Genomic DNA, 57,671 nt, shown 5'->3' with positions numbered 1-57,671 from the left:
TCCACCGAGCAGATAGACCGTGTTGTTATTTGGTCCAGGAAATTTCGCCATAAATCCATAATCGGTATGATAAGAATCAGGATTTCCTGAAGGTTTATAGCGTATTTTCTTTTTGTTGGTTGAATCGTTATAAATCAACTCATCTTCTTCTGGATTAAAATCAAAATCTGAATTCTTAAAGTAGGCTTTGAAAATTCCTAAAGTCTTTATCATGCCAACTACGATAAAATCGTGGTCTTGAAGTTCTTTAGGGTTAAACCTTGATATACTACGTATCGTATAATCCTTATCTTCGGAAAAAAAGATTTCGGTCAAATTCTTGATCCAGATACTGCTACTTTGAATAAGCAATGAATAGGTTGGTATGTTAATGTCTACACCAGGGCGCGCAAGGTTGGATTTAGATTTCTCAAAATCTGCTTTTGAGTTGATTTGGGGATCTCTGATATTCCGGTCTAAATTTATGGTTGAATCACGTTCCGTGTAAATAAAAAGGTCTCCCAGTACGACCATGGTGGTTTTTTTACTGTGTAAAAGGTCTTTCCACAGACCTTGTTCGCTGACCAAACCTATTTGCTTTTTTTGTCCGGTTAAATAGAAATTGGTCAAAACGGAAGCTAATAGTAAAATTAACATAGTTGCCAACCAAGGTTTGCTATATAGTTTTGTGAAAGGAGACGTTTTATTATTATGTTTTTTGCTAATTTCAATTCGATAGCTTCCCTTTGGAATGCGCAGAATGTATGCGTCGGTTCTGCCTTCATTTTGATAATACGCTTTTAGTTTTTTTCGTAGATTATAAACATAAACCCGTATCAAGGTACTCTGAGAAGGGTCGAAAGTCGTTTTGCCAAAAATATCCGCGGCAATTGTAGTCTCTTTAGGAACATCATTTTTAATAGAAGAGGCTACTAAATACCTTAAGAGGTTGGCATAGGTGTTTGACCTACCAAACGATTTGGTTTTAATAATTTTTTCGACAATAGCATCGTACTCTTTGTCTTTCATGGGAGTTTCGCTTCAATGATTTAAATATAACCATTAATCATTAACAGTTAACAAAACTGTTTTTCCCTCGATTTTGCCATTTATGAATTGTTTATATTTGATTGATTAAGAATTTCATATGGAGGGATTTAAGTTTTACGTGTGGCTGTATTCCAGTTGTTTTTTATTGGTTGGGTGTGGATGGAACGTACCTGCAGAAATCGAATTGGTTTATGAAGAGGTGCCTGAAAAAATTGATTTTAACTACCACGTTAAGCCCATACTTTCCGATAAATGTTTTGCTTGTCATGGGCCCGATGCCACAAACCAAAAAGCGGGACTGCGATTAGATATCCAAGAAAATGCCTTTGGTGCTCTCGAAAATAATGTCAACGCACATGCAATCGTACCCGGCAAACCGGGAAAAAGCGAAGTCATAGGTCGAATTCTTAGCAAAGATGAGAGTTTATTAATGCCCCCTCCAGAGTCAAATTTGGCTTTGAACGAAAGGGAGATGGCTATTTTAACAAAATGGGTTGAGCAAGGCGCTGAGTACAAACCACACTGGTCTTTTATAAAGCCCAAAAAAGAAACACTTCCTAAAATTAGGGAGACCGATTGGGCCGAAAATGAAATCGATTTTTTTATAGCGCATAAACTGGAACAACAAAATTTATCGCCTTCCGAAAAGGCTTCGAAAGAAACCCTTATTCGAAGGTTAAGTTTTGATCTTACCGGTTTGCCACCATCATTGGAACAAATTAAAGATTTCGTTCAAGATACCTCACTGAACGCTTATGAAAAGCTAGTTGATCGTCTATTGGCATCGCCGAGTTATGGTGAGCGTATGGCGGCCGAGTGGATGGATGTTGCAAGATATGCTGAGAGTGATGGTTATCTTGATGACAAACACCGTGATTTTAGTCCCTATCGTGATTGGGTGATCAAAGCATTTAATGAAAACATGAGTTATGAGAAATTCACGACCTGGCAATTGGCCGGCGATCTCATTAAAGAGCCATCACAAGAAAGTATTCTTGCAACAGCGTTTAACAGATTGCATAAAAAAAACTCGGAAGCAGGAATTGTTTTTGAAGAGTTCCGTCAAGAATATGTGGCCGATCGTACACTTACATTGGGTAAGGCATTTTTAGGACTAAGCGTGGAATGCGCCCGATGTCATGACCATAAGTACGACGCTATCAGTCAAAAAGAACATTATGAGATGGCGGCTTTTTTTAATAGTACCAACGAAATAGGAACGGCGGTGTATGGGCCAGGTCAGGTGCCCGGCCCATCATTACTTTTAACGAATGCCGAGCAAGATAAAATCTTGGAATATATTGATTCTAATATTGATAAAGTCGAAAAGCAGCTGGTCGAAATTCAAAAGTTACCTTCTGAAGAGGTGATAGCTGAAAACGATATGAAGGGGGTAATGCAATCTCTCCAAAAAAACTATAATGAAGGGTTGGTGGTAGATTATAGTTTTGATAAATTGATACGAGCGGACAAGAAACGGTTCAATTGTCAGAATGTCTTCGGTGACGGCAGACCCGCCGTAGTAAACGAGCCTGATATCAAAGGGGGAGCTAAGGGTAATGGTATTTTTATCAATGACTATACGACGATTCAATTGCCCGAAAAAGTTGGGTGGTATGATTTTGTAGACCCCTTTACGGTTTCATTGTCCTTGTTTCCGGATAAAGTCTATGAGGAGGCCGGAATATTTTACCATTGCGAAGACCTGAGATTGGGGTTGAATGGGTATTCGTTTTATTTAGAGGATAACAAGCCGAAATTTGTCATTGCCCAATCTTGGCCTACAAATGCTATTCAAATTATAGCAAAAGAGCCACTTCCTGAAAAAGAATGGTCCAATTTCGTTGTTTCGTACGATGGTCTCGGCAAGGGTGAAGGGGTACATTTCTATCTAAATGGAGAGGAAATGGAAGTAGCGGTCGAAATCGATAACCTTTACAAATCGATTACGTTCGAACCCAATATTCATACCTATGGTTTTAAAGGGTTTACATTGGGAGTAAGGGATAAAATAAAGACTTTTATCAATGGTGGACTCGATGAGCTTAAGATTTATAATCGAGAACTAACAGCTTTGGAAGTGCTTTACGCTGAAGATAGAAAAAAAGCTGTTTCATTATTTCAAAATGCTCAAGATACTAAGGGTATTGCTTTAGTTTCAGCACATCGATTAAAAAATGAGCCGAATTTTGTTGCGAAAAATGAACGACTTCGCAACCTTAAAAGGGAACGCTTAACTGTTGTTGATACAATTCCCGAGATTATGGTGTTGGGTGAAATGCCGCGACCAAGACCGACCTATATATTAGATAGAGGCATGTACGATTCACCGACCGAAGAAGTTTTTCCGAATATTATTACGGCGGTGCTTCCGTTTGATGAAGAGCTTCCGCGAAACCGTTTGGGCCTTACCAAATGGTTGTTCGAAGAAGATCATCCTTTGACGGCTAGAGTGTATGTAAATCGCTTGTGGCAAATGCACTTTGGAAAGGGGCTGGTAGTTTCTTCGGATGATTTTGGAAACCAAGGAGACTTGCCTTCGCATCCGGGTTTATTGGATTGGCTCGCGGTTAGTTTTCGTGAATCGGGTTGGAATATCAAAAAAATGCACAAGCTGATGGTAATGTCGGCGACCTATCAGCAAAGTTCAGAAATAAGAGAAGAACTACAGGAAATGGATGGTGATAATAAATTATTGGCCCGTGGTCCGAGTTTTCGAATGACCGCCGAAATGGTACGTGACAATGCCTTGGCCATAAGTGGTTTGTTATCCCATAAAATTGGAGGTCCTAGTGCTTACCCGTACCAACCTGAAGGGCTTTGGGATGAAATCACTAATAAATCTTGGCGCTACAGATACCTACAGAAACCTGGGGAAGGGCTCTACCGACGTAGCTTGTACACTATTTGGAAAAGAACATCGGCTCCTCCTTCTATGCTGATTTTCGATGTGGGAGAGAGAGGTGTCTGTACCGTAAAACGTAGGGAAACCAGTACACCGTTGCAGGCCTTGGTACTTTTAAATGACCCTCAGTTTATTGAAGCGTCTCGTGTATTGGCCGAAAATTTGATTCAAGATTATAGGAATGTCGACGAGCGGCTTAAAATAGGATATAAGTTAGCGACAGGGCGTAATCCTAATGCATCTGAAATGGCCACCGTGCAAAAATTTTATAATTCAGAGCGCAATCGGTTTCAAAAAGAGCAAGAAGATGCGGTGGCCTATGTTTCCACAGGAAGCTCAAAACCACAAAATAATCTGAATGTCATCGAAGTTGCGGCGTTGTCAACAGTTTTGAACGGAGTGATGAATACGGCAGACGGTTATACAATACGATAATCAATTATGGACGATTTAACAAGGGAATTGAAATTTACAGATACGCGACGAGGGTTTTTAAAGAAAGCCTCATTGGGCTTTGGGTCTATTGCACTCTCAAGTATGTTGGCGCCGACCACAGGTTACGCCAAAGATCTGTTATTGGGAAATTCTGGTGATGGTATGGGAGGCGTTTTAAATGGCACACATTTTCCGGCCAAGGCCAAAAGGGTCATTTATCTTTTTCAGAGCGGTGGTCCTTCACAACTGGAAACCTTTGATTACAAACCACAACTTGCAAAATGGCATGGAAAAGAGATCCCTCCCTCGGTACAGGGTACCCAACGAAATTCGGGTATGGTGGCCGATCAATCTACTTTTCCTTTGGTGAAATCAATTTATGATTTTAAGCAATACGGACAATCAGGGGCATGGGTCAGTGAAATTTTTCCGCACACGGCCAAAGTTGTCGATGACCTTTGTATCATTAAATCAATGCGTACAGAGGCCATAAACCATGAGCCCGCCGTGATGTTCGTACAAACAGGGTCTCAGCAAAGCGGAAGACCGTCGATTGGTTCGTGGCTGAGTTATGGGCTGGGTAGCGATAATAAAGATTTACCCAATTTTGTGGTGATGTTGTCGATGGGAGGAGGAGCACAGCCTTTAAGTTCTTCGGCCTGGGCCAACGGATTTCTTCCATCGCACCATCAAGGTGTACAGTTTCGTTCGGGTAAAGACCCCGTGTTATACTTGAACAATCCGCATGGGGTTCATGACCATGACCGAAGAAGAGCTTTAGATTATATAGCTGAACTAAACAATCACCAATATGATATTTGGAAGGATCCAGAAATACAGTCCAAAATAAATCAGTACGAAATGGCCTATAAGATGCAGAGCTCCGTACCTGATGCCGTGGATGTCTCAAACGAGCCCGACCATATTTATGAGTTGTATGGGGAAGATGCGAGAACGCTAGGTACGTATGCCTATAATTGTTTGCAGGCACGGCGTTTGGCCGAGAAGGATGTCAAATTTATTCAGCTATATCATATGGGGTGGGACCAACATGGAGGGCTGCCCGGTGGAATTAAACGGCAGGCCCTAGGTACGGATCAGGCTACGGCAGGCCTTATTCAAGATTTAAAGCAAAGAGGACTTCTAGAAGATACTTTAGTGGTTTGGGGAGGAGAGTTCGGACGCACGAGTTTTTCTCAAGGACGGTTGACGGCTACCAACTACGGTAGAGACCATCACCCAGGTTGTTTTACGATGTGGATGGCGGGTGCTGGCGTAAAGCCGGGTATGGTCTACGGCGAAACCGATGAGTTTAGTTATAATGTAATTCAGAACGAAGTTCACGTTCATGATTTTCAAGCGACCCTACTTCATTTATTGGGTATCGACCACGAAAGGCTTACTTTTAAACACCAAGGTAGAAGGTATAGGTTGACCGATGTACACGGTCATGTTGTAAAGGATATTCTAGCATAGATAAATGATAACAAGAAGAAAGTTTGTTGAAAGAACGGTGCAATCCGGTAGTGCTATACTGGCATCTTCCATCTTGCCATTTCAGATTATGCCCTCGCGAGCGAAGCTGGAAGAGACTATTTTGGGGCACGGCGATTTTCGTTATCGGCTGGAAAAGGAATGGGGCAATTTAGACCCCAAAAATACCCCGGTAAACAACTGTCATGAGATGGTTATGGATAAAAAAGGAAGGCTATTACTTCTGACCGACCATCCGAAGAACAATATCCTTATGTATAGCACCGCGGGCAAACTGCTGAATTCTTGGACATTAAATTTGCCCGGTGCTCATGGGCTGACCTTGCATGATGAAGGAGGTTCTGAATATTTATACATTACCGATCCCGGTTTGGGGAGGGTGATTAAAAGTTCGTTGGATGGACGCATAATCATGGAACTTAGTTCCCCTTCAAAACTGGGTGCCTATGACGAGAATATGGCTTATAAGCCCACAGAAACGACCATAGGCCCAAATGGAGATATTTACGTGGCCGATGGTTACGGTTCCCAGTTTATTTTACAATATGATGCTAACGGAACATTTATACGAAAGTTTGGGGGCGATAGCTTTTTGTCTCCGGAAAAATTCAAACAGGCACACGGGGTAACTTTAGATACAAGGGATGCGAACAATCCCACCTTATTATGTTCGGCGCGAATTAAAAATTCATTCAAACGTTTTTCTTTGGATGGGGAATATCTGGAAAATATCTATATGCCAGGTCTGTTCGTCAGTCGGCCTGTAATCGATGGGGAGAATATTTATTCCGGAGTATGTTTTGGTATGGAGGAGGGCAATTACAATATGCAATTGAATAAAGGTTTTGTGACTATTCTCAATAGGGAAAATAAGGTGGTATCCAATCCCGGGGGTACAGCGCCGGTTTACAAAGAGGGAAAGTTGCAGTTAATGCTTCAAGACCGTCCGGTGTTTAAACACTGCCATGATGTTTGTGTTGATGGTGATAAGAACTTATATGTCTGTCAATGGAATGCGGGCGGGGTTTATCCTTATAAACTACATAGAGTATAAATTAAGGGCTTACCACGGGGTTTGTTGCTATAAAATAAAAATGAGCGGTAAATCCGCTCATTTTTTATTCTGATTTATCGGCGTTTTATCGAGTTCCGCCTTTTTGTTTTTCTATGGGGCTATCATCGCATTTTAAATCACCTACGACATATTGCATTCCGTCTAACAAGAACTGTAGCAGTTCAGGGTTGTCTAAACTTTGGGCATTGTGGGAAGGGGAGGTATAGAAAACCCTTCCTTGACCGTGTCTTTTGATCCAGGCGACATAGTTGACCTTTTGGTCAACTTCCTTTTTCATACCTTTTAATTTATCTATTTCGATATAAAGTAAGGGTCTAAAGTTATAATCGAAATACGCATTTTTGAAAAAATAGGGTTCATCAACATGTGTTAGACCTTTACCTTTAAAGGCTTTTACCAAAGGATGTTTTTTATCATATTCCTTTAGGTGCATTTCTTGTTGTTTGGGATGGTAGTCGAAACTACCACCAGTCATTTTGCTGAATTCCATGGAGTTATTTTGAACGGTAATGGCCCCGTGCAGTATCAATAATCCGCCTCCTTTTGCTACATAATCCAAAAGGTTGTTTTCGTATTTTTTCGAAAGTGCTGCTATCTTTTCATCGGAAAGGTTTGAATTCTTCTGTAACAAATCCCAAAATAAATCCCTTTTCGGTCCTGCAGGGTTGCAGTTATTGAGTACCACTGCATCATATGCTTTTAGATTATCGGTATCAAAACTATCAATGTCATAAGAATTGGTGATTTCAAAAGCACCGGACTTTGTTCCCAAAACTTTTAGCATTTCAACATTCAACGGGGCGGTCCAATGATAAAATCCTGTATGCTGGGAAAAGACCAAGACTTTTTTTACATCAGCTTTGACCGTAGCCTTTGAAGGGGCTAATTTTTCAATTTTTGAAATCCACTCATCGGAAACTTCAAACGATTCGAGACTTTGGGCAATAGTGGCGTTCAAGAAAAAAAAGGTAAAGGCGGTGAAAATTAGTTTTTTCATAGTGTTTAGTTTTATTTATTTTCTGTGGATTCTCTTGTAATCAATCTATGCTTTAGGATAATAGACCCTGCAGATTGTAAATTTATGGTGCCATTCAAATGGCTTATAATGCTCTGGCCGGCCAAAACACCCAATTTATAACCGGGATAGTCGATAGTCGTCAAAGCTGGACTTATTATTTCTGATATGGGGTCGTTATTAAAACCGACGATTTTAATTTCTTCGGGAATTTTATATCCAATCTTTTTAAGCTCCTTAATACATTCGACCGCCATGGTGTCATTCGCAATAAATAGGCCATCGATTTGGTTTTTTGCTTTTTTAATTCGTTTCAGGACAACATCTATTTTTTGGGGGTCCAAGTCGGTTTCTAAAAGGTTGTAAGACCTGAACGAAAGTCCGTTTTTAACCATGGCATCTTTGAATCCCTGCAGGCGTTCTGCATACACATTACGCTTTAAATTGCCACTGATGTGCAACAGATTTTTGCAACCTTGTGAAATAAGGTGTTCGGTGGCTTCAAACCCTGCCGCTTTATTGTCGATTAGTATGGTCGGGCAATTTGGTAAGGTAAAGACCCTGTCAAAGAACAAAAGTGGAATCTCCCTTTGGGTAAAGATATTAAAATGTTCGTAATCGGTCGTTTCATAGGCTAAAGAGACCATTAAGGCATCAACTCCGCTATCATATAACGTTTTTGTGTTCAGTTTTTCTTTCTTTTCAGATTCCAAAGATTGACTGATAATTAAATTGTATCCTTCATCATTCGCCGCTTTTTCTATTCCGGAGAGCACGGTAGACATAAAATAGGAATTCAATTTGGGTACGACCACACCTATGGTGTTCGATTTTTGCTTGCTCAGGTTCGCAGCAAATTTATTCGTACGATATCCAGATTCTTTGGCGGCCAACAAAATCCTTTCCTTTGTTTTTTTACTGATGGAGTGATGGTCGTTTAAGCTACGACTCACCGTTGCGGGAGAAACATTTAGCAGCTTGGCCAAATCATATATGGTAACCTTTTTTTGCATGAACTCAGTGAAATATAATGCAACAATATTACGCAACTAATTGTTAGTAAAAAATATAAAATTTAAAAAAATCGATATTTAAGGCTTTATATGGCTATTTATAATGTGATAGTATCTGCAAAATGGGTACTTTGATAAATTTTTAGTAAATATTTAACGTAATCGGTTGCATAAAATGTAATTTTTTTTAGCTTTGTCGGGATCCATTTCTGAAATGTTGCTTTCAAGACTTGGTTCAAACTAGAATAACTCACTTTTAACAACTGATTTATGAAATACCCAACACCACCACTCAAGTTAGGCAAACCTGTCCTTGCGGCTTTGTTATGTATGTTCGCCTTTTCATCCTTAACCTATGGGCAGAACGGTTTTACGGTTACTGGAACTGTTTTTGATGAATTGGAAACACCACTGCCAGGTGCTTCCATTGTAGAAAAGGGCACGACTAATGGAGTGTCTACGGACTTTGATGGCAATTACTCAATTGAGGTCTCTAATCAAAACGCCGTACTTGTCATTAGTTATATAGGTTATGGAGAACAAGAAATTCCTGTCAATGCTAACTCGCAAATTAACACCACCATGGAGCCAAGTGCCTCTACTTTAGATGAGGTAGTATTGGTGGGGTATGGGGCGGTAAAGAAAAAAGATTTGACCGGTGCTATTTCCCAAATTGATGCCGACGGCCTTTCCGATCAATCTACGAACTCGGTAACCGACGTTTTGCGGGGCAATGTTGCGGGTTTGAGTATCGGCCTTTCAGCTTCACCAAAAGGAACCAGCCAAATTAGAATTAGGGGAAACAATAGTTTGACCGCTGGCTCTAGTCCATTAATCGTTGTCGATGGTATGATTTATAACGGCGATCTATCTGATATTGCTCCCTCTGACATTGATAAACTAGATGTCATGAAAGATGCCAGTTCGGCTGCTGTCTATGGTGCACGTGGCGCTAGCGGCGTAATACTGGTTACTACAAAAAGAGGGACAAGTGATAAACCGACCATTAATGTTAACACCAGTGTTGGTTTTGCTGCCGACGCTTATAAAGAAAGGCCTTACGGTGCTCAAGGGTATGTCAACTGGCGGTCCGATGTTTTTAAAAGCATCAATCCGCAGAACACCATTGATAACCCTGGTAGGTATGATGACCCGAACAACTTGCCTGCTGGGGTTTCTTTGGAGCAGTGGTTGGCCTATGACGGTTCGGCAGGTGATCCAACAAGGGCATGGTTAAATAGAATTGGTTTTCAGGATGTGGAGATTGGAAACTATTTGGAAGGTAGAAGTATAGATTGGTATGACCGAATTATTCAGACCGGCTTTCGAAACGATATCAATACGAGTGTTTCGGGAAGAAACGGAGGTCTGAATTACTATTGGTCGATTGGCAGAACTTCCAACGAAGGTATCTATGACGGTGAAAAATTCGAGGCATTACGTTCTCGTTTAAACTTAGATGCCGATATAAACGATTGGTTGACAGTGGGTATGAACACTCAGTTTGCCAAGCGTGATGAGGGCTTTATTGCTGCGGATAGAGGGCAAATAGAAAGATCATCTCCTTGGGGTTCCTTTTATGATGATGAAGGAAATATTCGTTTGAGTCCGCAAGATGACAGTGGTGCCGGGGCGACCAATGCCTTTTTAGACCAGCTATTCAATGACCGTATAGATCTAGATCATACCTTTAACGCTAGGGTGTATGCTAAAATAAAGTTACCCCTGGGTTTTTCCTATGAATTGGGGTATACGAATCGTTTGGAGTTTAGGGAGTATTATAATCATGCCAGTGCTGCTAGTCCTGAAAATGTCATAGGGTCTGCCGAAAGATCTGTTACTAAGATTAATGAGTGGCAATTGGATAATATTTTACGTTGGGACAAAACAATAGACAAGCATACCTTCAACCTTATGTTTTTAGTCTATGGTGAAAAATACAATAGTTATTTTACAAGATCACGGGCCAACACATTTGAACCAAGTGACGCCTTGGGGTATAGTGCCTTGGAATTGGGTACTGTGCAAACAGTTGATAGTGAAGATGTCACTAGCACGGGTGACGCGATCATGACCCGATTGAACTATAATTATGATTCACGTTACCTGATTACCTGGACCATGAGAAGGGACGGCTATTCTGCATTCGGGGAAAATAACAAAAGAGCATACTTTCCATCAATTGCTGGGGCTTGGACCATATCAAATGAGAAGTTTTTTAATTCAGAATTTGTAAATTTTCTTAAATTAAGGCTGTCTTATGGTGAAAATGGCAATAGGGATATCGGGCGATTTACTGCGCTATCACAACTTAACGCAAACAAATATCTTAATGTTGACGCTGGGGGGAATGTGATTACGGTGCCCACTTTTGATAACGGCACCCAAGAAAATACGGAACTTCGATGGGAACGTACGAAAGCGACCAACCTCGGACTCGATTTTAGTTTTGCCGATGGTATAGTCGAAGGGTCGGTCGAGGCATACCGAAATATCACAAGTGATTTGATTGTAACGCGTCAATTGCCCAATATTATTGGTTTTGATAATGTAACCACAAATCTAGGTGAAATTGAAAATAAAGGATTGGAATTCACACTTTCCACCCAGAATTATAACAAAGAGAATTTTTCGTGGAATACCAATTTTAATTTCTCCCTGAACAGGAATAAAATAAATAAACTGTATGGCGACCTGGACGAAAATGGTAATGAACTTGATGATATAACCAATCAGCGTTTTATTGGTGAAGCCACCGATGTGATATGGGGGCAAGAGGCTATTGGCATTTGGCAAGAAGATGAGGCGGTTGCTGCTGCGGAATACGGGGTTTTCCCTGGAGACTGGAAAATTAGGGATGTTGACAACAGTGGAGATTTTACGGTAGACGACAATGTCTTTCAAGGCTATCGGTCTCCGCGCTTTAGTTGGGCAATGTCGAATAGGTTTACGATGTTGAAAAATTTTGACTTCTCTTTTGAAGTTTATTCCAACTGGGGTCAGAAAAGGGTTTTCAACGAAGCTAAAAACAGAAATGGTTTTATCGATCGTACGAATTCTATTCAAACACCGTATTGGACACCTGATAATCCTATTAACGATTATGCTCGCTTGTTTTCCAGTGATGGTAGTTCAAACTTTGCCATTTGGAGAGAGGCATCCTTTATTCGATTGAGCAATATCACTTTGGCCTATAGGTTTCCCAAAAATCTTCTAGAGAAATTATCAATTCAAAGCTTACGTATCTATGGTAATGTACGAAATGTTGCTGTTTGGGCACCTCATTGGGATTTTTATGATCCCGAGCCTACCGATATCGACGGCAGAAACTCCAATGGTACTACGAATCCGAGTTTACCTACACCGCGCTTTTTTACAGTTGGAATAGATTTAAGTCTTTAATAAAATATATAGCCATGAAAAAAAATATAAATAAATATCACAAAAGTGTTTTGAAAGCTGTCTGTGTTGTGGCTTTGCTACTCACCGCGTGTGAGGAGGAATTTTTAGATGCAGATCCTCAATCGTTTTTTACACCTAGCAATGCCTTAAATACCCCTGACGGATTTAATAGTCTCTTGTCACAAGCTATGCGGAATTTACGTGCGGAATATTACGGTGATGGGGCGCCTATGATTACCGAAAACATCTTTTCTGAAGTTTCGGTAGAAGGTACTACCGATAAATCAGGACCCGCCCAAGATTTGAATCTTTTGATCCTACCGGATGCGAATCTTAACAGTGCCAATTTTAATCGGATAGGGTGGTTTTGGCAAGAATTTTATAAGGGAATTAAGTATGCCAATACCGTAATAGGGAGGCTGGATGATGCCGAGTTTGATAGTGATGCCCAGAAAAATGATATTTTAGGAAGGGCCTTGTTTCATAGGGCATATCGTTACTATCGATTGACCCAACAATTTGGTGATATTCCTCTGATCTTGGAGGAGATTACAACACCGAGACTTGACTTTGTTTCTACCACTAGGGAGACTATTCTCAGAAAAATGCAGGAAGATTTGAATATGGCAGTGCCCATGGTCAATGAAGTCTCAAATAATGGTGACATAAATAGGGCTGCTGTACTGCATTTATTGACCAAGGTAAATTTGGCTTTGACCGATTTTGATGCGGCCATAGCATCGGCTTCCCAAATCATAAATGACGGAACACATGCCCTAATGACTAGTCGCTTCGGTGTTGATGCCGACGATCCAACCAAGGACGTTACCTGGGATTTGCACCAAGTGGAAAATAAGAGTGTGCCGGGCAATACTGAGGGGATTCTATTGGTTATTGATCGTCTAGGTTTCGAAAATAATGGTGATTTTTCAGGCGGTACCAGCATTATGAGACAAGCCACCCCATTATGGTGGCGATTTATAAATACGCCTGATGGGCAAAACGGAATGTCGGATAACCCCGGCATTGAAATAGATCAAGTTTTAAAATATGGTAGAGGTATTGGAAGAAACAGGGGTACGGCCTATAGTACTGAACAAATCTGGGAAAATGCGAACAATGACCAACGTTTTAAAGATGGGAACTGGGTAGAAATGGAAGATTTGGTCTATAATGCACCAAGTTTAAAAGAGGCCGGCAATTCTTTTTACGGTAAAAACCTTGAGCTTTATCTTCCTGATGGAACACCTTTGTGTTCAGATACGATTCGAAATTGGTACGATTTTCCGCAATATAAACTGTATGTAGAAGACCCACTAGCTGTTAAGCCATCGGGCGGTCATGGTGATTGGTATGTCTACCGATTAGCCGAAACCTATCTATTAAGGGCCGAAGCTTATTTCTGGAAAGGACAATTAGCTTTGGCGGCAGAAGATATCAATGTCGTACGTAGAAGGGTAGAGGCCGATGAGATTACCGCAGCCGATATAGATATTGATTATATTTTAGACGAACGCGCGAGAGAACTATATTATGAGGAAAATAGAAAAACTGAATTGACACGTATCGCCTTTATTTTTGCCCAAACTGGAAAAACGGCCTATAATGGTGAAACCTATAGTTTGGATAATTTTTCGCAAAAGAACTTCTGGTACGATAGAATCATGGAAGTCACCGATTTTTATAACATCGGTCTCAAAACCATCCACGGTGATGAGTACACTATGAGTCCGTATCATGTGCTATGGCCGGTACCAGCACCGGCAATCAATGCAAATACGCAGGGGCAGATTAATCAGAACGAAGGATATCCGGGGGCAGAGAACAATATAGCGCCTTTAACCACAATTCCTGAAACCGAATAAACTAAATTGATCGGTATTTTGTAAATTCCACCGTCTAAATTTATGGGAAAGAAGCATTTTATTTTTTTTGGCCTTGCACTAGCCTTAGTTTCTTGTGCGGAAAAAGAAACCTTTCGCTTTAAGGTTCATGGCGGTGAAGGTAAGACCCAAACGGTTCCAGTAGCCTTAAATGCACAGGAATTGAGCGGTTTAGGGTGGACTATGGATGACGATTTAGTGCTACTAAAGAATCAGAAGGAGATTCCCTTTCAAATAGATAAAGCGCAAAAAAAACTTTGGTTTTTACATAATGCCGATAGTAGTGCATCCTACAATTTCGAAAAGATTGAAGAAACTGATGTTGAAGGTGAAACTAGGGTTGCCATCACCAAAAATGACGGAAATCTAGATATATCGACAGATGGAAAACCTGTGCTAACTTATCGTTACGGGATGACCTATCCACCAAAAGGTGTGGATTCCATTTTTAAAAAATCGGGTTATATTCATCCCGTTCGAACTCCTTCGGGAGATATATTGAGCCGAATTCAACCCCCGGATCATTATCATCATTACGGTATTTGGGGGCCTTGGACGCATACACAGATAGAAGGACAGCAGGTTGATTTTTGGAATCTTGGAGATAAGAAAGGTACCGTACTTTTCAAAGAATTCAATCAAATGGCTTCAGGGCCTATTTTCGGAGCTTTTAGTGCATCCCAAGAACATATTGATTTTCTTACTAATGAGGAGCCACAGGTTGCGTTGAACGAAAATTTAGAGATTAAGGTTTGGAATTTGGACCGCCCAGACCGTTATATATTCGATTATACGACTACCTTTAGTTCTCCATTAGAGTCTGGTATATTATTTGAAGCCTATCGCTATGGCGGTGGAATTGGCATGCGTTTTACCGAACGGTGGCATAAAGATAATTGTGCAGTGCTTACTTCTGAAGGCAATGATCGACTTACGGCAGATGGCACCAATGCCCGATGGTGTATTGTTAGTGGGGCATCGGCTGATGGAAAAGGAACCAGTGGTATTTTGTTTATGAGCTACCCCGATAATCGGTCCCATCCTGAGCCTATGCGTATCTGGCCGATCGATGGAAATGGGGGTAGGGGCGATATGTTTTTCGAATTTTGCCCCATTAGACACAAGGAATGGAAAATTGAACCGAATAAAGATTATCAATTAAAATATAGAATGGTCGTATTCGACGGCAAACTTTCTGCTGACGAAGCTGAGGCCTATTGGCAAGCTTTTGCTACCAAAAAAGAGATAGAAATTTTAAAATAGATATAATGCAAAGAAGAAAGTTTATCAATAGAACAACTATGGGAACCGCGGCAATGGTAGCTTTCCCTTCAATTGTGCCCTCAAGTGTTTTTGGGAAAAACGCACCAAGCAATAAAATAAATATAGGGCAGATAGGCTGTGGCCGTATAGCCCGTGATCACGATATTCACGATACCATCCGTTTTGATGATGCACGTTATGTGGCTGTTTGTGACCTTGATTCGAACCGGGCTGCCGATGCTAAGGTCTTGGTAGATAAATTCTACAAGGAAAAGACTGGAAAGGAGAAGTACATGGATACTAAAATTTACGAGGATTATCGTGAAATGTTACTTAATAAAGATATAGATGCCGTGGTAATCAGTACGCCCGATCACTGGCATTCGCAACCTGCCATGGAAGCTGCATTGGCAGGTAAAGATATTTACGTGCAGAAACCAACTTCGCTAACAATTAAGGAAGGGCAGCAATTGCGGGAGGCAGTTCAGAAAACTGGAGCTATACTTCAGGTCGGCACCCAACAACGGGCGATGCCGCAATTTAGGGTCGCGGCCGAATTGGTTAGAAACGGTCGCATAGGTAAAATACATACGGTTAAAATCGGACTTCCGGGTGATCCTGGTGGCCCGGAAGCTCCAGCTATGCCCGTACCCAGTAATTTGAATTTCGATATGTGGTTGGGGTCTACCCCTGAAGTTCCTTATACTGAAATAGGGGTGCATCCGCAGAAAGGGTATAGTAGACCAGGCTGGTTGCGCATACGTAATTACGGCGCCGGAATGATTACGGGTTGGGGTCAGCACCACTATGATTCCGCTGCTTGGGGAATGAATACGGAACTAACGGGGCCAATTTCAGTTGAAGCATTGGCTGAATTTCCAAAATCAGGTTTATGGAACGTTCATGGAGATTTCTTTGTAAAGCACGAATATGAAAATGGAATAACGGTTTATACCAGCGGTGGTTATCCAAATGGTATTAAATATATTGGTGAAGATGGATGGATATTTGTTTCTCGTGGTTCATATACCGCATCAGCTTCCGATCCGGTAGATAAAGAAAAGAGTAGTAAAGCTTTAAATGCCTCAGATCCTAAAATTTTAGACTCTGTAATTGGGGCCAATGAGACCCATCTCTATAAAATTGACGATCAGCACGGTAACTGGCTCGAATGTATCAAAACCCGTAAAGCACCTATTTCTCCGATTGAAAAAGGGCATAAGGCCTGTGCCATATGTTTGATCAGTGATATTGCCATGCAATTCGATAGAAAACTAGAATGGGACAACGAGAAAGAAATGTTCATCAATGACAATGAGGCTAACGCCATGTTGCATAGAACACAAAGAAAGCCTTATGGAACAGATTATGTAAAAGTATAGTTATATTAGTCGCAAAGTTTTAAAATAGTATTTTATGCGAAAGAGTATATCGGCTTTGCTGATTTGTATCTGTATTAGTTGTGCGGAAAAAGCAAAAAAAGAAGAGAACCAAACCACATCGGAAGTGCCCAAGGAAAAAGTAACTTTTATGACTTTGGATCCAGGTCACTTCCATGCGGCCCTAGTTCAAAAAACGATGTATCCACAGGTAGATTCTACCAGTTATGTCTATGCACCTGATGGTCCTGAAGTTCAAGACTTTTTGAGTAAAATCGATGGGTATAATACAAGGCCTGATAGTCCTACCAGCTGGACGGTAAAAAAGCAGCTCGGTGATGATTACTTGAATGCGATGTTAGCTGAAAAGCCGGGTAACGTAATGATTGTTGCTGGTAAAAATTCGAAAAAGGTCGACTATATTTTAGAGGCGGTAAAATCGGGTTTGAATGTGTATGCTGATAAGCCTTTGGTTATCAATGAAGAAGGCTTTGAAAAGTTGAAGGAAGCTTTTAAAATCGCCGACGAGAAAGGTCTTATGATATATGATATTATGACCGAACGTTTTGAATCTACTACGGGCATGCAAAAGCTATTTTCCACTTTACCATCCGTTTTTGGTGAGTTGGTAGATGGATCCGTCGATGAGCCGGCAATCAGTAAAGAAAGTGTGCATCATTTTTCTAAAATTGTCTCTGGAAAGCCTTTGGTACGTCCTTCTTGGTTTTTTGATATTGTGGAAGAAGGGGAGGGCATTGTTGATGTTACGACCCATTTGGTTGATTTGGTACAGTGGGAAGCTTTTCCCGATCAGATTATCGATTCTTCCGATGTTGAGATGCTAAAGGCGAGAAGATGGCCAACGACATTGACAAAAGCGGAATTTACAAAAGTAACCAAGCAAGAAGAGTATCCTGATTATTTGAAAAAAGATTTGGATGGTGACAAGCTGAACGTCTATTGCAATGGTGAAATGATCTATAAGATAAATGGAAAACACGCAAAAGTTTCCGTTATATGGAATTACGAGGCCCCGGCCGGTGCAGCCGATACGCATTATAGTATCATGCGCGGTACGAAGAGTAATCTGATTATTAAGCAGGGAGAGGAAGAAGGTTATAAGCCGATATTGTATGTTGAGGCAAATGATGATACTGGTTTTGAAGCGGAGCTGAACAATGCATTGGAACAACAAGTAGCGCAACATTATCCTGGTACTACGGTCGAGAGAATATCCAAAAAAATGTGGAAAGTTAATATTCCGGATTCTTTTAAAGTAGGGCACGAAGCCCATTTCGGTCAGGTTACCCAGAATTATTTAAAATATTTGGACAAAGGTGAATTGCCCGCTTGGGAAGTTCCTAATATGATCACCAAGTATTATACAACGATCGAGGCATATAAAATGGCCAGAAGTAAATAACGTTTTTAACGCTTTTTTAAATTGTTGGCTGTTGTGGGAAGTTTGCTAAAAATGTTTTGATTTCAAGCTCGGCTTGTTGCGTTGACACTACACTTTTTTTAGGGATATTGTTATCGGCCGAAAAGCACCAGTTATTTTTTAGTTAATTGAATGGCATCTTTAGAATTGAAGTGGTATTATTGCAACAAATTCTGGCTTTGGATGCCATATCATCCGCATCTTTACCCAGCAAACAAGAATATTTTCGGATAATCGCCGTTTTAGTATGTAATCGATTAAATTTTATGAGAGTAACTATTTGCATTGTCCTTTCCCTGATTGTATTTTCCTGTAAGACAGACTTTAAAGAGACTAAAATAACCATCGACAATTATAAGGTCGAACCAGGTTTTGACTTAGATGTTATAGCATCTGAACCTCTGTTAAATACTCCTGTTGCGATAGATTTTGACAACAAGGGTCGTATTTGGGTCGCCGAAATGCCCGGCTTTATGGGTAATATCGATGGTACGGGTGAGAATTTACCCAATGGATCCATTAAAATACTTGAAGATAGAGACGAAGACGGGGTAATGGACCATGCAAAAATATTTCTCGATAGCTTGGTGATGCCCCGTGCATTGGCGATAGCTTATGGAGGATTGCTTTATGCCGAACCCCCAAACTTATATTTTGTTGACATCGAGAACGATAAACCTACAAATAGGGTTTTGGTCGATTCAATCTATGCGGCAGATGGCAATCCTGAATATCAGCCAAATGGACTTAAAATGAATATCGATAACTGGATCTATAATGCAGGGTCACACTTTCGATATCAAAGAAAAAATGGGGTCTGGATTAAAGAACCGACCACTTTTCGAGGACAATGGGGAATTACGAAAGATAACTTTGGAAGACTATTTTATAACAACAACTCTACACAACTGTTGGGCGATTATATATTGCCGAACAGATTGATTAGAAATGAATTTATGGTGCCAGAGAAAGGCGTTAATCAGATATTGACCAAAGATCAGCGGGTTTATCCGCTTCATGCCGCCGCCGTAAATCGTGGTTATGTCAAAGGAGTTTTGAATAAAGACAGTATACTTATAGATGTTACTGCTGCTTGCGGGCCTTTGGTCTATCGCGGGGGCAATTTTCCAAGCGATTATGATGAAAATGTTTTTGTCTGCATACCGGAGGCAAATTTGATTAAGCGTAATATTTTATCATATCAGGGTGATAAGGTAACGGCAAAGCAAGCCTGGGAAGGAAAAGAGTTTCTGGCTTCTACAGACGAGGGTTTTCGACCCGTAAGCATGAACCATGGTCCTGAAGGTAATTTGTATGTAGTCGATATGCATCGTGGCGTGATACAGCACCACGCCTTTTTGAGTCCGTATTTAAAGGAGAAAGCCAAAGTTGAAAAGTTGGATACTTTGGTCAATTTTGGCCGTATTTTTAGAATACGACCGACCGACGGCAAGGTTGAGAATAGTACAGATTTGAGTGCTTTGTCTACACCGGAATTACTCGAATTGTTAAAAAGCAAAAACGGATGGTTGCGGGATCGCGCCCAACATAAATTGATTTATAAACGTAAGGTCGATGCGGTTCCCCAATTGCAGAAAATGGCCAAAAATGCCAGTGCTCCGTTGACGCAAATGCATGCAATGTATACTTTGAAAGGGTTGGATAGCCTGTCGTTTGATATGTTGAAAGATGTCGCTGAAACTAGCGATGCTGCAGTCGTTTCGCACGCTATAGTATTGCTGGAAGATTATATTTCCGATGAAAACGTAACCGAGGCCCAAGTACTTTTTGAAAAGTTGGCCTCGAAAAATGATAAATCAATTGATTTATACCTTGCTACCACACTCGGCATGTGGGCCAATATTTCAGGTGACAAGTTTATTCCATTGTTAAATGAATTGGAAAGTAAATATGAGGGTAATGCGGTTTTCCAAGAAGCCATAGTTAGTGGAACACAAGGGGTAGGAGATGAACTTTTACGTGTTGTTTCAAAGGGCGAAGGAGAAAAAAGCTCTTTTGAAGACTTAGTGACAAAGAATTTGCAACGTAAAAAAGAAGTCAAAAAGAACCCTATTTATGTAACTAAAAGTCGTTCACAAGATTCCCGAACAAAAGGGGCAAAATTATATCGTCAAATTTGTGCTGCCTGTCATCAAGACAGTGGTAGTGGAATTGAGGGCTTGGCACCTCCATTGGTGAACTCAGAGCATGTAACCAAGCCTGAAAAACTTGCCCTTATTATTTTACATGGATTGAAAGGACCAATTCATGTGAATGGTTCATTATATGAATTAAACCATGTGATGCCCGGTCTTTCTAGTAATGAAACGCTTTCAGATGCCGATATATCGGCTATAATTTCATATGTAGGCAATGCATTTACAGATTATCCGAAAGGTCTGAGGCCAAACAAGGTTAAGGAACTTCGCCAAAACAAACCTGAAAGTGGTTCAGAATACACTATCGAAGAGCTCGAAGCGGTGTTGGAAGGCTTACCATAAGCTAATTATAAAAGTATCTGAAGGGTCAGGCCAAATAATAGGCAATTATAATGCCCGCTATTATTGCTACAATCTTGCGTAGATTAAATTTATGCCCTTCTGAGCTTTCAAACAAAATAACGGTTGAAATGTGAAGAAACATGCCTATGACCAAGGCTGTAATCGGAACATAATATGGTGTGGTAAATGCAAAATTTGCGGTTATAAAGGTTCCTAAGGGTGTCATTAAAGAAAACAGGACAATAAAGAATATAGCCTTGGTCAACTTCATTGCAGACCCTAGTAAAAATATACTTAAAATAATGGCAATAGGAATCTTATGTATCAGAATACCATAAATAATGGTATCGTGGCCTTCAATGGGAAATCCTTCTAAAAAGGAATGTATGGAAAGGCTGGTAAATAATAGCCAAGGGAATTCGGTATTCTTGCTATCGGCGTGAATATGACCATGTTCGGCCCCTTTAGAAAAGAATTCCAAAAAAATTTGTAAAAGAATGCCTAGCATTACAAGCAGCCCGATTGTCTTTGAATCTGAATGGTGATATACATCAGGAAAGAGTTCAAATAAAGTCAACGCCAAAAGAAAAGCTCCACTAAAAGCCAATAACAATTTAAAGTTCTCTTTGTTTTTTGGCTTGACTAGGTAAACAAATATAAAGCTTAATAAAACCCCTAGAATGGGTAATAAATAGTTCATTAAACGACTTCGGTGTTAAGTGTTGTATTTTTTACAAAAAGAACGCAAGATAGCAAACCTAAAAACAGTTTGATAGGGCAATGGAAATCTAATTTGTCCTAGGGATTAAAAATACTGTATTTTTGCCTGAATTTGAGAATGGTCTATGAACAATAATTTTAAAATGGTCGCCAAGACCTTGTTTGGTTTTGAAGAAATTTTAGCCAAAGAGCTCCGAAATTTAGGAGCCGGTAATGTAAAGGAGGGAGTACGAAATGTTTCTTTTGAAGGCGATACCGGTTTTATGTACAAGGCAAACTTGTGTCTGCGAACAGCCATTAAAATCATAAAACCGATTCATTCCTTTTCCGTACAGGGTGAAAACGAACTCTATAAAAAAATCTATGATATGGAATGGTCCGAATATCTTTCGGTAGATACCACTTTTGCCATAGATACTACGGTAAACTCAGACAACTTTTCACATTCGCTATATGTTTCGCAAAAGGTAAAGGATGCAATAGTCGATAAGTTTCGTGATACCGATGGATTTCGTCCCAATGTAGATGTTAAGTTTCCTGATGTGCGCATAAACATCCACATTCACAAGGATCATTGTAATGTTTCGTTAGACAGTTCAGGTAGATCGTTGCATCATCGGGGGTACCGAATTTCAACGAATATTGCTCCCATCAATGAAGTGCTGGCCGCCGGTCTATTATTACTAAGTGGATGGGATGGAAGGTCTGATTTTCTAGATCCGATGTGTGGTAGTGGTACCATGCTTACCGAAGCTGCAATGATTGCCTGTAATATACCTGCAAATATTAATAGAAAAGAATTTGCCTTTGAAAAGTGGGAAGATTTTGATGAGGCACTTTTCGAAAAGATCGTTGAAAGCAGTTTAAAGAAAGCCCGGGAATTTTCCCATAAAATTATTGGTTATGATAAAGCCCCTTCAGCTGTTCGAAAAGCAAAAGAGAATATAGAAAATGCAAATCTTTCGGAATACATTACAGTAGAACGGAAAAATTTCTTCAATACCGAAAAGTTTAACGATGGACCGTTGAAAATGGTCTTTAACCCTCCTTATGGTGAACGGTTGAATTTAGATATGGAAGAATTCTATGGTTCAATAGGAGACACTCTAAAACGCAGTTATCCAGGAACGGAAGCTTGGTTTATAACTTCTAATCTCGAAGCTTTAAAATACGTGGGACTGCGACCTTCCCGAAAAATAAAGGTTTTTAATAGTCATTTAGAGTCTCGATTAGTGAAATATGTGATGTATGAAGGAAGCAAAAAGGCCAAGTACAATAAACCGGAATAGTGGTTTGACTACTCCGTAGTCAGCTCCTTTTTCTTGCTGGGTTTTTTATCCTTTTTATAAAGGGGGATAAAATAGGTGAGCGAATAATTATAGCCCACCCCGAATATACTACTGTCGGTTACCCTGTTAAAACCGGGGATGAATAAATTGCGAAAACCCTCAGGGTCTTTATTGGTGATCAAAGCACCTAACCGTACACTTGCTCCTAAGAAAATATTGGCAAAAAGCTCGGCTTTTATACCTAATACGGCTTCAATCCATGAGGCGTTCAATGACTTATATTCCATTGGTGCAGAGTTTCCGACAACAAAATCTTCGGGATGCCAATAGCGATTCGTATCGAATATTTGGGAATTGTTCAAGGTTTGGCTAAAAGAACCAAAAGCATAGCGCCCACCAACGAAAATTGCATTGTTCTCACCGTACCAATTGGCATAGGTATTGTAGTCGATACCCAGTTTAATATAACTGCCGGAAGCCGTGAAATCATAGAGGTCTTCTTCGATTGTTTTTTTTTCATTCCCAATTTCGGCCGCTGCGTACATTTTTTGAGTCAACCTGTAATCTCCTACTATTTCCAATCCGGTATAGTTGTCATCAAGAAAAGAGGTGGCCGGTCGGCTCAAATCAATTCCTAAGCGAATGCCGTAGGCCTGTTTGTAAACAACCGAATCTTTGTTCTTAACATTTAAAGAATCTTTTTGCGCCATGGCCGGCAGGCACAATAATAGCAAACAAAGTTTAATGAAGTATTTTGACATTGACTAAGGTATCATTTTCGACCAAAGTGGTCATGATTTTAATTTCTTCCATCCATTGGTCCGCATCGGTATCGTTTATGCTCCCTTGTAGGTTGTCATAATTTGCAGTAAATCCGCAGGCACGGGAAACAAATAGTTCTTTCGTTTCATAATTGAAGGTAATGGTATCTTTATTGACTGTGGTGCTGTCGGTCGGCGTTAAATTTTCTGATATGATGAACGTCGTGCTCGTTGCATCGACGCGCAAGGGTAGTTCGATTGCGCTCAAGGAGACATTGGTTATAATAGGGTATACAGAATCTTCTAAAATGCCCTGAACCACTAAGGTTGTTACATCTTTTAATTCGGTAGTATCCGTAACGTCATAAAATTCTATAGATAAGAGCGGGGTAGCACCATCAACACAAATATCATCTTTTTCACACGAAGAGATAAAGATGATACCCAACAAGATACTCAAGACAATATTTACTTTTTTCATCAATCTAAAACTTAATCAGCCTTTGCCGCTTCCCACTATTCAAAGGTATTGGCGCTAATTTTTGTGTGTAATTAACCTATTTCGGATTTCAAGAAGCTACAATTTTTCCAAAAGTACGACATTTTCAACATGATGGGTTTGAGGAAACATGTCTACCGGTTGTACTTTGGTTACATGATACATCTCTTTCATTAGTTCGAGGTCACGGGCTTGAGTCGCACTATTACAGCTTACATAGACCACTTTCTGTGGGGCTATTTTTAAAATTTGGGCCACCACATCTTTGTGCATGCCATCACGCGGAGGGTCAGTGATAATGACGTCGGGTATTCCGTGCGCTGCAATAAAATCTTTATTAAAGACATTTTTCATGTCCCCAGTAAAGAATTCCGCATTATCTATATGGTTGCTTTTGGCATTTTCTTTGGCATCGGCAATGGCTTCCGGTATGGCTTCTATGCCTATCACTTTCTTTGCTTTTTTGGCTATAAACTGGGCTATGGTGCCCGTGCCCGTATAAAGATCATATACCAATTCATCACCAGATAAGTCGGCAAAATTTCGAGTTACCTTATACAGTTCATAGGCTTGTTCCGAATTTGTCTGGTAGAATGATTTTGCATTGATTTTGAACTTTAGCCCCTCCATTTCTTCAAAAATATGGTCGCGCCCTGAATAACAAATGACCTCTTGATCGTACATGGTATCGTTCTGTTTCGAATTGATAACATATAGTAGGGAGGTAATCTCGGAAAAAGTCTTTGATAAGTGGTCGAGCAATAGGTTCCGCTTTTCTTCATTATTTTCAAAAAACTGTACCAAAACCATAATTTCTCCGGTTGAAGTTGTGCGTATCATTAGGGTACGCAACATACCATATTGGTTTCTTGTATTGAAAAAAGAAATATCATTCTCGATGGCAAACTTTCTGGTTTCCAAACGAATGGCGTTAGATGGGTCTTTTTGCAAATGACACTTTTCAATGTCAAGAATTTTATCCCACATACCGGGAATATGGAATCCCAAGGCATTTTTTTCGGTAATGGTGTCGTCAGAGTTAATTTCATCAAGTGTCAACCAACGACTGTCGCTAAAAGAAAACTCCATTTTATTTCTGTAGAAGTATTGTTTTTTTGAACCAATGATGCTACTGATTTGCGGAAGCTCTATATGCCCGATTCGTTTTAAGTTATTTTCAACTTCCTTTTGCTTATAAAACAATTGGTGCTCATATCCCATATTTTGCCATTTGCATCCCCCGCAAACTCCAAAATGTTGACATTCAGGTTCGACACGCTTCTCCGACAACGAATGAAAAGCAGTGGCTATTCCTTCAAAATATGCTTTTCTTTTTTTCGTGGTACGTACGTCAACGACATCCCCTGGCACTGTATTCGTAAGAAATATGACTCTTCCATCGGGGGCCTTGCCAATAGTTTTTCCTTTGGCCCCTGCATCTACTACCTCGACATTTTCAAAATGTTGTCGCCTATTCTTTTTTCGCATGGGGCAAAAATAAAGGGTTTCTTTGGATTGCAACACGGGTTTAAGAGTTAATTGACACTAAAAAGCAAAGGTTTTTGAACGTTTTGGGGATTACTCTTTTTTGTTTAAGGAATTCACATTCATAAATCGGGGTACATTCTATTTTAAATGCCGAACGAAATCGACTACCGCCAACTTTTTTGTAATTTTGCCGCTCTGCATAGGATGATTTCTCTCCCAAAGAAGGAATTGCTAAAGTTTTATTTAAAGTATCAATCATTATGACAGCTGTAAGTAGCATAACTTCAAAAGATGCCATTGCATTGGAAGATAAATATGGAGCACACAACTACCACCCTTTGCCCGCGGTGTTGCATGAGGGAGAGGGCGTGTATGTTTGGGATGTCGAGGGTAAAAAGTATTTCGATTTTTTATCGGCCTATTCTGCAGTAAACCAAGGGCATTGTCACCCGAAGATTATAAATGCGATGATAAAGCAAGCTCAAACCTTGACCTTGACTTCAAGGGCTTTTCACAATGATGTATTGGGAAAGTTCGAAAAGTATGCTTGCGAAACTTTTGGTTTCGACAAGCTTTTGCCTATGAATACGGGTGCTGAAGCTGTAGAGACTGCATTAAAGGTTTGCCGAAAGTGGGCCTACGAGGAAAAGGGAATTGCTGAAAATAAGGCCCAAATCGTTGTTTGTGAAAATAACTTTCATGGGCGTACTACCACAATTATATCTTTTTCGAATGATCCGGTGGCTCGAGAGAATTTTGGTCCGTATACTAATGGTTTTATAAAAATAGCATATGATGATCTACAGGCTTTACAGGAAGTTCTAGAGCACAACCCTGACATAGCAGGGTTTTTGGTCGAACCCATTCAGGGTGAGGCAGGGGTTTATGTGCCTTCGGAAGGCTATCTGAGAAAAGCAAAAGCGCTTTGTGAAAAACATAACGTGCTTTTTATTGCCGATGAGGTGCAAACGGGTATCGCGCGTACCGGTCGTCTATTGGCAGTGGATTATGAAGATGTAAAACCTGATATTCTAATTTTGGGAAAGGCATTGTCTGGGGGAGTCTACCCGGTATCCGCAGTATTGGCCGATGATGCCATAATGGGAGTGATTCGACCAGGAAATCATGGGAGCACCTTTGGTGGGAACCCAATAGCTGCCGCGGTTGCAATGGCTGCTTTGGAGGTAATCAAAGATGAAGGCTTGGCAGAAAATGCTATGGAGCTGGGAGCGCTTTTTAGGAAAGAATTGAACAATTTTATTCCTACATGCAGTTTGGTTTCCAAGGTTCGCGGAAAAGGATTGCTAAATGCGATTCTAATCAATGATACGGAAGATAGTTCGACGGCCTGGGATATTTGCATGGCCTTAAAAGAAAACGGACTATTGGCTAAACCCACCCATGGAAATATCATCCGATTTGCACCACCTTTAGTGATGACCAAATCTCAATTGATGGAGTGTATTTCAATAATTACGACCACACTACGGCAATTCGAACAATAATGTCCCGGAAGAAAATTTTTATTTAAAAAATGCTATCGAATCCCCCTCCTGCAGAAATCAATGCAATAATAACCCCGAAGTAGATGATAGCCAAAATGAGCATGATAAGGGAAATGGCCAGACCGATATAAGAGAGTACTTTTCCAGTTCTGGCATTTTCGTAACCACGGAATATTCCGGGCTGCTCGATATGTATTTTTTCGGCCTTTTTAGCATTGCTAAGCCCAATAATACTAAAGATAGCCGCAAAAGGACCACAACAAAATATTGAGGTAATAATCGAAACAATGCCCATTATCAATGCCGTGGTGGCGCCGGGTAATTCTTCTTGCATTCGGTATTCTTTTTGTTAGATAAACGTTCAGCTAAATGAAGCGCGAACTTTTACACCGTAAATATAAAAAGTTCGCGCCCGTCTTATTCTTCAATGCCGTATTGCCCCATCATTTCTTGAACTTTTTCCATATAACCGTCAATACCGCCCATTTGTTGAATTACATAAATAGTATATAACAAGGTCAGAACTCCTAGAACAAGACCAATAATAGCAACAATTTTGGCGGTTTTTAATTGGCTGTAGTTGGAGTAATTATCAGGGCTCACCCGATATGCCTTTTCGTCTTTGGTAGTAAGGTAAAATGCTATTGCACCCATTATAATTCCACCGATTCCAGAACTGCAAATACAGCATAGAAAAGATAGGATGCCCAATACTAGGGCTATTGTTACGTTAGGGAGTTTTTGCTGTTCCATAAATTTTAGCGTTTGGTTAAATGATTTTTAATATGAAGTTGCCAAGTATAAGCGCGACACTTGATATCATTAAAATAATGGTGACTTTATTGGCGTATTTTATGGTGAAAAAGTTATTTATCAGTAAAAATCCGAACAAAAGAGCAATCGAATAAATGGCGGGGTACATTTCAAAAGCACCGGAAAAATCACCTTTTAACAACAGAACGACCGAACGTTGCAATCCGCAACCGGGGCAATCAAAATCAAAAAGTTTTTTGGTTATACAGGGAAGCATATAGTCCTCGATAGCCAATATGAAAGTTGCCAATTGCATTTTTGTTTAAATTCGTTTGGTAGGTGAAAATTACCATTATTTTTGGGGAATAAAAACAAATTAATGCGTGTTTTTGAAATAGGTGATAAGATTGAGACCATAGACGATACGATTTCAGGTGTTGTGCTGGAGGTGGCCGAGAATGAAATTACGGTGGAGACTACAGATGGTTTTTTGCTAAAATATGCACCGTCGGAACTTATAAAAACCTCTAGTTCAAATACCATTCGGGTAAGTGGTCGTGAAGTGGATCAAATTAAAGCCGAAAAGGAAGGCCCTAAAAAGCGAAATGTTAAGACCGTAAAACCAAAGGAGCGCAATATGCCCAAAATGGAGGTCGATCTGCATATTCATCAGCTGACGAAATCGACGCGGGGCATGTCACATTACGATATGTTGAACCTGCAAATGGAAACCGCAAAAGGACAATTGGAATTTGCCATCCGCAAACGGATTCAAAAAGTAGTTTTTATTCACGGAGTTGGCGAAGGGGTACTAAAGGAGGAATTACGATACCTTTTTCGTCGCTACGACAATGTAAAGTTTTATGATGCCGACTATCAAAAATATGGTTTGGGAGCAACTGAAGTGTACATTTACCAGAACGGCTAGCGTTTTATTCGCTTTTGGTCGTGCTTACAGAGCCAAAACTATTAATGCTTAAATCTGTAATACGGGTATTATTTCCGGTAACAAAAGAAACATTGCTGAGCTTCAGGGTGTGCACATAGGTAGTTTCATCAGTAGTTGTGGTCGTAACTAAAACCTCCCCTTGTTCTGCAACAATTTCTTCAATAACCGTTGGCTCGGTCAACGGTATATCATCACAGAAATAATCGGAAGTAACGGTACTTGAAAAAATTCTGTAAATGATTTGCGAAGGTCCTGAGGAGGTGACAAGGCTTACTTTCTCCTCCGTTACAACCTCATTTGTCAGAAAGTCCGCGGGCAGTTCTAAAATAAGGGCTTCGTCGTCATTGATCTTAAAAAGTACATTTGCTGTTGACACATCCACCGTTTCACAAGTGCCTATGGTGGTTATACTATCAAAATCTAAGGTTTCTATCTGTAAATCTCCATCATTACATGAAGTTAGGAGCACTAAAAAACTAAAAAAAACAAATCTCGCCATGCCCCAAATTTAAGTAGAATATACCACAAGTTTATTCTGATTTGGGTAGAAATTAACTTTAATTCGGTTAATTTTGAACCGTTTAATTTCATGTATTCCAAATGGACAAGGTTTATCTAGATAATGCGGCAACTACGCAGATCAGAAAAAGTGTGATAGCTAAAATGCACGATTCCCTTTCCGGTTTTTATGGCAATCCATCCTCTTCGCATAGCTTCGGGCGATCGGCTAAAACAGCGGTTGAAAGTGCGAGAAAGACTGTTGCGCGATATATGAATGCCCATCCTTCCGAAATTATATTTACCTCTGGAGGAACCGAAGCCGATAACATGATTTTAAGATGTGCGGTAAGAGATTTAGGTATTGAAACCATAATTACGTCTAAAATTGAGCACCATGCGGTTCTTCATACCGTTGAAGATTTGAAGGAAGAAAAAAATTGCGATCTGAAATATGTGGACCTGGATGAGTTTGGTAACCCAAATCTTGCCCATTTGAAAGAATTGTTACAAGCCGATACTACTAAAAAGTTGGTCAGTCTTATGCATGTGAACAATGAAATTGGAAATATTCTTGACATTGATGCCGTCTGTAGGCTGTGTCACGAAAACGGAGCCTTGTTTCATTCAGATACGGTGCAGTCGGTCGGGCATTATCTTTGGGATGTAAAGCAGACTCCAGTAGATTTTCTGACAGCTGCGGCGCATAAATTTCATGGGCCAAAAGGCATAGGTTTTGCCTATGTCAAGAAAAACTCGGGATTAAAGCCCTTTATTTCTGGTGGTACCCAAGAACGCGGTCATAGGGCGGGTACAGAATCTATGCATAATATTGTGGGCTTGGAGGAGGCGCTTATCACTGCACTCGATAATTTAGAAAGCGAAAGGGCCTATATACTCAATCTGAAAAAGCATTTCATTGCGCAAGTTAAAAAGGAAATTCCTGGTGCCAAATTTAATGGCTTTTCAGGTGATTTGGAGAAAGGCACCTATACTTTGGTCAATTTGTGCCTGCCCATTGCACCTGAAAAAGCAATGATGTTATTGTTTCATTTAGATATCAAGGGAATTGCTTGCTCTAAAGGCAGTGCTTGCCAATCAGGAAGTACCCAAGAGTCACATGTGCTTTCAGAAATTCTTTCGGAAGAAGATTTGAAACGACCATCACTTCGCTTTTCTTTTTCGGTATTCAATACAAAAGAAGAACTCGATTATACGGTAGCCGTTCTGAAAGAATTTGTGGCACCCTAGTCATAAACCTATAGGCTGGAAATCTGATTTAAGAAACACTAGCTTTTCTTTCGATCTCTTTTCTTTTCCCGGTCGTAAGGAAATTTTCTAGTGGCAAGCTTCATCATTCTATCAATAAGGTCGGTAGTGTTTTTGCCTGATTTCTTATTGATTTCTTTTTCGTATTTCCAGAGTAGCTTGCCTGTTTCCCCATCACTTATCTTGATGCCGATACGCCCATAATTGGCGTTTCCGGAAAAATAATCCATAAAACTGAATTCGGTCGGTATACCTTTCGATAGTAGTACGTTAAGGTTCATATTGCCACTAATGATTCCGTCAACGCCCAAAATTTCACTGAGTTGTTTGATGGTATACACATCAATGTTTTTATAAGTGATTTCGTTTTGAGCCAATATGGCTTTGGTATTCTGTGTGTTCTGAAAATCGACTGAAAATTTCTTCTTTTTCTTCCGCTGGGAAAAATAGGTTTCCAAGGCATTTTGAACGGCGTATCCTTCCTTTTCCTCTAAAACGCGCAATTCTGTTTTTGATATACTGTTTTCAAGGTCTAGATTGGTTAGAAAAGGGAGAATAGCAAGTATTTCGTGCTTTTCGCTGAGGTCATCGAACTTTTGGCTCTCGTATATGTTCTTCTGGCCATTTGCAAAAAGAAAGGAGAGTATCACTAAGGGGAATAGTATTTTTTTCATGGTTGTATAACTAAAAACGCATACTCAGTTTTAAATTTAAAATACGGGAAGTCATAAAATTAGGAACCGCAAACTGTTGCTTACTTTCGGCATCCCTGACCCAGGTATTGGTAATTGAATTTTGATTGTTGAACAGATTAAAAATTTCTACACCCACGCTAAGCTCTTTGAATTTATGCAACCAATGGTTTTTATCATGGGTGTTGTCGGCATCGGCAAAAATATGGGAAATTCCTAAATCTGCCCGCTTATAGTCTCTTAATCTATTCTGAAAAATATAGGGATCGGCATAACTCGGGGAGCCGCCCGGTACCCCGGTATTATAAACTAAGTTCAAATACATACGTAAATTGGGGATGGTAGGCACATAATCTTGAAAAAGGATTCCGACTTTTAATCGTTGATCTGTCGGCCTTGCAATATACCCCCTGTCATCAATATTCTCCTCGGTCTTTAAAACACCTAGACTGACCCAAGATTCCGTGCCGGGTACAAAGGCACCGTTCAAGCGCATTTCGGCACCATATACATAGGCACTGGTATTGTTCATGGCCGCATAGCGAATGCGAACATCGTTTAGGGTGTACGGATTTACGTGGTCCAGCTTTTTATAATAGGCTTCACCGACCAAAGTAAAGGGTCTGTTCCATAACCTGAAGCTATATTCGTTTCCAAGTACAAAATGAACTGATCTTTGGGCCTTTACTTCGGAATGAACCATTCCGGTATAATCTCGAAGTTCACGATAAAAAGGTGGTTGCTGATAAACACCACCTGATACCCGAAAGAGCATATCACTATCCCAAGCCGGTTTAAGGGCCAGTTGCACCCTTGGACTAAAAATTAGGTGTGACGCTTTTGCCACAGCTGTACCGCTTACAGTCCAATAATGGGCTCGAACACCAACATTATAATATAAGTCATGTTCTTTCCATTGCAACTGTTCACTGTACTGCAAAAAACCTGAAAAACGATTCGTCTTTATAAAGTTCTTTGCGCTGACACCTGTATAAGGCACTAGTGGAGCCTCAAAGGCCGTATTTGGTTGGTTGTTGCTAAATTCTGGTAGGGTAGGACGTATGGAAAAGCCTACGGAATCTATAAACTCAGATTCCCTCAATTGATCACGAATGTCTTCATGGGTGTATTTGGCACCCCATTCAAGCGCTTTTTCCTTTTTGATGTATTTCCCCGTATGTGAAAGGTTGAATATCAAGGCGTCTAAATCGTTTCTAGCGCGTACGAATTGCGTGCCGATTCCTGCCGACGGACTACCAAAACCGGTGTCTGTACCCTCTAAAGTGTATTGTGCAATGACATCTGAATGTTCTTCTTCAGTGGTATGGTAAAGCGAGGAAACAAGCTTTAAGGTAGTATTATCGTTAAGGAAATAACTGGCTTTTAATGCTCCCAATTCGGTGTTGAACCGATTATTTTCATTGCCTTCATAAGCTATAAACAGTGTTCTCGGCCGATTTAGCGTACCAAAACTTGTTTCTCTGTTCAAAGGTTCGTTTTGGTAGTCGTTCAAGGCAATGTTCCCTAAAAAGGCCAATTGGAATTTTTTTGAAAACCGATACGTCAAATAGCTTTGAATATCGGCAAACTTGGGGTTAAAATTGGTGTTCGTTTGTTGGCTGTTGACCAATAGGCTGTTATCGCGATACCGAACACCGGATACACTTGTGAAGGCTTTGTCTTTAGAGATGGTTTCTACGGTAGCACTGGCACCTAAAAAACTGATATCCGATGTTATTCCGAAGGTCGTGGGGCTTTTATAAGTGATGTCTAAAACCGATGATAACTTGTCGCCATATTTAGCTTGAAAGCCTCCTGCCGAAAATTTTACGCCCTGTACCATATCGCTATTTACAAAACTCAAACCTTCTTGCTGTGCAGAACGAATAAGAAAGGGGCGGTAGATTTGAATTTCATTCACGTACACCAGATTCTCGTCATAGTTTCCGCCACGTACCGAATATTGCGTACTCAGCTCATTGTTGGAAGAAACGCCGGGTAAGAGCTTTAGAACATTCTCCACACCTGCATTGGCCCCTGGAATATGTCTTATATCCTTAGGGGAAATATCGGTTACTCCCTCAACGTTTTTATCACCGGAAGGAGTCACGGTTACGCCATCGACCTGAACAACATCGGTTTTCATTACCGGGTTGAATTCATAGGTCTCATTGGTATTGAGTATTAAATTTTCAAGAATGATCGCTTTATTTCCTAAGTGTGAAAAGGTAATGGTCGTTTCTTGTTCGGCAATGATTTGCAAGACATAGAAACCGTTGGCATCGGAATAGGTGCCGCTTGAAAACGAGGAAATGTTGACATTCGATAGCGGTTGATTCGATTCATTAAGAATTACGCCAGTGATGGTAGCGGTTTGTCCGCTCAAAAGGGATATTCCACAAAGCGTGACACTTAAAAGAAAGGCCGAAAGGTTTTTCAAACCATTTATTTTCTATGGAAATTGGATTCTAGGGTAGTGCTGTTACCAACATTATCGGTAACCACTACTTTGAGCTTGCACTGGTTTTTGTCTAGGATCTTATCGTCGAAATTATAGGTAATCGTATTGGTCTTGGGTTCATATTCCATCAATATCCATTCCCCGTTTAGGGTCGCAGAATACGAATCGATGCCACTCAAGTCGTCGGAGATGCGAAGGCTTAAATACCTATAATTTGTCAACCACTGATTATCCTTAAAATTTTTCGAATATATTTTGGGAGGAATAGTGTCTTTGGCCAATGCATAGGTTCCTAAATTACGTGTACGGGTCGTAAAAGTTGTTCCGCGCTTATAGGTCGAAGCATAACTTGGTCTGAGATTCTTGTCCAGCCTTGCGATAAAAAGTTGTTTTCGCTCTTCTTCCGAATATTTTGAAGCATCGAAAGTAATGGTGAAATTACGGTGGGCCGGAACCGTGTTGTTATGTATGGTGACGGTATCTTTTCCTTTTTTAAGATCGATATAAAAATCTGTATAAAAGGTGTTTGAGGGAAAATATACTTTGGCGATACCCAAGTCATAATTGTTAGGTTTTTTCGCCACGACATAATGCTCTGTTTTTAGTTCCTCCTTTTCTACTTTAAGGGGTTCCCTTTTACCCTCAATGGGTACTTGCAATTTGGTAAGATTCCCTTTATAATCGCGTATCAATATTTCAACGTTGTAACTCAGCCCTTCCCGTACGACAATTTTTCCGTCGTTATGTAGCTTGTTGTAAATGCTCAATCGATTTCCAGGAGCTTTGAAACATTGTTGTATTTTTTGCCGGTACTTCCCATAATGCTCATAATCGATAAGGGTGTTGAGATAGCGTGTCTCGGCGAAAGAAAAAGTTTCAAAATCGTAATCGGTATACACCTTTCCATTGACCAATTGTTGCACTGAATAGACTCCATTGCGGTTCGCTGCCATATCTTGACGGTCAAAACCTATGAACCCTAAGCCAATAGTGCCCGCGGCCATCACTTTGTCGGCCAAAAAAGACCCATCTTCTTGACGTGTAAAATTTATTGCAATTTTCTTTTGACTTTGGTTGACCTGGGCATCGTCGGAAAGAGGGTAACCATATAGCTTAACAAGCGTGGGGTCAGTGGCGTCACGAACTTCGTAGCCATATAAAAGTGGGTTCGTGGGTTTTTCGGAAATACTGCTTCGTATTTCGAAATGCAAATGCGGACCCGAAGAACTTCCTGTATTGCCCCCATAGGCGATGATATCACCTTTTTCTACGGATACTTCCCCGTAATCGGGAAACACTTCTACCTCGTACGATTTCTTTTTATATTGTATTTTTTTGATATACTCTTCGATTTTCGGGGAGAATTTTTGAAGGTGGCCGTATACCGATGTAAAACCGTTCGGATGTGCCAGATACAAAACTTTGCCATAACCCCAATGTGATATTTTTATACGGGTTACCGTGCCGTCGCCAATGGCATAAATGGGGAGGCCTTGTCGCTGTTGCGTCTTGATGTCTACCCCAGAATGAAAGTGATTTGATCGTAATTCCCCAAAGGTTCCCGCTAAGATCAAAGGAATATCCATAGGCGATCGAAAAGCGTCTTTCGGATAATTTTCCTGTGCTTGAATGCTAATTGAAAAAAATAACAACAAACCAAAAATAACCTTTCCCATAATTTAAAATAAGATGGTACGAAAGTAATCAATAGTGTTGAATCGCTAAAAAACTTATCGATTAAATGAGGTATGTTTATCGTCAACAAAATATATTAGGAGTCTTTGTCCGGCCTTTCCCTTTCCTGAGATTTTAAAATTTCAAAGATTATTTTCGCTTTTTCCTTCCGGACAATGAACAATGTTAAATAATGGCTTCCACAAACTGCAAAAGCCTTCGAATAGCGATTGGGCGGCTACTAGCAAAAACTAAAGATGGTTCAATTAAAGTATTACTTGAAGAATAATTGAAAAAACTATTGCTAAGTCGAACGATGTATGTTAACTTTGTGTAATATGCATTGAATTTTCTTTATGAGCGAATTGGTTGAAATAGTTGATTCCCTGGAAAACAAAATCAGTAAGCTATTGCATAAGTTGGAGTTGCTTAACCAAACGAATCGAAAGTTGGAACATGAACTGATTGCCATTAGAAATGATCAGAACAGTGTTAGAAATTCGGTTGTAGAATGGGAAGAGAAATACAATTCACTCAAACTTGCAAATTCAATGTTGGGCAGTAATACGAATAAAACAGAAGCTAAGCTTAAAATAAATACGTTAATAAGGGAGTTGGATCAATGTATTGCCCAACTTGCGGAATAATGTAATAGAATACTATGCCGGAAAAGCTCAAAATCAAGCTTTCTATTGCGGATAGAATATATCCATTAACGATCGACCCTTCGCAAGAGGAAGGATTGCGGAAAGCAGCGAAAAACATTGAGCAGTTGGCCAAAAAGTTTGAACAAAACTATGCGGTAAGAGATAAGCAAGATGTATTGGCGATGTGCGCCTTGCAGTTTGCCTCTAAAATTGAACAGAAAGGTATAGACCAGTCAGAAGGTGCTAAAGAGGCCATAGAAAGGCTGGTAGCATTGGATAGATTGGTAGATTCGAAGCTTGGTATTAAATAAAATACGTTCTTTTAAATAACTAAAGTTACTGCCCACATTGGTAATATCTTTTGACGAACTCAACACTAATTTGTTTAAAAAGGGTGAGTTTAGATTGTAAAAGCAAGCCTTACTTGTATAAGGATCCTTGATCAGTCTGTTAGCCCTAAACCTGTTTTTAGGAGTTTGTACAAAACTTCTCCGATGTGGGCTTTTTTTTGCTTTTTTCAGAATGAAAAGGGTTTTGATGCCAAGGGTGGCTTTCAGGTTGTAATCCTGAGATTAATTTAATTCTTAACAAATTATGGACAGTACTATATTAGTGATAATTGCGGCGATAGCCGGCCTCGCGATTGGGTTTTTAATCGCTAAATCAATGGAAAAGGGAAAAGCTTCGAAAACCATAGCAAATGCAAAAAAAGAAGCAGATACGATTCTGAAAGGAGCTAAGGTCGAAGGGGAGAGCATTAAAAAGGATAAAATATTTCAGGCCAAAGAGAAATTTTTAGAGTTAAAGGCAGAACATGAAAAGGTAATTGTACATAAGGATAAAAAAATAAGTGAGGCCGAAAAACGCACTAGGGATAAGGAGTCTCAGGTAAGCAGTGAATTGGCAAGAAATAAAAAGTTGAATGCCGAGCTAGATGGTAAAATAAGGGATGTAGCCCATAAGGAAGAATTTTACGAAAAGAAACAGGCTGAGCTTGATAAGTTGCACAAAAACCAGGTGCAACAACTGGAGGTGATTTCAGGATTATCTGCAGATGACGCTAAGGCCGAGTTGCTCGAATCTTTAAAGGAAACGGCAAAGACCGATGCGATGTCTTTCATACAGGCAACTTTAGAAGACGCCAAACTTACGGCACAACAAGAGGCCAAAAAGATAGTTATCAATACCATTCAAAGAATTGGTACCGAAGAGGCCGTCGAGAATTGTGTATCAGTTTTTAATATTGAATCTGATGATGTTAAAGGTCGTATCATTGGTCGTGAAGGTCGGAATATTAGAGCTTTGGAAGCGGCTACAGGTGTTGAAATTATCGTTGATGACACCCCAGAGGCCATTATACTCTCTTGTTTTGATTCCGTACGCCGTGAGGTGGCGCGTTTGTCGTTGCATAAATTGGTTACAGATGGAAGGATTCATCCAGCTCGGATTGAAGAAATTGTTAAAAAGACCGAAAAACAGATAGAGCAAGAAATTGTCGAAATCGGAAAACGTACGGTTATCGATTTGGGTATTCACGGATTACATCCTGAGCTGATTAAAGCAGTTGGGCGTATGAAGTACCGGTCGTCTTACGGGCAAAATTTACTGCAACACTCGCGGGAAGTTGCCAAACTTTGCGGCGTGATGGCTGCCGAATTAGGTTTGAACCCTAAACTGGCCAAACGCGCGGGCTTACTGCATGATATTGGAAAAGTACCGAATACGGAGGCAGAGGTAGAAACGCCCCATGCTATTTTAGGAATGCAATGGGCAGAGAAATTTGGAGAAAAACCAGATATATGCAACGCTATCGGAGCTCACCATGATGAAATAGAGATGAAAACATTGATTTCTCCGATTGTTCAGGTTTGCGATGCCATAAGTGGTGCACGTCCTGGAGCAAGACGGCAAGTATTGGATTCATATATTCAACGGCTTAAAGATTTGGAAGATATCGCCTTCGGTTTTGGCGGAGTTCAAAAAGCTTATGCCATTCAGGCCGGAAGGGAACTTCGGGTAATCGTTGAAAGTGAAAAAGTCAGCGATGACAAAGCTGCGGAACTATCTTTTGAAATTTCCCAGAAAATTCAGACGGATATGACTTATCCGGGGCAGGTAAAAGTTACTGTTATTCGAGAAACAAGGGCCGTCAATGTAGCGAAATAGAAGGCATTTACGCTTCAAGATTATTTAAATAGGGTATACCAAAAGCTCCGATTTACGACTTTGCGCGGTACGAAGCAAACTTTGAATCATTGGCAAACAATACAAACAGCTTACTTCACCGCGTTCGTAATAAATGCTTTTTATAGTTTTTGTACCCTCTTTTTAGCGATTGCCGATTAAGGTCAATGCAATCCAATCTTTAAGATTTTCTTCTTCTTCGTGGGTAAGTGTCATTTTTCTGCCTTTCGGCATTTTTCTTTTTATAAACACTTGCTTATTTATTTCCACGGCCAAAGAGTCCATATTCTCAAATGTAAAAACATCCGTTCGCTTTTTGACGGCATGGCAAAAATTACATTTGGCCTGTAGTACTGTAAACGCCTTATCTTTTGTTGTGGTCTGCGTTAAATCGTCATTCCAATGTCGGGGCACATTTAACGAAATCAAGTGCAACAAGAAGAGGGGTAAAAGAACGATAGTGCGAAAGAACATCGTATTTTAGGTATTAAAATTCATCAATAGAGAGTATTCCTGAAAACGGCAAGCGTTCTGTGATGAATTCGTTACTATAATTTGAACACAGCCCTGTACTACGTAATCGCCATAAAACTTCGAGGCTTTTGTAAATTTTTATTACTTCTTAATTCGTTTTTACACCTTGAGTGGTAAACGAGAGGCCCTGTTGCCCTGAAGTTGAAATCATAACCCCCTCGAAAAGCGGCTCGTGGTTGTTTTCTTTTGTTGCCCATTCAAATATAAAATTGGCACCTGTGCCTCCATCTTCATCCCTTTCGTTTATAACTATTTCGATAGTTTCCATAGGTTTCAGAAAAATAGGTTCCGTTATATAGGTGCGAATCAATTTGCCTTGTGTATTGTAATAAGTCGCTTTTTTGATAAAGACAGAATCTTTCAAATCTGTATTTCTCAAGCTGACGGTCGAGGTAAGGTCGTGCGTTTTATGTTCCGATAGGCTATAGATTTTAGAGTAAACCGATAAATAAGAAGTGCCATTATTTAAGGAGTCGGTTACATTCAACAAAATCTTTCTATTTGCCAAATTGATAGGGTCTATTGTGCTTTTATTTTCTGGTTCCTCCATACAGGAACCTAGTAATAGGGCCAATATCGGAATGATGTACAGGTGTTTCATAAACTTAATTGTATTGCAGTAATTTTAGTTGTCCTCCAATTCAGGTAAAAGATACTAACTTTTCATTTGTTCGAGTACAAATATAATAGCATTTCACGGTTATCTTTTAATCTAAAGGTATGGTAATATATCAATGATGAGTCGCTGCGCTAATACACCAAAGTTTTTGATGTCTCCATAGTTTTTATCTATGAAAAACTGATTTGTAATACTAAAATATTTGGTAATTTCATTCCACTAACTTATTAATCATAAAAAACAATCAAAATGGATGATAAACAACAAAGCAACGTTTGGGATGTAAATGAATCAAGTGCAAAATGCCCGTTTTTAAATGGAGAATTACACCAGGCGGCTGGTGGAGGAACATCAAATCGTGATTGGTGGCCGAACCAGTTGAATCTGAATATTCTGCGCCAACATGCTTCCCCGTCGAATCCGATGGGCGAAAACTTCAACTATGCGGAAGAATTTAAAACGTTGGATCTGGCCGCCGTAAAAGAAGATCTTTATAAATTGATGACCGATAGCCAAGATTGGTGGCCTGCAGATTATGGCCACTACGGGCCTTTCTTTATCCGTATGGCTTGGCATAGTGCAGGAACATACCGTATTGCCGATGGGCGGGGAGGAGCAGGCTCGGGATCACAGCGTTTTGCCCCTTTGAACAGCTGGCCCGATAATGCCAATTTAGATAAGGCGAGACTATTGCTTTGGCCGATAAAACAAAAGTATGGAAAGAAACTTTCTTGGGCCGATCTTTTGATTTTGGCCGGTAATTGTGCCCATGAATCAATGGGATTGAAAATGTTCGGTTTTGCCGGGGGTCGCGAAGATATTTGGCAGCCTGAAGAAGATATTTATTGGGGCTCGGAAACGGAATGGCTGGGAAATAAAGACCGATATGCCGAGGAAGAAAAATTGGAAAATCCTTTGGGTGCAGCTCACATGGGGCTGATTTATGTGAATCCCGAAGGGCATAATGCAAACCCTGACCCCGTTGAATCTGCACATTATATCAGGGAGACTTTTGGTCGTATGGCGATGAACGATTACGAGACCGTTGCACTTATTGCCGGCGGTCACACTTTTGGTAAAACACATGGTGCCGCAGATCCTACGGACTATGTAGATGCAGAACCAGCTGCTGCAGGCCTTGAAATGCAAGGTCTTGGTTGGAAAAACAACTTTGGCAGCGGAAGTGGGGAACATACCATTACTAGTGGTTTGGAAGGTGCCTGGACCAATACACCTACCAAATGGGACAATAATTTTTTTGAAACCCTTTTCGGTTACGAATGGGAATTGACCAAAAGTCCGGGAGGTGCACACCAATGGAAACCAAAAGATAATGCCGGTGCAGGTACCGTACCCGATGCGCACAACCCCGAAAAGAAAAATGATCCCTTTATGTTGACGACCGACCTTTCTTTGCGCATGGATCCGGCCTATGAGAAAATTTCCAGACATTTTTATGAGAACCCCGAGGAGTTTGCCGATGCCTATTCACGTGCTTGGTTTAAATTGACACATCGAGATATGGGGCCTATCGATCGGTATTTGGGACCAGAAGTGCCTCAAGAGGAGTTGATTTGGCAAGATCCCGTTCCTGCAGTAGATCATGAACTGGTCAATGACAATGACATTGCCAATTTAAAAGCAAATATTTTGGCTTCGGGGCTATCTGTTGCCGAATTGGTTGGTACAGCTTGGGCATCGGCTTCGACTTTTAGAGGTTCCGATATGCGGGGTGGCGCCAATGGCGCCAGGGTGCGATTGGCCCCTCAGAAAGATTGGAAGGTCAATAATCCGGAACAATTAAAAAAAGTTCTAGACACCTTGGGTCGAATTCAAAATGAGTTTAACGGGGCGCAATCGGGAAATAAAAAGGTATCCTTGGCCGATCTGATTGTTTTAGGAGGATGCGCCGCTGTCGAAAAAGCCGCTAATAACGCAGGTCATGAAGTGACCGTACCATTTACTGCAGGCCGTACCGATGCCACCGAAGAGCAGACCGATGCGGAAGCTTTTGAAGCATTGGAACCGGTAGCAGATGGTTTCCGAAATTACGTAAAGGACAAATATTCGGTCAGTTCCGAAGAACTTTTGGTCGACAAGGCACAGTTGTTGACATTGACCGTACCTGAGATGACCGTTTTGATAGGAGGTATGCGCGTGTTGAACACAAATTTTGACGGTTCGAAACACGGCGTGTTCACTGAACGGCCAGAGACGTTGACCAACGACTTCTTTACCAACTTGCTCGATATGGGCACGACCTGGAAAGCTGTTGGGGACTCTGATGATATCTTTGAAGGCCGTGATCGCAAAACCGATGAATTTAAATGGACGGGTACCCGTGCAGATCTTATCTTTGGTTCGAATTCAGAACTTCGTGCCATGGCGGAAGTTTATGCCTGTGGTGATGCCGATACCAAGTTCGTAACTGATTTTATAACAGCTTGGAACAAGGTGATGAACTTAGATCGTTTCGATCTGGCCTAATTTTAGGTTTGCAAAACGGTTGAACCGTAAGCAATAAAAAGGTAAAAGGTGGTCTGGTAACGGGCCACCTTTTTGTTTTTCAATATCCCTAAATCTTGATTTGCTATTTCCTTTAGCGCCAGAATACCTCGATCGAATTATTGATCCAGGGTAAATCAATACGACGAATATCCCAAGGGATAAAATCTAATAGTACATCGATACCCTTTTGTTCTACAGTTAATTTAAGTCTTTCGGGGTTGAAACTGAGAATTCCATCCCGTTGTAAAAAGGATTCTCGAATAGCGGCATCGGATGAATTTTGTACTTTTTCCCAATTGCTTCGCAGCCCGTCCATTAGGCTATCAGCGACTTCTTTTTCTTCGGCAGTGATTTGATTTAAAGGTACTAATGCATGTGTTGGTGACAACCCGACCATAAGTTTGTTCAGAAGTAATTGATGCTCCGGAAAGTCAATCGCGCCGTAAACTAGATACTGTAAAAGATATGCTCCACGTTGTTGGGCAGCTACATCGATAAAAGTGCCTTCATGTACTAGATTCACACGTTCAAAAAATGTGTTGAGAAACGGCCAGAATATTATCACACCGGCATTTGAAATATGAGCTTCCATACTAAATTGTGTTGGTTATTTCATTTGACCTCTGAAAACTACGAATAAATCACTTCCTTTTTCCCCACCAAATATAAAACCCGGTGATGGGCAGTGAAGCCCCAATCAGCGAAGCCAAAAAAGCCAATAACCTCCCGGGAAAACCCAAAATAGAACCCAAATGCACATCATAGGCCAAGGCATTTATTTTGGTAAAGAAACTGGCCTCTTCGCTCATTCCGTTTTTAAATTGACCTTTCAAACGTTCTCCCGTATATCGGTCAAAATGGAAATGATCTATGCTGCTTACCAATTGGTTCTTGTCGATTACCGATATATGAATGGGATCTTCCGGTTTATGCGGATTACTGATTCTGATCGAATGGTGTGGGAATTCTTTTCGAAACCGTACGCCTAATCGCTCCATTACAGCATAGGGGTTGGTAAGGTGTGCAATACTATCTTTTTTTGACTTCGGAAGGTCGTAGGCTATCGACTTTTCTTGACCGATGGATTCGAATGCATTTTTTACGGCTTTAAATCCCCAAAAAAGTCCGGTACCGATAATAAATAGTAACACCCAACTCGCGTAAAACCCCGTCACATTATGAAAGGCATAATTCAGGGCTGTTGGTCGTGCTTTCCAATTGATTTTTAGACTTTTTTTAAGCTTCGAACGCTTGGAAGGCCACCACAAAACAATACCCGTTACGGCCATAATAAGAAATGACAAGGTGCCCCAATGCACTATTTCGCGACCGATATCGCCCAATAATAAATTGCGATGTAATTTCTTGAGCTGGTTCAGCCACCCTAGGTTCATATCTTGAAGGTGGATGAGCTCACCCGTGTAAGGATTGATTTGGGCAATATAATAAGTTCCAGGAGCGTAGAGTAATATTTCAGCGGTACGCGACGGCCCCCGATAATATACCGTTCTAAAATCACCCTTAGGTAAAGCTTGTTTTGCGGTTTCCGCCAATTTTTCTACGGCGACAAAAGGGGCATCTTGCGCACCTATTTTTTCTTTATAAATAATGGCAGCGATTTCTGGTGCCCAACAGTAAAGAGCACCACTAAAGGCGATAGTAAAAAACAAGACGCCCAGGGGGAGGCCCAACCAAAGGTGTATTTTTTGTATCCAATATTTTGGGTGGTTGCGGGAAGCCAATAGGGGTTGTTATTTATAGGAACCCAAATATCAAACTTTTTTATGAATTTTTGGGTTTGATCTAAATAGGGAAAAAAGAAAACCGCTTCATAAAGCGGTTTAATTTGAGTAATCTTTTGAAATTGTGACTTTTCTTAGGCCACGTTTGTATTACGGTACGCTTTTATTTCGATTAGCTCTTTTTCTTTAGCTTCCTTTTCTTCTTCGATATCATAATCATCTTGAAGCCCCAGCCAGAATTTCGCGGAATTGCCAAAATACTTACTTAGCCGCAGTGCCGTGTCGGCGGTAATTCTACGGTTGCTTTTTAGAATTTCCGAAATTCTTGTCTGAGGTATGTTTAGGTCTTTGGAAAGTCTATATGCACTTATTTCGAGCGGTTCAAGAAATTCATAGCGTAAAATTTCTCCAGGATGTATATTCGGTAGCTTTTCCATGTTGTTTCTTTTTTTAGTGATAATCAATTATTTCCACTTTACTGACATTGCCTTTTTCCCAAAGAAAAATTATTCGCCATTGCCTATTAATTCGAATACTATAGAACCCGTTTAAATCTCCAGCTAGTTTTTCAAGTCGGTTCGAAGGCGGAATTCTTAAATCGGCAATATCTTGAGAGTTGTTTAACATTCTCAATTTCCGACGGCCAATATTTTGAATTTCAAGCGGCATCTTCTTTACTCTTGTGCCGTTCCAAATTTGCTCGGTTTCTTTGGAGCCAAACGATAAAATCATAACTTCTTACGTTACTAACGTCAAAGGTAAGTATTTTATTTGTAATGGCATGGAATATTTGGTTCACATCTATATTATTTAGAAATACGTGTGGAAAACTTAGAACCACTTGATAGAATAGTTTTAAAATGTAATTTTTTATTGACAGTCCCACTTTTGTGTATAATTTGTTCTAGTGGGCGTGGATACCCTTGGTTACATTCTTTCGGTAACATGGTTGATTTGTAGGGTCTCATAGACTTCGTCGATAACCTCTTGCTTATCGGCAAAAACCATCAGCGTATCGCCATCTTCGATTACCGTAGAACCGTTCGGGGTGATATAGGCATCATTACGCCGGATCATGGCAATTATCGCATGTTTGGGGAAACCGAGCTCCACGATTTTCTTGTCGAGGGCAAAACAGTCTGGGCCGATACGAATATCTTTCATTACTGTTTTTGGGCTATCCATAAACAGCATATCGGTAGGGTTTAGCTTTTTTTCTTCTTTCGGCAGTGCTACATTCAGCCATTTGGCGACTACCGAAAGTGTGGTGCCCTGAATCAATACCGAAGTCACCGAAATAAAGAAAACGATGTTAAACATCATATCGGCTTTGTCAATACCCGCTAGTAGGGGGTAAGTGGCAAAAACGATGGGTACGGCACCTCGCAGCCCGACCCAAGAAATATAAAGACGCCGTCTGAATTTCATTTTAAAGAAACTCAGGCTTAAGAGCACGCTTAAAGGCCGGGCGACCAAAATCAGAAACAGTGAAATAATCAACCCCACCCCGAACACCGGGAAAACGTGCGTGGGGAAAACCAGTAGGCCCAAGGTCAAAAACAGAATGATCTGCATCAGCCAGGCCAGCCCGTCGTACATCTTCAAGATGGTTTTTTTATGTATCAGGTCTTGATTGCCTAAATACACCGAACAAATATAGATGGCCAGAAACCCGTTGCCCCCGACAAAGTCGGTAGCCGAAAAAGTGATAAACATCAGGGCAATTACCAATACGGGGTAGAGGCCTTCGAAATCGAGACGAATACGGTTGATGATCAATTTACTGAGCTTACCAAATAGAAAACCGGCAACACCCCCGAAAATCATCTGTTGTAGAAATAGCGGAATAATAGAAGCCAAATCTTGATCTTGGTTGATGACCAGTGTCAAAAAGGCAAGGGTCAACACATAGGCCATGGGGTCATTACTACCGCTTTCAAGCTCGAGTGTAGGCCTTAGATTGGTGCGTAGAGCCAAATTTTTAGACCGTAAAATCGAGAATACGGCTGCGGCATCGGTCGAAGAAACGATAGAGCCCAAGAGCATACTCTCATAAATGGTGAAGTCGGTGATCAGCCAAACGAACGTACCCAAGGAAAGCGCGGTTAATAAAACGCCAAGGGTCGACAAGGCCAGCCCCTCACGCAGAATAGGTTTTACCGTATTCCAGTTGGTGTCGAGTCCCCCGGAAAAAAGAATAAAGTTAAGCGACACGATTCCGATAAATTGGGCGATTTTTGGGTCGTTGAATTGAATACCACCTAGGCCTTCAGAGCCGGCCAACATACCGATGGCCAAAAATAGCAATAGGGTGGGTACGCCGAATTTATAGGAGGTTTTCCCCACGATGATGCTCACAAAAAGGAGTAATGAGCCAACCAGCATGATGTTTTCGATCGTTAAATTCATGTCTTTAGTTTAAAATAATGAATCTCCGCAAAAATACGGGTAACTACAAGAGGCATGGCCTAAAAAACATTCTTTTTTTGTACAATTGCAATGTTAGTTCACGAATACCATATTATAGATGCACTATAGACTAAAACAAGGATGGGTATAAAAGAAAGATGCACGGCATTCAGGTCGTTGTTCCCCTGGTTTTATTCTGTTTAAGAAAGTTAGTGAACGAATCCGATTTCTGAATAAATTATTAAGTCCGATCAAATGACCAACAAAAATTTCCTATGCCTAGCCTGTCTAATTTTCAGCCTGGTCTTAAGCGCTCAAAACTCCAAGAAAAAAGGAAAATTGGGCAAAAAACCGAATGTACTTTTTATTATTTCCGATGACCTTACGGCTACGGCGATTTCATCTTATGAGAATCAGGCCATTCATACGCCCAATATCGATAATTTAGCGGCCCAGGGCACACGTTATACCCGTGCCTATACCCAATACCCTGTATGTGGACCATCGCGGGCCTCCTTAATGTTCGGCTATTACCCGAATGCTACGAAAACCTACGGTTATGTCAGCGGTCGAGCCAATGTCGGCCCCAATCGACAATCATTGGCGCAATTGTTTAAAGACAATGGGTATTATACCGCTCGGGTAAGCAAAATTTACCATATGGGGGTGCCTATCGATATTGAAAAGGGTTCGAACGGTACCGATGATGAGGCTTCTTGGACGGAGCGGTTCAACAGCCAAGGTCCGGAATGGCAAGCCGAAGGCGAAGCTGAATTGGTACAAAACAATCCGTATGGTGACAAACCCCGAAAGGGAGGTAATGTCATGACCATTGTAAAGGGCGAAGGGGATGATTTGGCGCATTCCGATGGAAAAACAGCTCAAAAGGCGTCCGAATTACTTCGTGAGCATAAAGATGAACCTTTCTTTTTGGCGGTGGGTCTGGTACGGCCCCATGTGCCCTTTGTAGCTCCGAAAAAATATTTCGAACCTTATCCGCACCAACAAATGGTATTGCCGCCCAAAGTTGAAAACGATTGGGATGATATTCCGGCACGAGGCATCAATTACGTGACCAGTCTAAATGGTGAGATGTCGGAAGAGCAGGAGAAAAAGGCGGTTGCCGGCTACTATGCTTCGGTGGCCTATATGGATGCGCAAGTGGGTAAAATTCTAAAAACCTTAAAAGAGGAAGGATTGGAAGACAATACCATCGTAGTATTTACCTCTGATCATGGTTTCCATCTCGGAGAACATCGTTTTTGGATGAAGGTTAGTCTGCACGAAGAATCGGTACGTGTGCCTTTTATTATTAAAGTACCGGGAAAATCACCCGCGGTGTGCGATTCCTTTACCGAGCTCTTAGATCTTTATCCGACCTTGTCGGAATTGGCCGGATTAAAAACTTCGGAACACCTACAAGGAAAAAGTTTGACCGCAACGTTGGACGATCCGGAACATTCAGTTCGTGATATGGCCTTTTCGGTAACCCAAGGAGGAAAGTCGTTTTTGGTGCGTACCGATAAATGGGCGTATATTCAATACGATGAAGATGCAGGTTCAGGTATGGAACTGTTCGATATGGATTTGGACCCGAAACAGTACAATAATTTAGCGCATAACCCCAAATACAGTGCTATTTTGGAGCAAATGCAAGAACGCTTGCAATCAAAACTAAAAGAAGTGCGAACGAATGATTTGGGATTTGATTACAAAGCGAAGTAGCACGATTTTACTTCTTATTGGGTCGTTGTTGTTTCTTTCCTGTAAAATTCAGGAATTTAAGGTGCTGCCTGATAGGATCATTGCCCATAAAGTGGAAGCGATCGAATCACCTACTCAATTGGTTGGGCCATCTGTTTTTCAAATTCCAGATTATTTTGTTTGGGGAGGGAGCGTTGTAAAAGGCGATGATGATAAATATCATATGCTTTTTTCCCTTTGGGAGAGTGGTATTCCTGGAGGAAGCTTTTCCAAGAATTGGGTGCTGCAGTCTAAAATAGGTTATGCCGTTTCCGATTATCCCGATCGCAATTTCAGGTTTCGGAAAATTGTACTTCAGGGTAGGCGTTACGATGGGAATACCGAAGTCTGGGATGCCCAAATGGTACATAATCCACATATCAAAAAATTCAATGACACCTACTACCTCTATTATATTGGCGGCAAAGATCCTGGGGAACAGCCCAAGGGGTCCGCAGGGGAAAACCTGGATCAAAGGGCGAGCGTACAACAAACGTTATGTATTGGGGTGATTGCGTTTAATAGTTTCAACGACTTGCTTTCCGGAAATTTTTCACGACCAAAACAACCGCTTTTAGAGCCACGAACAAGGGTAAAGCCCGGTTCGGTACTTAATGGATCATCAAAGGGAACCATAGCCAAACCAGATAATATAATAGTAGTCAACCCTTCGGTAGTTTACAACCCGAAGACTAAAAGGTACTTACTATTCTTTAAAGGGAATTTATACGATCCCCATTGGAAGGGTGCGCACGGAGTAGCCATCGGTGATACCCCTCTCGGACCCTTTGCTCCAAAAGATAATTTTATTTTTGATGTTCGTATGCCCGATGGCAGTTTGGCAAGTACCGAAGACCCCTACGTTTGGTATGTCAAAGAGCAAGACCAATTTATGGCGGTGGTAAAAGACTTTACAGGGCGCTTGACCGGTCAAAAGAAAACCTTGGCGCCCTTGTTATCGTTTGACGGAATTCGTTGGCAGCTTGCGAAAAATCCATTGTTTATGAAGCGGGAATTGCTTTTGCCCAATGGGTCGGTATTAGCGGTCAATAGGTTAGAACGATCTCAGTTGTTGTTAAATAAGCGCGGTATTCCAACGGTCATGTATGCGGCCTGTGCTGTAGGCAATGTCAACCCCAAAAACGATGGGAGCTCATTTAATGTGCAGATACCTTTGGTGGGTGATTAGATAGGGTGAAGGTATGCGATATGTGGGCTTTTGTTTAGAAATAAAACAATAAAAGAAAATGAATGCGATATGTGGTAAATTGAAAAAGTTAAGAGTTGTGTTCGGCCTTTTAATATTCTTTTCATTAGCGAGTGGGATGGCGCAAAACCGCCCCTCAATTCTGGTAAAAGTAGAAGACAAAGCTTCCATCCTTAAAAAAATTGAAACCGAAAAATGGGCTGCCGACATTTATTCTGCACTGTGGAATAAAATCACACCTTTAGCCGACAGGCATCGTACAGATCCCGAATGGATACTTTCCCGATACCAGATGAATAGGCTCAAAGGAAAAAGATACACCGATTTCATGACCGACCCCAAAGGCACGAAGCTTATTGCCAAATGGGGAGATGCCCCTTTTTCTACGATACGACCGACAACACACAAACGACCGCCACTTGATCCTGAAGGGTATCGGTTTAGAACCTTAAAACTGGAAGAGTTTCCGGTGTACGATTCATTGCCGAACATGTATTTGCAATCCTCCGCCCCTTCGGGTAAATGGTATTGGACGGATCCTCAAAGCCATATTGGCTATATAAACAGCATGATCAATAGCCTTTGTTTGGAGTCGGCTATATTATATTGGTTGACTAAAGAGGAGAAATATGCAGAATTCGCCATGGATATTTTAGTACAGTGGGTTCAAGGTGCCTACTATCAAAAGCCTCTCGAGGGCGCTTGTCGTGATGGATTTTTTAGTGTACAGTCATTAGGAGATCGGAGTTATGCAACCCTTCCTTTGGCCTATGATTTTATATACGACTATCTGAAATCGAATTATGATCAGATTTATCGATTTGACAGTGTTTTCGATCGTATGGCGCAAACTCAGTTAGAGCGGGGTTTTTGGAGCAACAATTGGTACGCTGCCCAGAGCATCACATTCGTATACAGTGCCTTAGCCCTTTCCGATAAGGCAAAAAGGGATAAATACATGAATTACTTTATGAAAGAAGATCATGTTAATAAAGGATGTGGGCGACTGTCTTTAACGAGTACCGCTGAAAAACACCTTACGTATGACGGTCATTGGAAAGAGCCCGGGGGGTATCATAACTACCCTGTTGGCGCAATTTTACAAGCTGGTGTAGCGGCAGAGAACAACGATTATTTGGCCTTTAAAGAGAACCCACCGCTTTATACTTCCTCTTATGTGCTGCTAAAGTATCTTTTTCCAAATGGGAAAACGATGGGTTATGGTGATACCGGAAGAGGAACCGCTTCGCCCGAACATCTTGAAATTGCCATTAAAATGGCGGGTAAGTATGATGACCCAGTTCAAAAACAATTATATGGTGTAATGAATAGGATGCTTGAGAACGGGTATAATAGAAATACTTCAGGTTGGTTCGGGTTGTTGAACAATGTTTCGAATATTCCAGAGCAGGCTGATGAGGTATTAACATTGCCGCGATCTGGCAAATTGGAGTTTTCACAATGCTATTATCAAAGAAACGGAACCGATAGTTATACCGGTCTCATGTGTTATTTACAAGGGGCTAGTTATAACCATAACCATGCAAACGGGGTTGCGATGGAACTTTATGGGCAAGGCATGGTATTGGGCCCGGATCCTGGTATCGGCGGGCATTATGATACGGATATTCATAAAAATTACTATGCTTTATATGCGGCACATAACACCGTTATCGCCGATGGAAAATCAGCACCGCTGAGGTCTTTTAATGGCGGAGGTGGAGAAAAGCCTATGGGAGCATTAACCCTGCGGGCTATGGAACCGATGGCAGAGTTTCAGGCGATAAGTCCGTTTTGTTCCTTTACATCGGTTGATTATATAGAGCCATCCACCGAAACACAACAGAAACGGACCATGGCGTTGATTAGAACTTCGGATAAAACGGGCTATTATGTAGATATTTTCCATTCCGACAATGCTAATAAAAACGAATACGTTTACCATAACTTAGGGCATTCTGTTACATATTTAAATCGAGACAATTCGTTGCTCAAATTAAATTCCTCTGAAGAACTATCGGAGCACAAAAAAGGCTTTGGTCCCGGATACGTTCATTTTATGGATAAAATGACTACGGGGGTTTTAGATCAAAGTGTCAAAGCACAATTTAAATTAAACGCGGTACAGGGTAAAAAGATTTTTATGGATATGCATATTCCCGGAGCTGAAAATCGGGAATATTTTTCGGTAATGACGCCAAAAGCATATACTGCTCCACAGGAATATAGAGAATTACCGGTGCCTGCCGTAGTTATTCGTCAAAATGGTTCGGCATGGGGAAAACCATTTATGGTACTGTATGAATCTTTCACCGGCGAAGGGAATAGTAGTTTGAAAACGGTGACAGGAACATCTGAAAATGGAATTTCGGTTGTGAATGCCTCGAGTATGCTTGCTAGGGGTATTGCCTCAAAGCAGACGATTATTCAAAATATTGATAGTACCTCAACCTTTCGTAAGGACAATGAATTTTTTAAAGGGCATTTTGGTATAATCGGATATGAGAATGACAAACTTTCTTACCTCTATTTGGGACATGGTAGTACGATTTCTGCAGACGGTTTTTCGCTAAGGACAACTGTCGAAAATAAACATGGAGCTGCCAATCTAATGGTAAAGAATAAGGGATTATTTTTTGCATCCTACCAGGCTATGCAAGTATTTATTCCAAAGGAATATGTAAAAAGAAATAGAGATTTCGAAGTCATGGTCACCATACATAAAACACCAATGAAGTTGAAAACGGAAAAGGTAAAAGGCGGCTGGAACGTGCAATTGCCAGCTACGGAAGGTGTTTTGGTAGGTCTTGAAATTAATTAATATATCAAGAAATGAAGTGAAAAGACATATATCCTTTGGTGTTGCCAATACCTAATTGGCTTTTATATTTTATTATATTAAAAATTTAAAACCACATGCGACGAGCACTATTATTTTTTTTCTTACTGATTGTTTTTAAAAGTTATTCCCAAAAGCGAGACTTCGCCGACCACTTGAAATATGTGGGCATAGCGGTCGAAGACCCCGACTTTACCATTTGGGGTACTTCCCCGGTAATCGATGATGCGGGCAAGGTTCATCTTTTTGTTGCCAGATGGCCCGAGAAGAATGTGGATCCTGCTTGGAGAAAATCGTCTGAAATTGCACATTATGTGTCCGACTCTCCCGAGGGCCCTTTTATATTTTCCGATGTTGCCATCAAAGGTACCGGCACCAATACCTGGGATAAATATGGTGCGCATAACCCCGAAGTAAAGCGAGTGGGTGATAAATATGTGTTATTGTACATCGGCAATTCAGATTACCGTCAACCTCCGCATCCGGCAAACCAATGCATCGGTATGGCTCTGGCGGATTCTCCTTACGGACCATGGGAAAAGGTCGGCCGAAACGGGAAAATACTCGATGCTGGCGATTCCACCAAATGGAACTATCAATCAAGAAACGGGGTGGCCAATCCCGCTTTTTTAGTCAAAGACGGGAAGTTTTTTCTGTACTTTAAAACACGTGCCGGCGATGACCTGAAATATGGCCTGGCAACCGCTGATAAGCTGCTAGGGCCATACACCATTTTAGACAATCCGGTGACCTCGAATAATGGTACGCTCGAAGACGGTGCCGTCTTCTATTATAAAGATCATGTGTATTTGTTGACCACCGACAATCACGGTCAAAATACAGGGATTGTCGGTGGGGGAACGCTATGGAAATCAAAAGATGGACTTACCTTTAAACTGGAGGATGCCACTGTGGCATACGATAGGCTCCCGGTTTACTATAAGGATTTTGACGAAAAAAAGGCGACAAAAATTTATAGCCCCGACCCAAAATTGGAGCGCCCCAAAGTGCTGATGATCGATGGGCGTCCGGCCTATCTGTATGGCCCCAGTGGATGGAATATGTCCGGAGGGGAAAGAACGGTTTCCCATGTACTTAAAATCGATTTGCCCACAACTATCGATTGATTTTTTATCTTACCCGTTCTAAATGCACAAGTAACAGGTAACACAAATTTTGAAGAGTAATCCAATGACCAAAATACTATTAATTCTCATTTCCCTTTTTGTTTTTGCCTGCACACAGGCACAAGAACATCCTGACGTATTGTTTTTTAAAGATAGACTTCAAGCCGTTCAGGCGGAAAATATTTTTAAAACCGAAGGCTATTACAATTGGGGGCCATCCATTATAAAAGGAAAAGATGGAAAATATCATATGTTCTATTCCCGATGGAACAAAAAATATAAGTTTACCGGTTGGCTTACACATTCCGAAATTGCCCATGCAGTAGCGAAAACTCCCTCGGGTCCGTGGAAATTTAAAGAAGTTGTCTTGAGAGGAAGAAGAAATGGGAAATGGGATGCGATTACCGCCCATAATCCTAAAATAAAATATTTTGGAGGCAAGTATTATCTTTATTACATCTCCACTAATTTAGGGGAGAAAAAGTATTCGGAAGATGATCTAGTAAATACGGCACATACGGGCTACAAACATCCCAATTGGAGCATTTTACGCCCGAACCAACGTACCGGTGTTGCCGTCTCCAACACTATCAATGGCCCCTGGAAACGGTTGGATAATCCCTTGATTGAACCATCAGGGCCTATTACCACGTTAACGGTCAATCCTGCGGTCGCTCAGGGAAAGGATGGAAAGTTCTACCTTGTTGTAAAAGGCGACAAGCCCAATGTGACGGGCTTTATCAGAAATCAGGCGATCGCTATTTCCGATACACCGACAGGCCCCTTTGTTATTCAAGAAAACCCCGTAATTGATTACCTTGATACCGAAGATATGTCGATATGGTACGATAAAAAGCGGGATTATTTTTATGGAATTTTTCATGCACATACCTTTTTCGGCATGGTAAGTTCACCTGATGGGGTTCATTGGTCAAAAGCTACTGAGTATGTACTTGCGCCCAAAGATATACCTTTGAGTGATGGAGGAAGCATTAAGCCCGATAGAATGGAGCGCCCTTTTGTGTATGTTGAAAATGACGAACCCCAAGTATTGGCAATGGCCGTAAAGAAAGAAGACGAATCCTATATTGTTACAAGGCCTGTCGAACAGCAAAGAATACCATTGCCAAACAAACGGCAGCTAGCTTGGCAACAGGCTGAAATGGGAGCAGTATTTCATTATGATTTGCATGTTTTTGATCAAGTGAAATATGGTCAGGGCAACAATCGAATTTCCCCGGTCAGGGATTATCAAATATTCCATCCGGATAAACTGGACACAGACCAATGGATCAAGGCGGCCAAAGATGCCGGTTTTACCTTTGCCATTTTAACGGCCACCCATGAAACTGGTTTTGCCTTATACCAATCGGAAGTCAACCCTTACAGTATGAAAGCCCTGCGATTTCAAGACGGTAAGGGCGATATTGTTAGGGATTTTGTGGAATCTTGTAGAAAATATGGTATCAAGCCGGGTATCTATTTGGGAATTCGTTGGAACTCCTTTTTCGGAGTACACGATTTTAAGGTAAACGGTGAAGGGGAATTTCGGGAGGAACGACAAAAGTATTACAATCGAATGGTGGAAGGTATGGTCAAGGAAATCTGTACCAATTATGGTGAACTTTTCGAAATATGGTTCGATGGCGGAGCCGATAGTCCGCATCGAGGTGCGCCGGATGTATTGCCCATCGTTCAGCAGTATCAGCCCAATTGTCTCTTTTATCATAATAAACAGCTTGCAGAAGCGCGTTGGGGCGGCTCTGAATCGGGAACAATACCATACCCTTCCTGGGCTACTTTCCCGTACCACTCTACTGGTGCTGGAGAGTCGGCAAGTGAAGCGATATCAAATAATAATTTTGAATTGTTGAAAACCGGAGACCCTGAAGGGAACTATTGGATGCCCGCCATGTCCGATGCACCATTGCGAGGCTTTAATGGGCGACACGAATGGTTTTGGGAACCGGGAGATGAAGAACATATCTTTCCATTGGAAGATTTGATGAATATGTACTATAAATCCGTAGGCAGAAATTCTACCTTGATTATGGGGCTTACTCCGAATCCTGACGGACTGTTACCAGAACCCGATGTAAACCGATTGAAGAAATGGGGCGATGAAATCAACCGAAGGTTCGGGAAGCCTATTGCCGAAACTTCAGGAAAAGGAAAAAGAATCACGCTATCGCTAGATAAAGCGCAAGAAATCAATCATATTGTTTTACAGGAAGATATTGTTCACGGAGAAAGGGTACGGGCTTTTACTATAGAGGGTAAAGTAAATCGGAAATGGAAGGTATTGTATAAGGGCTCCAATATTGGCCAAAAGCATATCATACAAATACAGTCACAACGGGTAACCGCAGTACGCTTAAATGCCATCGATTTCCGTATGGAGCCATTGATTAAAGCCATACAAGTTTTTAATGTGAACTGAGTTATGCCAACCCAAGCGAAAATCACCAAAGTAAATAAGGTATAGATTGGTAAGGTTCTAAAGCCGAATGGCTTTAAGTCAGTATATTATCGCATAATTTTTCAATTATGGACAAATGTCAATTCTTGTTATGTTTTTTTGTTGGTTGCTATTCACTGGTTTTTCCGCAGACCAATGAAATCGATGTGTATCTCATTGGTGGACAATCAAATGCTACGGGGCAGGGATACATGGTGAACATACCTTCCGATTTCAGCGTAAATTCAGAAGTGCTTTTATTTCACTCGCATTTGATGAAAGGAGAAATGCCCTACGTTTGGCGGCCCTTGCATCAGGCCTCGGAATCTACCGATCGTTTCGGGGTAGAGCTTTCGCTGGGTACAAAACTCAAGGAGTTTTTTCCAGACAAAAAAATGGCGCTAATAAAACATGCTTATTCGGGGTCCAATTTGTTTGAGGACTGGAACCCGGGTGAAAACATAAAAGATACGATAGCATATGGTATTCAGTTTAAACATTTTGTGAAAACTGTAAATAAAGGACTTGATGATTTGAGGTCACAGGGGTTTGTCCCCAAAATAAAAGGGATGGTTTGGCAACAGGGAGAAGGAGATGCGAGGGAAGATTCCGGAATCGAGAATTCCAAAAACTATGGTAAGAACTTGAGACACTTCATAAAACGGGTGCGAAAACAGTTTGGGGCGAAAGCGATGTTGTTTATTTATGGTTATGTAATTCCTGTCCCCCAAAAAGTGTATGCAGGCAGGGAAGAAGTTCGCTCGGGACAACGATATGTTGATCAAGATTCAGGCAGGCCCTTGGCACTGAAGAATGCGTTTGTTGTTTCAACTGACGATTTACCAATACGTGCTGACGAGCCCCACTCACCCTATCCCAACGACAAGATACACTTCAATACCTATGGTATTTTAGAGCTGGGCAACCGATTTGCAGAAAAGATAAAGGAACACCAATGATTAAATTCACTAAAATGCGCATAAACCGACAACAGAAATTTTTTATTGCCGCCCATATTTTGTTTTCCTGCTTTATCCTAACAGGACAAGTGGGCGAGGAGCATCTTAAATTATGGTACGAAACTCCTGCTGATGGATCCGTGCACGATTCACCAAACGGTTGGAAAGATGACCCCGAATGGCTTAAATCTCTTCCGTTGGGCAATGGTTCTTTGGGGGTCATGGTTTTTGGTGATGTGAACCGCGAACGCATTCAATTGAACGAAGAAAGTATGTGGTCGGGTAGTCCTGATGACAATGACAACCCAGAGGCCTATGCCGCTCAAGACAAAATTCGAAATTTATTGTTTGAAGGAAAGTATAAAGAAGCGACCGACCTTACAAATAGTACACAGGTTTGCAAAGGCGAAGGGTCTGGTCATGGAAACGGGGCAGAAGTACCCTTTGGATGTTTTCAGACTTTGGGGGATTTATGGATCGATAATGGAAAGCAAGAGCCCTATGAGAATTACCACAGAGAATTAGATCTCGATGACGCAGTCGTTCGTGTTAGCTATACACAAAAGGGTATTAACTATAAGAGAGAAATGTTTACAAGCTATCCTGATCAGGTTATGGTTGCCCATTTTACGGCAGATCGACCAGGTGCAATTTCTTTTACAGTTTCGATGAACCGCCCGGAACGCTATAAAGTTAATGTTGAAGACGACCAATTGGTAATGTCAGGTACATTATCTAATGGTAAAGGGGGAGACGGGTTGGAGTACATGGCGCGTCTGAAAGCAATACCTACAAATGGAAGGGTATCTTATAACAACGGTCAAATTGAGATTGAAGACGCCGATGAGGTAACGCTTCTTCTTTCGGCTTCAACAGATTATATGTTGAAATATCCAGATTACAAGGGGCGGGATTATAAAAACATAACCGCCAATAATTTGGAAAATGCCACCGAAAAAGCGTTTCAGCAGCTACTGGATGATCATATTAACGAATATCGATCGTATTACCAACGTGTTCGATTTGATATCACCCCGGAAAGTGTCGACCCGATACCTACCGATGAACGGGTAAAAAATTACAAACAAACCAAAAGCGATTCCCACTTGGAAGAGCTATTCTTTCAATACGGACGGTATTTGCTTATCTCGTCATCGCGACCGGGTACATTACCTGCCAATTTGCAGGGCATTTGGGCCAATAAGATTCAGACCCCTTGGAATGGGGACTACCACACCGACGTTAATGTCGAAATGAATTATTGGCCTGCCGAGGTAACCAATTTGTCCGAAATGCATTTGC

At 41.0% G+C, this 57,671-nt stretch carries 45 protein-coding genes and 1 other RNA gene (2 of these 46 cut by a window edge); 25 read left to right on the top strand and 21 right to left on the bottom strand.

Translation table 11 applies throughout. From position 1 onward, the window contains the following. Window positions 1–1,008, bottom strand: partial view of a hypothetical protein gene (locus AACZ88_RS03815; protein WP_339706420.1) — the 5' portion only. It extends 219 nt beyond the left edge of the window; only the first 1,008 of its 1,227 coding nucleotides appear in the window; its start codon is at window positions 1,006–1,008; the stop codon falls past the left edge of the window. A gap of 118 nt (window positions 1,009–1,126) precedes the next feature. On the opposite strand from AACZ88_RS03815, the gene AACZ88_RS03810 reads away from it, so the two are divergent. From AACZ88_RS03810 to AACZ88_RS03800, 3 genes are read left to right on the top strand one after another with little or no spacing between them, the layout of a single operon-like run. Further along, the gene (locus tag AACZ88_RS03810) at window positions 1,127–4,369 is read left to right on the top strand and encodes a DUF1553 domain-containing protein (RefSeq protein WP_339706417.1); all 3,243 of its coding nucleotides are present in this window, start codon (window positions 1,127–1,129) and stop codon (window positions 4,367–4,369) included. 6 nt (window positions 4,370–4,375) lie between these two features. Then, the gene (locus AACZ88_RS03805; RefSeq protein WP_339706414.1) at window positions 4,376–5,845 is read left to right on the top strand and encodes a DUF1501 domain-containing protein; all 1,470 of its coding nucleotides are present in this window, start codon (window positions 4,376–4,378) and stop codon (window positions 5,843–5,845) included. Between the two features lie 4 nt (window positions 5,846–5,849). Further along, window positions 5,850–6,917, top strand: a complete 1,068-nt coding sequence (locus AACZ88_RS03800) for a 6-bladed beta-propeller (protein WP_339706411.1) — start codon at window positions 5,850–5,852, stop codon at window positions 6,915–6,917. Between the two features lie 85 nt (window positions 6,918–7,002). Here the strand turns inward: AACZ88_RS03800 and AACZ88_RS03795 are convergent, their stop codons facing one another. Together AACZ88_RS03795 and AACZ88_RS03790 are read right to left on the bottom strand one after the other, a co-directional pair. Then, window positions 7,003–7,935, bottom strand: a complete 933-nt coding sequence (locus AACZ88_RS03795) for a ThuA domain-containing protein (RefSeq protein WP_339706408.1) — start codon at window positions 7,933–7,935, stop codon at window positions 7,003–7,005. A gap of 11 nt (window positions 7,936–7,946) precedes the next feature. Beyond that, window positions 7,947–8,966, bottom strand: a complete 1,020-nt coding sequence (locus AACZ88_RS03790; protein ID WP_339706405.1) for a LacI family DNA-binding transcriptional regulator — start codon at window positions 8,964–8,966, stop codon at window positions 7,947–7,949. 270 nt (window positions 8,967–9,236) lie between these two features. Between AACZ88_RS03790 and AACZ88_RS03785 the strand changes: the two genes are divergently transcribed. From AACZ88_RS03785 to AACZ88_RS03760, 6 genes are all read left to right on the top strand, one after another. Continuing rightward, window positions 9,237–12,368, top strand: a complete 3,132-nt coding sequence (locus AACZ88_RS03785) for a SusC/RagA family TonB-linked outer membrane protein (RefSeq protein WP_339706402.1) — start codon at window positions 9,237–9,239, stop codon at window positions 12,366–12,368. A gap of 14 nt (window positions 12,369–12,382) precedes the next feature. After that, window positions 12,383–14,233, top strand: a complete 1,851-nt coding sequence (locus AACZ88_RS03780) for a RagB/SusD family nutrient uptake outer membrane protein (protein WP_339706399.1) — start codon at window positions 12,383–12,385, stop codon at window positions 14,231–14,233. A 42-nt stretch (window positions 14,234–14,275) separates the two neighbouring features. Beyond that, window positions 14,276–15,514, top strand: a complete 1,239-nt coding sequence (locus tag AACZ88_RS03775; RefSeq protein WP_339706396.1) for a PmoA family protein — start codon at window positions 14,276–14,278, stop codon at window positions 15,512–15,514. Window positions 15,515–15,519: 5 nt separating this feature from the next. Continuing rightward, complete coding sequence (locus AACZ88_RS03770) at window positions 15,520–16,896, top strand: Gfo/Idh/MocA family oxidoreductase (RefSeq protein WP_339706393.1); 1,377 nt, start codon at window positions 15,520–15,522, stop codon at window positions 16,894–16,896. 34 nt (window positions 16,897–16,930) lie between these two features. Further along, the gene (locus AACZ88_RS03765; RefSeq protein WP_339706391.1) at window positions 16,931–18,316 is read left to right on the top strand and encodes a putative oxidoreductase C-terminal domain-containing protein; all 1,386 of its coding nucleotides are present in this window, start codon (window positions 16,931–16,933) and stop codon (window positions 18,314–18,316) included. Window positions 18,317–18,600: 284 nt separating this feature from the next. Further along, entirely contained in the window at window positions 18,601–20,835 is a 2,235-nt protein-coding gene (locus AACZ88_RS03760; RefSeq protein WP_339706388.1) for a c-type cytochrome, read from the top strand. A gap of 25 nt (window positions 20,836–20,860) precedes the next feature. Here the strand turns inward: AACZ88_RS03760 and AACZ88_RS03755 are convergent, their stop codons facing one another. After that, entirely contained in the window at window positions 20,861–21,535 is a 675-nt protein-coding gene (locus tag AACZ88_RS03755) for a ZIP family metal transporter (RefSeq protein ID WP_339706385.1), read from the bottom strand. Window positions 21,536–21,680: 145 nt separating this feature from the next. Here AACZ88_RS03755 and AACZ88_RS03750 point away from each other — a divergent pair, with 145 nt between their 5' ends. After that, entirely contained in the window at window positions 21,681–22,844 is a 1,164-nt protein-coding gene (locus AACZ88_RS03750; protein ID WP_339706382.1) for a THUMP domain-containing protein, read from the top strand. A gap of 8 nt (window positions 22,845–22,852) precedes the next feature. Here AACZ88_RS03750 and AACZ88_RS03745 read toward each other — a convergent pair whose 3' ends face one another. The 3 genes from AACZ88_RS03745 to rlmD all read right to left on the bottom strand — a co-directional run bounded on the left by AACZ88_RS03745 (window position 22,853) and on the right by rlmD (window position 25,592). Then, window positions 22,853–23,605, bottom strand: coding sequence for a DUF6048 family protein (locus tag AACZ88_RS03745; RefSeq protein WP_339706379.1), 753 nt, complete (start codon window positions 23,603–23,605; stop codon window positions 22,853–22,855). Beyond that, window positions 23,586–24,086, bottom strand: coding sequence for a DUF6452 family protein (locus AACZ88_RS03740; RefSeq protein WP_339706376.1), 501 nt, complete (start codon window positions 24,084–24,086; stop codon window positions 23,586–23,588). The genes AACZ88_RS03745 and AACZ88_RS03740 overlap by 20 nt, the downstream gene beginning before the upstream one ends. A 96-nt stretch (window positions 24,087–24,182) precedes the next feature. Further along, complete coding sequence (rlmD, locus tag AACZ88_RS03735) at window positions 24,183–25,592, bottom strand: 23S rRNA (uracil(1939)-C(5))-methyltransferase RlmD (protein WP_339706373.1); 1,410 nt, start codon at window positions 25,590–25,592, stop codon at window positions 24,183–24,185. A gap of 260 nt (window positions 25,593–25,852) precedes the next feature. On the opposite strand from rlmD, the gene rocD reads away from it, so the two are divergent. Continuing rightward, a complete protein-coding gene (rocD, locus tag AACZ88_RS03730) occupies window positions 25,853–27,097 on the top strand; it encodes an ornithine--oxo-acid transaminase (protein WP_339706370.1) in 1,245 nt (414 codons plus the stop codon). A gap of 22 nt (window positions 27,098–27,119) precedes the next feature. Here the strand turns inward: rocD and AACZ88_RS03725 are convergent, their stop codons facing one another. From AACZ88_RS03725 to AACZ88_RS03715, 3 genes are all read right to left on the bottom strand, one after another. Beyond that, a complete protein-coding gene (locus AACZ88_RS03725) occupies window positions 27,120–27,431 on the bottom strand; it encodes a CCC motif membrane protein (RefSeq protein ID WP_339706367.1) in 312 nt (103 codons plus the stop codon). A gap of 83 nt (window positions 27,432–27,514) precedes the next feature. Further along, window positions 27,515–27,850 (bottom strand): CCC motif membrane protein, encoded by a 336-nt coding sequence (locus AACZ88_RS03720; RefSeq protein ID WP_339706364.1) that lies wholly within the window; start codon window positions 27,848–27,850, stop codon window positions 27,515–27,517. Window positions 27,851–27,866: 16 nt separating this feature from the next. Beyond that, window positions 27,867–28,166, bottom strand: a complete 300-nt coding sequence (locus tag AACZ88_RS03715) for a DUF2752 domain-containing protein (protein WP_339706361.1) — start codon at window positions 28,164–28,166, stop codon at window positions 27,867–27,869. Window positions 28,167–28,229: 63 nt separating this feature from the next. Here AACZ88_RS03715 and AACZ88_RS03710 point away from each other — a divergent pair, with 63 nt between their 5' ends. Beyond that, entirely contained in the window at window positions 28,230–28,778 is a 549-nt protein-coding gene (locus AACZ88_RS03710) for a Smr/MutS family protein (protein ID WP_339706358.1), read from the top strand. Between the two features lie 4 nt (window positions 28,779–28,782). On the opposite strand, the gene AACZ88_RS03705 is transcribed toward AACZ88_RS03710, so the two are convergent. Beyond that, a complete protein-coding gene (locus AACZ88_RS03705; protein ID WP_339706355.1) occupies window positions 28,783–29,298 on the bottom strand; it encodes a hypothetical protein in 516 nt (171 codons plus the stop codon). Between the two features lie 101 nt (window positions 29,299–29,399). Here AACZ88_RS03705 and AACZ88_RS03700 point away from each other — a divergent pair, with 101 nt between their 5' ends. Beyond that, on the top strand, window positions 29,400–30,548 hold the full coding sequence (locus tag AACZ88_RS03700; RefSeq protein WP_339706352.1) for a cysteine desulfurase family protein: 1,149 nt from the start codon (window positions 29,400–29,402) through the stop codon (window positions 30,546–30,548). 38 nt (window positions 30,549–30,586) lie between these two features. On the opposite strand, the gene AACZ88_RS03695 is transcribed toward AACZ88_RS03700, so the two are convergent. Genes AACZ88_RS03695 through AACZ88_RS03685 form a run of 3 tightly spaced genes read right to left on the bottom strand, consistent with a single transcriptional unit; the run spans window position 30,587 to window position 35,395 of the window. Next, complete coding sequence (locus AACZ88_RS03695) at window positions 30,587–31,240, bottom strand: hypothetical protein (RefSeq protein WP_339706349.1); 654 nt, start codon at window positions 31,238–31,240, stop codon at window positions 30,587–30,589. A 10-nt stretch (window positions 31,241–31,250) separates the two neighbouring features. Continuing rightward, window positions 31,251–33,698: a carboxypeptidase-like regulatory domain-containing protein gene (locus tag AACZ88_RS03690; protein ID WP_339706346.1), complete on the bottom strand. Its 2,448-nt coding sequence runs from the start codon at window positions 33,696–33,698 to the stop codon at window positions 31,251–31,253. 5 nt (window positions 33,699–33,703) lie between these two features. Further along, entirely contained in the window at window positions 33,704–35,395 is a 1,692-nt protein-coding gene (locus AACZ88_RS03685) for a M23 family metallopeptidase (RefSeq protein ID WP_339706343.1), read from the bottom strand. A gap of 354 nt (window positions 35,396–35,749) precedes the next feature. Between AACZ88_RS03685 and AACZ88_RS03680 the strand changes: the two genes are divergently transcribed. The 4 genes from AACZ88_RS03680 to rny all read left to right on the top strand — a co-directional run bounded on the left by AACZ88_RS03680 (window position 35,750) and on the right by rny (window position 38,206). Next, window positions 35,750–36,040, top strand: coding sequence for a hypothetical protein (locus AACZ88_RS03680; protein WP_339706340.1), 291 nt, complete (start codon window positions 35,750–35,752; stop codon window positions 36,038–36,040). 14 nt (window positions 36,041–36,054) lie between these two features. Further along, window positions 36,055–36,351 carry a cell division protein ZapA gene (locus AACZ88_RS03675; RefSeq protein ID WP_339706337.1) on the top strand — a complete coding sequence of 99 codons (297 nt, stop codon included), beginning with the start codon at window positions 36,055–36,057 and terminating at the stop codon, window positions 36,349–36,351. Window positions 36,352–36,408: 57 nt separating this feature from the next. Next, window positions 36,409–36,518: non-coding RNA, 6S RNA (gene ssrS, locus AACZ88_RS03670), on the top strand. A gap of 116 nt (window positions 36,519–36,634) precedes the next feature. Beyond that, a complete protein-coding gene (gene rny, locus AACZ88_RS03665) occupies window positions 36,635–38,206 on the top strand; it encodes a ribonuclease Y (protein WP_339706334.1) in 1,572 nt (523 codons plus the stop codon). A gap of 162 nt (window positions 38,207–38,368) precedes the next feature. Here rny and AACZ88_RS03660 read toward each other — a convergent pair whose 3' ends face one another. Continuing rightward, entirely contained in the window at window positions 38,369–38,698 is a 330-nt protein-coding gene (locus AACZ88_RS03660; RefSeq protein ID WP_339706331.1) for a hypothetical protein, read from the bottom strand. Between the two features lie 148 nt (window positions 38,699–38,846). After that, on the bottom strand, window positions 38,847–39,359 hold the full coding sequence (locus AACZ88_RS03655; RefSeq protein ID WP_339706328.1) for a DUF3124 domain-containing protein: 513 nt from the start codon (window positions 39,357–39,359) through the stop codon (window positions 38,847–38,849). A gap of 267 nt (window positions 39,360–39,626) precedes the next feature. On the opposite strand from AACZ88_RS03655, the gene katG reads away from it, so the two are divergent. After that, on the top strand, window positions 39,627–41,864 hold the full coding sequence (gene katG, locus AACZ88_RS03650) for a catalase/peroxidase HPI (RefSeq protein WP_339706325.1): 2,238 nt from the start codon (window positions 39,627–39,629) through the stop codon (window positions 41,862–41,864). 112 nt (window positions 41,865–41,976) lie between these two features. On the opposite strand, the gene AACZ88_RS03645 is transcribed toward katG, so the two are convergent. The 5 genes from AACZ88_RS03645 to AACZ88_RS03625 form a co-directional block, all read right to left on the bottom strand. Continuing rightward, on the bottom strand, window positions 41,977–42,477 hold the full coding sequence (locus tag AACZ88_RS03645) for a contractile injection system tape measure protein (protein ID WP_339706322.1): 501 nt from the start codon (window positions 42,475–42,477) through the stop codon (window positions 41,977–41,979). Window positions 42,478–42,526: 49 nt separating this feature from the next. Continuing rightward, a complete protein-coding gene (locus AACZ88_RS03640) occupies window positions 42,527–43,627 on the bottom strand; it encodes a PepSY-associated TM helix domain-containing protein (protein ID WP_339706319.1) in 1,101 nt (366 codons plus the stop codon). A 134-nt stretch (window positions 43,628–43,761) separates the two neighbouring features. Further along, window positions 43,762–44,064, bottom strand: coding sequence for a HigA family addiction module antitoxin (locus AACZ88_RS03635; RefSeq protein ID WP_339706316.1), 303 nt, complete (start codon window positions 44,062–44,064; stop codon window positions 43,762–43,764). A 13-nt stretch (window positions 44,065–44,077) separates the two neighbouring features. Beyond that, complete coding sequence (locus tag AACZ88_RS03630; protein ID WP_339706313.1) at window positions 44,078–44,359, bottom strand: type II toxin-antitoxin system RelE/ParE family toxin; 282 nt, start codon at window positions 44,357–44,359, stop codon at window positions 44,078–44,080. Window positions 44,360–44,554: 195 nt separating this feature from the next. Continuing rightward, a complete protein-coding gene (locus AACZ88_RS03625) occupies window positions 44,555–46,036 on the bottom strand; it encodes a potassium/proton antiporter (RefSeq protein WP_339706310.1) in 1,482 nt (493 codons plus the stop codon). Between the two features lie 255 nt (window positions 46,037–46,291). Between AACZ88_RS03625 and AACZ88_RS03620 the strand changes: the two genes are divergently transcribed. From AACZ88_RS03620 to AACZ88_RS03590, 7 genes are all read left to right on the top strand, one after another. After that, complete coding sequence (locus AACZ88_RS03620; protein WP_339706307.1) at window positions 46,292–47,761, top strand: sulfatase; 1,470 nt, start codon at window positions 46,292–46,294, stop codon at window positions 47,759–47,761. After that, window positions 47,730–48,968 carry a glycoside hydrolase family protein gene (locus AACZ88_RS03615; protein WP_339706304.1) on the top strand — a complete coding sequence of 413 codons (1,239 nt, stop codon included), beginning with the start codon at window positions 47,730–47,732 and terminating at the stop codon, window positions 48,966–48,968. The genes AACZ88_RS03620 and AACZ88_RS03615 overlap by 32 nt, the downstream gene beginning before the upstream one ends. Window positions 48,969–49,026: 58 nt before the next feature. Continuing rightward, window positions 49,027–51,807 carry a hypothetical protein gene (locus AACZ88_RS03610; protein ID WP_339706301.1) on the top strand — a complete coding sequence of 927 codons (2,781 nt, stop codon included), beginning with the start codon at window positions 49,027–49,029 and terminating at the stop codon, window positions 51,805–51,807. 95 nt (window positions 51,808–51,902) lie between these two features. Then, on the top strand, window positions 51,903–52,952 hold the full coding sequence (locus AACZ88_RS03605; RefSeq protein ID WP_339706298.1) for a glycoside hydrolase family protein: 1,050 nt from the start codon (window positions 51,903–51,905) through the stop codon (window positions 52,950–52,952). Between the two features lie 64 nt (window positions 52,953–53,016). Further along, entirely contained in the window at window positions 53,017–55,392 is a 2,376-nt protein-coding gene (locus tag AACZ88_RS03600; protein WP_339706295.1) for an alpha-L-fucosidase, read from the top strand. 107 nt (window positions 55,393–55,499) lie between these two features. Continuing rightward, a complete protein-coding gene (locus tag AACZ88_RS03595) occupies window positions 55,500–56,369 on the top strand; it encodes a sialate O-acetylesterase (RefSeq protein WP_339706292.1) in 870 nt (289 codons plus the stop codon). A 14-nt stretch (window positions 56,370–56,383) separates the two neighbouring features. Then, a protein-coding gene (locus tag AACZ88_RS03590; RefSeq protein WP_339706289.1) for a glycoside hydrolase family 95 protein crosses the window boundary here: on the top strand, window positions 56,384–57,671 show its 5' portion. 1,109 nt of this gene lie beyond the right edge of the window; only the first 1,288 of its 2,397 coding nucleotides appear in the window; its start codon is at window positions 56,384–56,386; its stop codon lies beyond the right edge, outside the window.

The organism is uncultured Kriegella sp. (genome assembly GCF_963975415.1).
In the GTDB taxonomy this organism is placed as follows: Bacteria; Bacteroidota; Bacteroidia; order Flavobacteriales; family Flavobacteriaceae; genus Kriegella.
The sequence above is the reverse complement of the archived record's forward strand: the minus strand, read 5'-3'. Positions and strand labels throughout refer to the sequence as shown.

Bases quoted from the DNA above. Each gene is read 5' to 3' on its own strand.
- AACZ88_RS03810 (WP_339706417.1), top strand. From the start codon at position 1,127: ATGGAGGGATTTAAGTTTTACGTGTGGCTGTATTCCAGTTGTTTTTTA.
- AACZ88_RS03805 (WP_339706414.1), top strand. From the start codon at position 4,376: ATGGACGATTTAACAAGGGAATTGAAATTTACAGATACGCGACGAGGG.
- AACZ88_RS03800 (WP_339706411.1), top strand. From the start codon at position 5,850: ATGATAACAAGAAGAAAGTTTGTTGAAAGAACGGTGCAATCCGGTAGT.
- AACZ88_RS03795 (WP_339706408.1), bottom strand. From the start codon at position 7,935: ATGAAAAAACTAATTTTCACCGCCTTTACCTTTTTTTTCTTGAACGCC.
- AACZ88_RS03790 (WP_339706405.1), bottom strand. From the start codon at position 8,966: ATGCAAAAAAAGGTTACCATATATGATTTGGCCAAGCTGCTAAATGTT.
- AACZ88_RS03785 (WP_339706402.1), top strand. From the start codon at position 9,237: ATGAAATACCCAACACCACCACTCAAGTTAGGCAAACCTGTCCTTGCG.
- AACZ88_RS03780 (WP_339706399.1), top strand. From the start codon at position 12,383: ATGAAAAAAAATATAAATAAATATCACAAAAGTGTTTTGAAAGCTGTC.
- AACZ88_RS03775 (WP_339706396.1), top strand. From the start codon at position 14,276: ATGGGAAAGAAGCATTTTATTTTTTTTGGCCTTGCACTAGCCTTAGTT.
- AACZ88_RS03770 (WP_339706393.1), top strand. From the start codon at position 15,520: ATGCAAAGAAGAAAGTTTATCAATAGAACAACTATGGGAACCGCGGCA.
- AACZ88_RS03765 (WP_339706391.1), top strand. From the start codon at position 16,931: ATGCGAAAGAGTATATCGGCTTTGCTGATTTGTATCTGTATTAGTTGT.
- AACZ88_RS03760 (WP_339706388.1), top strand. From the start codon at position 18,601: ATGAGAGTAACTATTTGCATTGTCCTTTCCCTGATTGTATTTTCCTGT.
- AACZ88_RS03755 (WP_339706385.1), bottom strand. From the start codon at position 21,535: ATGAACTATTTATTACCCATTCTAGGGGTTTTATTAAGCTTTATATTT.
- AACZ88_RS03750 (WP_339706382.1), top strand. From the start codon at position 21,681: ATGAACAATAATTTTAAAATGGTCGCCAAGACCTTGTTTGGTTTTGAA.
- AACZ88_RS03745 (WP_339706379.1), bottom strand. From the start codon at position 23,605: ATGTCAAAATACTTCATTAAACTTTGTTTGCTATTATTGTGCCTGCCG.
- AACZ88_RS03740 (WP_339706376.1), bottom strand. From the start codon at position 24,086: ATGAAAAAAGTAAATATTGTCTTGAGTATCTTGTTGGGTATCATCTTT.
- rlmD (WP_339706373.1), bottom strand. From the start codon at position 25,592: ATGCGAAAAAAGAATAGGCGACAACATTTTGAAAATGTCGAGGTAGTA.
- rocD (WP_339706370.1), top strand. From the start codon at position 25,853: ATGACAGCTGTAAGTAGCATAACTTCAAAAGATGCCATTGCATTGGAA.
- AACZ88_RS03725 (WP_339706367.1), bottom strand. From the start codon at position 27,431: ATGCAAGAAGAATTACCCGGCGCCACCACGGCATTGATAATGGGCATT.
- AACZ88_RS03720 (WP_339706364.1), bottom strand. From the start codon at position 27,850: ATGGAACAGCAAAAACTCCCTAACGTAACAATAGCCCTAGTATTGGGC.
- AACZ88_RS03715 (WP_339706361.1), bottom strand. From the start codon at position 28,166: ATGCAATTGGCAACTTTCATATTGGCTATCGAGGACTATATGCTTCCC.
- AACZ88_RS03710 (WP_339706358.1), top strand. From the start codon at position 28,230: ATGCGTGTTTTTGAAATAGGTGATAAGATTGAGACCATAGACGATACG.
- AACZ88_RS03705 (WP_339706355.1), bottom strand. From the start codon at position 29,298: ATGGCGAGATTTGTTTTTTTTAGTTTTTTAGTGCTCCTAACTTCATGT.
- AACZ88_RS03700 (WP_339706352.1), top strand. From the start codon at position 29,400: ATGGACAAGGTTTATCTAGATAATGCGGCAACTACGCAGATCAGAAAA.
- AACZ88_RS03695 (WP_339706349.1), bottom strand. From the start codon at position 31,240: ATGAAAAAAATACTATTCCCCTTAGTGATACTCTCCTTTCTTTTTGCA.
- AACZ88_RS03685 (WP_339706343.1), bottom strand. From the start codon at position 35,395: ATGGGAAAGGTTATTTTTGGTTTGTTGTTATTTTTTTCAATTAGCATT.
- AACZ88_RS03680 (WP_339706340.1), top strand. From the start codon at position 35,750: ATGAGCGAATTGGTTGAAATAGTTGATTCCCTGGAAAACAAAATCAGT.
- AACZ88_RS03675 (WP_339706337.1), top strand. From the start codon at position 36,055: ATGCCGGAAAAGCTCAAAATCAAGCTTTCTATTGCGGATAGAATATAT.
- rny (WP_339706334.1), top strand. From the start codon at position 36,635: ATGGACAGTACTATATTAGTGATAATTGCGGCGATAGCCGGCCTCGCG.
- AACZ88_RS03660 (WP_339706331.1), bottom strand. From the start codon at position 38,698: ATGTTCTTTCGCACTATCGTTCTTTTACCCCTCTTCTTGTTGCACTTG.
- AACZ88_RS03655 (WP_339706328.1), bottom strand. From the start codon at position 39,359: ATGAAACACCTGTACATCATTCCGATATTGGCCCTATTACTAGGTTCC.
- katG (WP_339706325.1), top strand. From the start codon at position 39,627: ATGGATGATAAACAACAAAGCAACGTTTGGGATGTAAATGAATCAAGT.
- AACZ88_RS03645 (WP_339706322.1), bottom strand. From the start codon at position 42,477: ATGGAAGCTCATATTTCAAATGCCGGTGTGATAATATTCTGGCCGTTT.
- AACZ88_RS03635 (WP_339706316.1), bottom strand. From the start codon at position 44,064: ATGGAAAAGCTACCGAATATACATCCTGGAGAAATTTTACGCTATGAA.
- AACZ88_RS03630 (WP_339706313.1), bottom strand. From the start codon at position 44,359: ATGATTTTATCGTTTGGCTCCAAAGAAACCGAGCAAATTTGGAACGGC.
- AACZ88_RS03625 (WP_339706310.1), bottom strand. From the start codon at position 46,036: ATGAATTTAACGATCGAAAACATCATGCTGGTTGGCTCATTACTCCTT.
- AACZ88_RS03620 (WP_339706307.1), top strand. From the start codon at position 46,292: ATGACCAACAAAAATTTCCTATGCCTAGCCTGTCTAATTTTCAGCCTG.
- AACZ88_RS03615 (WP_339706304.1), top strand. From the start codon at position 47,730: ATGATTTGGGATTTGATTACAAAGCGAAGTAGCACGATTTTACTTCTT.
- AACZ88_RS03610 (WP_339706301.1), top strand. From the start codon at position 49,027: ATGAATGCGATATGTGGTAAATTGAAAAAGTTAAGAGTTGTGTTCGGC.
- AACZ88_RS03605 (WP_339706298.1), top strand. From the start codon at position 51,903: ATGCGACGAGCACTATTATTTTTTTTCTTACTGATTGTTTTTAAAAGT.
- AACZ88_RS03600 (WP_339706295.1), top strand. From the start codon at position 53,017: ATGACCAAAATACTATTAATTCTCATTTCCCTTTTTGTTTTTGCCTGC.
- AACZ88_RS03595 (WP_339706292.1), top strand. From the start codon at position 55,500: ATGGACAAATGTCAATTCTTGTTATGTTTTTTTGTTGGTTGCTATTCA.